The sequence below is a fragment of the Methylobacter sp. Wu8 genome, from assembly GCF_036440755.1.
Lineage (GTDB): Bacteria > Pseudomonadota > Gammaproteobacteria > Methylococcales > Methylomonadaceae > Methylobacter_A > Methylobacter_A tundripaludum_A.
Genome location: NZ_JAZGVT010000058.1, coordinates 1 through 45,933, shown reverse-complemented (window position 1 = coordinate 45,933; position 45,933 = coordinate 1). Strand labels below are relative to the sequence as shown.

General features: G+C 51.4%; 38 protein-coding genes, 2 tRNA genes and 1 pseudogene. 17 read left to right on the top strand and 24 right to left on the bottom strand.

Annotated elements, in window-relative coordinates:
* Nucleotides 1-193 precede the first annotated feature (193 nt).
* A complete protein-coding gene (locus V3O24_RS08595; protein ID WP_331306944.1) occupies nucleotides 194-580 on the top strand; it encodes a hypothetical protein in 387 nt (128 codons plus the stop codon).
* A 247-nt stretch (nucleotides 581-827) separates the two neighbouring features.
* Here V3O24_RS08595 and V3O24_RS08590 read toward each other — a convergent pair whose 3' ends face one another.
* Nucleotides 828-2,255 (bottom strand): PilT/PilU family type 4a pilus ATPase, encoded by a 1,428-nt coding sequence (locus V3O24_RS08590; protein WP_331306942.1) that lies wholly within the window; start codon nucleotides 2,253-2,255, stop codon nucleotides 828-830.
* Between the two features lie 66 nt (nucleotides 2,256-2,321).
* Between V3O24_RS08590 and V3O24_RS08585 the strand changes: the two genes are divergently transcribed.
* The gene (locus V3O24_RS08585; RefSeq protein ID WP_331306941.1) at nucleotides 2,322-2,465 is read left to right on the top strand and encodes a hypothetical protein; all 144 of its coding nucleotides are present in this window, start codon (nucleotides 2,322-2,324) and stop codon (nucleotides 2,463-2,465) included.
* Nucleotides 2,466-2,508: 43 nt separating this feature from the next.
* On the opposite strand, the gene V3O24_RS08580 is transcribed toward V3O24_RS08585, so the two are convergent.
* Together V3O24_RS08580 and V3O24_RS08575 are read right to left on the bottom strand one after the other, a co-directional pair.
* Nucleotides 2,509-3,651 carry a PilT/PilU family type 4a pilus ATPase gene (locus V3O24_RS08580; RefSeq protein WP_104423553.1) on the bottom strand — a complete coding sequence of 381 codons (1,143 nt, stop codon included), beginning with the start codon at nucleotides 3,649-3,651 and terminating at the stop codon, nucleotides 2,509-2,511.
* Between the two features lie 337 nt (nucleotides 3,652-3,988).
* A complete protein-coding gene (locus tag V3O24_RS08575; RefSeq protein ID WP_331306939.1) occupies nucleotides 3,989-5,509 on the bottom strand; it encodes an aldehyde dehydrogenase family protein in 1,521 nt (506 codons plus the stop codon).
* Nucleotides 5,510-5,889: 380 nt separating this feature from the next.
* Here V3O24_RS08575 and V3O24_RS08570 point away from each other — a divergent pair, with 380 nt between their 5' ends.
* The gene (locus V3O24_RS08570; protein ID WP_104423556.1) at nucleotides 5,890-8,457 is read left to right on the top strand and encodes a chemotaxis protein CheW; all 2,568 of its coding nucleotides are present in this window, start codon (nucleotides 5,890-5,892) and stop codon (nucleotides 8,455-8,457) included.
* Between the two features lie 513 nt (nucleotides 8,458-8,970).
* Here the strand turns inward: V3O24_RS08570 and tsaB are convergent.
* Nucleotides 8,971-9,663 carry a tRNA (adenosine(37)-N6)-threonylcarbamoyltransferase complex dimerization subunit type 1 TsaB gene (gene tsaB / locus V3O24_RS08565; protein ID WP_331306938.1) on the bottom strand — a complete coding sequence of 231 codons (693 nt, stop codon included), beginning with the start codon at nucleotides 9,661-9,663 and terminating at the stop codon, nucleotides 8,971-8,973.
* Between the two features lie 199 nt (nucleotides 9,664-9,862).
* Nucleotides 9,863-11,779 carry an ATP-dependent DNA helicase gene (locus V3O24_RS08560; RefSeq protein WP_331306937.1) on the bottom strand — a complete coding sequence of 639 codons (1,917 nt, stop codon included), beginning with the start codon at nucleotides 11,777-11,779 and terminating at the stop codon, nucleotides 9,863-9,865.
* 332 nt (nucleotides 11,780-12,111) lie between these two features.
* Here V3O24_RS08560 and V3O24_RS08555 point away from each other — a divergent pair, with 332 nt between their 5' ends.
* Entirely contained in the window at nucleotides 12,112-13,716 is a 1,605-nt protein-coding gene (locus V3O24_RS08555; RefSeq protein ID WP_331306936.1) for a multicopper oxidase domain-containing protein, read from the top strand.
* A 29-nt stretch (nucleotides 13,717-13,745) separates the two neighbouring features.
* Here V3O24_RS08555 and V3O24_RS08550 read toward each other — a convergent pair whose 3' ends face one another.
* Nucleotides 13,746-15,302, bottom strand: a complete 1,557-nt coding sequence (locus V3O24_RS08550) for a bacteriohemerythrin (RefSeq protein ID WP_331306935.1) — start codon at nucleotides 15,300-15,302, stop codon at nucleotides 13,746-13,748.
* A 233-nt stretch (nucleotides 15,303-15,535) separates the two neighbouring features.
* On the opposite strand from V3O24_RS08550, the gene V3O24_RS08545 reads away from it, so the two are divergent.
* From V3O24_RS08545 to V3O24_RS08525, 5 genes are all read left to right on the top strand, one after another.
* Nucleotides 15,536-16,147, top strand: coding sequence for a paraquat-inducible protein A (locus V3O24_RS08545; protein ID WP_331306933.1), 612 nt, complete (start codon nucleotides 15,536-15,538; stop codon nucleotides 16,145-16,147).
* A complete protein-coding gene (locus tag V3O24_RS08540) occupies nucleotides 16,144-16,755 on the top strand; it encodes a paraquat-inducible protein A (RefSeq protein WP_104423561.1) in 612 nt (203 codons plus the stop codon). The genes V3O24_RS08545 and V3O24_RS08540 overlap by 4 nt, the downstream gene beginning before the upstream one ends.
* A gap of 1 nt (nucleotide 16,756) precedes the next feature.
* Nucleotides 16,757-18,337 (top strand): MlaD family protein, encoded by a 1,581-nt coding sequence (locus V3O24_RS08535; RefSeq protein ID WP_104423562.1) that lies wholly within the window; start codon nucleotides 16,757-16,759, stop codon nucleotides 18,335-18,337.
* 1 nt (nucleotide 18,338) lies between these two features.
* Nucleotides 18,339-18,935 carry a PqiC family protein gene (locus V3O24_RS08530; RefSeq protein WP_331306932.1) on the top strand — a complete coding sequence of 199 codons (597 nt, stop codon included), beginning with the start codon at nucleotides 18,339-18,341 and terminating at the stop codon, nucleotides 18,933-18,935.
* Nucleotides 18,936-18,996: 61 nt separating this feature from the next.
* Nucleotides 18,997-19,072 (top strand) — tRNA-Lys (locus V3O24_RS08525).
* 106 nt (nucleotides 19,073-19,178) lie between these two features.
* Here V3O24_RS08525 and V3O24_RS08520 read toward each other — a convergent pair.
* The 5 genes and pseudogenes from V3O24_RS08520 to V3O24_RS08500 all read right to left on the bottom strand — a co-directional run.
* A pseudogene (locus tag V3O24_RS08520) lies at nucleotides 19,179-19,286 on the bottom strand (transposase); the annotation flags it as partial.
* 98 nt (nucleotides 19,287-19,384) lie between these two features.
* Nucleotides 19,385-20,338, bottom strand: a complete 954-nt coding sequence (locus V3O24_RS08515) for a hypothetical protein (RefSeq protein WP_331306931.1) — start codon at nucleotides 20,336-20,338, stop codon at nucleotides 19,385-19,387.
* Nucleotides 20,339-20,384: 46 nt separating this feature from the next.
* Nucleotides 20,385-21,065, bottom strand: coding sequence for a tail fiber protein (locus V3O24_RS08510; RefSeq protein ID WP_104423565.1), 681 nt, complete (start codon nucleotides 21,063-21,065; stop codon nucleotides 20,385-20,387).
* A gap of 530 nt (nucleotides 21,066-21,595) precedes the next feature.
* Complete coding sequence (locus tag V3O24_RS08505) at nucleotides 21,596-22,297, bottom strand: aspartyl/asparaginyl beta-hydroxylase domain-containing protein (protein ID WP_331306930.1); 702 nt, start codon at nucleotides 22,295-22,297, stop codon at nucleotides 21,596-21,598.
* Nucleotides 22,294-22,830 (bottom strand): GNAT family N-acetyltransferase, encoded by a 537-nt coding sequence (locus V3O24_RS08500; RefSeq protein ID WP_331306929.1) that lies wholly within the window; start codon nucleotides 22,828-22,830, stop codon nucleotides 22,294-22,296. Before V3O24_RS08500 ends, V3O24_RS08505 begins: the two co-directional genes overlap by 4 nt.
* Nucleotides 22,831-22,869: 39 nt before the next feature.
* Between V3O24_RS08500 and V3O24_RS08495 the strand changes: the two genes are divergently transcribed.
* Nucleotides 22,870-23,175: a hypothetical protein gene (locus V3O24_RS08495; RefSeq protein ID WP_331306927.1), complete on the top strand. Its 306-nt coding sequence runs from the start codon at nucleotides 22,870-22,872 to the stop codon at nucleotides 23,173-23,175.
* A gap of 250 nt (nucleotides 23,176-23,425) precedes the next feature.
* Here V3O24_RS08495 and V3O24_RS08490 read toward each other — a convergent pair whose 3' ends face one another.
* The 5 genes from V3O24_RS08490 to V3O24_RS08470 all read right to left on the bottom strand — a co-directional run bounded on the left by V3O24_RS08490 (nucleotide 23,426) and on the right by V3O24_RS08470 (nucleotide 28,044).
* Entirely contained in the window at nucleotides 23,426-23,920 is a 495-nt protein-coding gene (locus V3O24_RS08490) for a hypothetical protein (RefSeq protein ID WP_104423569.1), read from the bottom strand.
* Between the two features lie 250 nt (nucleotides 23,921-24,170).
* Nucleotides 24,171-24,371, bottom strand: a complete 201-nt coding sequence (locus tag V3O24_RS08485; RefSeq protein WP_104423570.1) for a cold-shock protein — start codon at nucleotides 24,369-24,371, stop codon at nucleotides 24,171-24,173.
* Between the two features lie 286 nt (nucleotides 24,372-24,657).
* Nucleotides 24,658-24,745: transfer RNA gene (locus V3O24_RS08480), tRNA-Ser, on the bottom strand.
* 103 nt (nucleotides 24,746-24,848) lie between these two features.
* Nucleotides 24,849-26,744, bottom strand: coding sequence for an ATP-binding cassette domain-containing protein (locus V3O24_RS08475; protein ID WP_331306926.1), 1,896 nt, complete (start codon nucleotides 26,742-26,744; stop codon nucleotides 24,849-24,851).
* 1 nt (nucleotide 26,745) lies between these two features.
* Entirely contained in the window at nucleotides 26,746-28,044 is a 1,299-nt protein-coding gene (locus tag V3O24_RS08470; protein WP_331306925.1) for a competence/damage-inducible protein A, read from the bottom strand.
* Nucleotides 28,045-28,637: 593 nt separating this feature from the next.
* Between V3O24_RS08470 and V3O24_RS08465 the strand changes: the two genes are divergently transcribed.
* The 3 genes from V3O24_RS08465 (at nucleotide 28,638) to V3O24_RS08455 (ending at nucleotide 36,630) form a co-directional block, all read left to right on the top strand.
* Nucleotides 28,638-33,821 (top strand): AAA family ATPase, encoded by a 5,184-nt coding sequence (locus tag V3O24_RS08465; protein WP_331306924.1) that lies wholly within the window; start codon nucleotides 28,638-28,640, stop codon nucleotides 33,819-33,821.
* Nucleotides 33,793-34,482, top strand: a complete 690-nt coding sequence (locus tag V3O24_RS08460; RefSeq protein ID WP_331306923.1) for a response regulator — start codon at nucleotides 33,793-33,795, stop codon at nucleotides 34,480-34,482. The genes V3O24_RS08465 and V3O24_RS08460 overlap by 29 nt, the downstream gene beginning before the upstream one ends.
* A gap of 165 nt (nucleotides 34,483-34,647) precedes the next feature.
* Nucleotides 34,648-36,630, top strand: a complete 1,983-nt coding sequence (locus V3O24_RS08455) for an EAL domain-containing protein (protein WP_331306922.1) — start codon at nucleotides 34,648-34,650, stop codon at nucleotides 36,628-36,630.
* A gap of 32 nt (nucleotides 36,631-36,662) precedes the next feature.
* On the opposite strand, the gene V3O24_RS08450 is transcribed toward V3O24_RS08455, so the two are convergent.
* Entirely contained in the window at nucleotides 36,663-37,562 is a 900-nt protein-coding gene (locus V3O24_RS08450; RefSeq protein WP_331306921.1) for an AEC family transporter, read from the bottom strand.
* A gap of 113 nt (nucleotides 37,563-37,675) precedes the next feature.
* On the opposite strand from V3O24_RS08450, the gene V3O24_RS08445 reads away from it, so the two are divergent.
* The 4 genes from V3O24_RS08445 (at nucleotide 37,676) to V3O24_RS08430 (ending at nucleotide 40,734) form a co-directional block, all read left to right on the top strand.
* Nucleotides 37,676-38,059 (top strand): rhodanese-like domain-containing protein, encoded by a 384-nt coding sequence (locus tag V3O24_RS08445; protein WP_104423576.1) that lies wholly within the window; start codon nucleotides 37,676-37,678, stop codon nucleotides 38,057-38,059.
* 37 nt (nucleotides 38,060-38,096) lie between these two features.
* A complete protein-coding gene (gene pyrF, locus V3O24_RS08440; RefSeq protein ID WP_331306920.1) occupies nucleotides 38,097-38,822 on the top strand; it encodes an orotidine-5'-phosphate decarboxylase in 726 nt (241 codons plus the stop codon).
* 208 nt (nucleotides 38,823-39,030) lie between these two features.
* Nucleotides 39,031-39,759, top strand: a complete 729-nt coding sequence (locus V3O24_RS08435; protein ID WP_331306919.1) for a sulfite exporter TauE/SafE family protein — start codon at nucleotides 39,031-39,033, stop codon at nucleotides 39,757-39,759.
* A gap of 9 nt (nucleotides 39,760-39,768) precedes the next feature.
* A complete protein-coding gene (locus V3O24_RS08430) occupies nucleotides 39,769-40,734 on the top strand; it encodes a sigma-54 dependent transcriptional regulator (RefSeq protein ID WP_104423578.1) in 966 nt (321 codons plus the stop codon).
* 8 nt (nucleotides 40,735-40,742) lie between these two features.
* Here the strand turns inward: V3O24_RS08430 and V3O24_RS08425 are convergent, their stop codons facing one another.
* From V3O24_RS08425 to lepB, 7 genes are read right to left on the bottom strand one after another with little or no spacing between them, the layout of a single operon-like run.
* A complete protein-coding gene (locus tag V3O24_RS08425; RefSeq protein WP_331306918.1) occupies nucleotides 40,743-41,477 on the bottom strand; it encodes a PP2C family serine/threonine-protein phosphatase in 735 nt (244 codons plus the stop codon).
* A 54-nt stretch (nucleotides 41,478-41,531) separates the two neighbouring features.
* The gene (gene pdxJ / locus V3O24_RS08420) at nucleotides 41,532-42,275 is read right to left on the bottom strand and encodes a pyridoxine 5'-phosphate synthase (RefSeq protein WP_331306917.1); all 744 of its coding nucleotides are present in this window, start codon (nucleotides 42,273-42,275) and stop codon (nucleotides 41,532-41,534) included.
* The gene (gene recO / locus V3O24_RS08415) at nucleotides 42,268-43,065 is read right to left on the bottom strand and encodes a DNA repair protein RecO (protein WP_331306916.1); all 798 of its coding nucleotides are present in this window, start codon (nucleotides 43,063-43,065) and stop codon (nucleotides 42,268-42,270) included. The genes pdxJ and recO overlap by 8 nt, the downstream gene beginning before the upstream one ends.
* Nucleotides 43,058-43,939 (bottom strand): GTPase Era, encoded by an 882-nt coding sequence (era, locus tag V3O24_RS08410; RefSeq protein ID WP_104423582.1) that lies wholly within the window; start codon nucleotides 43,937-43,939, stop codon nucleotides 43,058-43,060. Before era ends, recO begins: the two co-directional genes overlap by 8 nt.
* Nucleotides 43,936-44,619, bottom strand: coding sequence for a ribonuclease III (rnc, locus tag V3O24_RS08405; protein WP_331306914.1), 684 nt, complete (start codon nucleotides 44,617-44,619; stop codon nucleotides 43,936-43,938). Before rnc ends, era begins: the two co-directional genes overlap by 4 nt.
* Nucleotides 44,616-44,993, bottom strand: a complete 378-nt coding sequence (locus V3O24_RS08400; protein ID WP_331306912.1) for a DUF4845 domain-containing protein — start codon at nucleotides 44,991-44,993, stop codon at nucleotides 44,616-44,618. The genes rnc and V3O24_RS08400 overlap by 4 nt, the downstream gene beginning before the upstream one ends.
* A 44-nt stretch (nucleotides 44,994-45,037) precedes the next feature.
* A complete protein-coding gene (gene lepB, locus V3O24_RS08395; protein ID WP_331306911.1) occupies nucleotides 45,038-45,814 on the bottom strand; it encodes a signal peptidase I in 777 nt (258 codons plus the stop codon).
* Between the last annotated feature and the right edge of the window lie 119 nt (nucleotides 45,815-45,933).

Sequence of the window (45,933 nt, the reverse complement as noted above, 5' to 3'; positions counted from 1 at the left end):
TGGCAACCTCATTGTTTGATGATAAACGATCCCTCTGATGAGGGCTTGAGGTTAAATTTTAATTGTTTTATCGGGGGCTGTTCAGCGGGGTGTTCTCCGCGGTAGCGGCTTCGTCCAACCCATCATTCAAGCAGGACGCCTAACGGCACCCCTTAATTTAAACGTTAGTCATTTCAATTCAAAGGGAGCCCACATGAAAAAGTTACTCATCAAAATTCTTATCGCATTTTCCGCTTTGGCGGTTTCACCCTTTGCAGTTGCGGAACAGAAACTCGACATCATGCAAATCATGGGGCAATTCGTCCAAGCTAATCACGCCGCAAGCAAATGTATCAAGCCTGATCAGAAAACACTTTCCAGTTTTCTTTCAAATTTCAGGGTGGTGACTGTCCGCGCAGTCGAAGAATTGAAAAAGCAAAACCCCGGACAATCAGAGCAACAGATTGTCGATGGTTTGAAACAACGCACTGGCGTTGTAGAAAAAATGATTGACGACACAATTCGCGCCAACAGTTGTAGTGACCCAAGAATTCAAGACCTTCTCAAGCGTTTTGAAATGCAAGCAAATCTCAAATTTTGAGCGCGATGGCTAACCTGTCAAGCGCGCCGCCCCTTACTGACAGCCGGACGGGGCATGCTGCCCCGTTCGAAACGTTTTACGACTGTTAATATAGCCACTTAGCTCTAATACCGGAGAAACGTTAGGGACGGGGTTGCAACCCCCGTCCCGCCAGACGCGACTCGTGAATGTTGGGCTTCCTCGCGTCAGCTCAACCTACAACCTTGGCTTTTCTTAGTGATCTTCGCGCCTTCGTGGTGATATTCCCTTAGCCGAAATTAATCCTAGCTTCCAAATCGTTACTAGAGTCGGCATTCTTAAGCGCTTCCTCCAGACTGATCCTGCCGTCCTTATATAAAAGATACAGTGCATCATCAAACGTCCTCATGCCTTTGCTGCCGCTCGACGCCATAGCCGATTTAATTTCATTCAATTCCCCTTTCAAAATCAGGCTCGCGATATGAGGGGTGTTGATCATCACTTCAATGGCCGCACAGCGCTTCCCGGCCGTGTCGGGAATCAGGCGCTGGGAAATAACGGCGTTTAAATTGGTGGCAAGATCCATAAACAACTGGGCATGATAATCATGGGGGAACATGTTGACTACCCGCTCCATGGCCTGGTTCGCGTTGTTAGAGTGCATGGTCGATATGCACAAGTGGCCGGTATTGGCCAGTTCCAGCGCGGCCGACATGGTTTCCCGGTCGCGGATCTCGCCGATCAAGATAACATCGGGCGCTTCCCGCAAACAGGCTTTCAGCGCCCTAGCATAGGAATCCGTATCCACGCCGACTTCGCGCTGGTTGACGATGGACATCAGGTTCGGGTGCGAGAATTCGACCGGGTCTTCGATGGTTAAAATATGACCGGCTGAATTGGCGTTGCGGTGGTTAATCATCGCGGCCAGCGTGGTCGATTTGCCCGATCCGGTGCCGCCTACCATTAATAACAGCCCCCGTTTGGCCATGATCAGTTCCATCAAAATATCCGGCGTGCCTAGCTCCTTGCCGGTCGGAATGACCGAGGGAATCAGGCGCATCACCAAACCGACGGTTTTGCGCTGGTAAAAGACGTTGGCGCGAAAACGCGCGCTACCGTCCGGCAGGGTGATCGCAAAGTCCAGGTCGCGCTTGGCTAAAAACTCGTCGATTTGTTCCTGGGTCATAATCCCGAATGCACCGGACTGGGTCAGCTCGGGCGTCAGCAGGAAATCGTCCAGCGCCACGACCTTGCCGTAAATTTTGGCTTTGACCGGCGAATCGACCGTTAAAAACAAGTCCGAGGCATTCAATTCAGTCATTGCCGCCAAATACGGCAGGATGTTTAAATCATCCTCCGGCGTTGCTCCCAAAATCTGATAACTGACAGGCTCCGGCTCATCGGTTTTTGCCTGCGCTGGATCGGGGACGATCAACAATACCAGGCCGTTATCCTCGACCTTGGCGCTAACCCTGAATTTTTCCCCGTCAGGTGCGGCGCATTGAAAATTAAGCGCTTTGTTTTGGACTAATTCCTGCTTTTGGGCGTCATTAATCAGGCTGAAGGTAATTTCTCTGATGATATTCGGGCTTAGCTCATTTTTACCCAGAGGATATTCCTCCCCGCCCAAGCCCAACAGCGCCGGTGAGCCCGCCTTTAAAGACAGGCTATCGGCATTTTTTTCCAGCATTAGTTTTAAATAAGGTGTCAGGGTCATATCGGTATCTGGTTTTGTGTGATGGGGTTAGAAATCCGCCTATATCGATTTGCGGAGCTTTATCTGATGAGTCATCACTACCCGGTCATCGTTCCGGCAGGGATTCATCGACACTTTAACGGATGCCGGAACGAGGCGGCTTACGTTGCTTACATCCATGTAGTCTGGATACCGGCAATCCCTGCCGGTATGACGTGCTCCTATGAATAGCTGACCTTTTTGCTAATCAAGTCGCTTTATCACAACGGCAATCCTACTCTTCGTCGCCGCCGTCCTCTTTCGATTGCAGCGAAAGCCCGCCCATCGACCTGTCCTCGCCGGACGCCAGTTTGATCTGCAAGCGCAACTCGTTTTGAGAGTCGGCATTTCTCAAGGCTTCGTCATAATCTATTTTCCCGGCCTGATAAAGTTCCAGTAAGGCTTGGTCAAAGGTCTGCATCCCCAGTTCGCGGGATTTGGCCATCAGCGGCTTGATGCTGGAAGCCTCGCCTTTGGCGATATAATCGGAAATCAGCGGGGTATTCAATAAAATCTCGATAGCCGCGCAACGCCCACCGTCAACAGTTTTGACCAGACGCTGGGAAATAATCGCGCGCAAATTGACCGAGATGTCCTGCATCAATTTCGCCTGCTTCGCCATCGGAAAGAAACCCAAAATCCGGTCGATGGCCTGGTTGGCGTTGTTCGCGTGCAAGGTAGCCAACGCCAGATGACCGGTCTGGGAAAATTCTAGGCCGTAATTCATAATCTCTTCGTCGCGAATTTCGCCCAGCACAATCACATCGGGAGCCTGGCGCAAGGTGTTGTGCAGCCCGGCTTCCCAGCTTTTGGTATCGACGCCGACTTCCCTTTGCATGATCACGCAGTTTTTATGGCTATGCACGTATTCAATCGGATCTTCCAGCGTGATGATATGGCCGTAACTGTTCGCATTGCGATAATCGATCATTGCCGCCATAGACGTTGATTTACCTGAACCGGTGCCGCCGACCATGATAACCAGGCCGTTTTGGTTCATCATCACGTCTTTTAAGATCGGCGGCAGACCCAGTTTATCGAAATTGGGTATTTCTGCGGCGATGACCCGGACGACCAAGCCCTGGCAGCCTTGCTGGACATAGGCGTTAACCCGGAACCGGGACAGCCCGGCAGGCGCAATCGCGAAGTTGCATTCTTGTGTTTCTTCAAATTCCTTGAGCTGCTTGTCATTCATGATGCACTGCGTCAGGGCCTTGGCGTCATTGGCCGATAACGCCTGCTGCGAAACCGGCGTCAGCTTGCCTTTGATTTTTATTGCAGGTGGAAAACCGGCGGTAATAAATAAATCGGACCCTTCTTTATGTAGCATAAGCTTGAGCAACTTAATCATAAAGTCCATCGCTTCTTTTCTTTCCATTGATTTCCCCCTGTATTGGTTAGCGGTATGTGGTTTTACCCGGAATCAGATAACACGTGGTTGATTATAATTTTAATTATTCAGGATGCCTAAAAAAACGCATCTCAGGTAATCGAGCCGCGGACTGGGCTTGGGGCAATGCCATGACGGCTTCGCCGCCGATTTATAATGAGAGGAGAAAGCGCCGGAACCCATCGTTCCGGCGCTAATATGTCGCTGATTTTTTAGGGAAGCGCTGAACAAAATGCTTCCGTTCAGGTTCGACAGGCTCACCACGAACGGAATCAATACGTTACCGTTCGTCCTGAGCCCGTCGAAGGACTAAATCGGCGCTCTCCTAGAAAAAACCCAATGGATTAATATCGTAGCTGACCAGCATGTTTTTAGTTTGCTGATAATGATTCAGCATCATCTTGTGGGTTTCACGGCCCACGCCTGATTTTTTATAACCGCCAAAAGCCGCATGCGCCGGATAATGGTGATAACAATTAACCCATACCCGGCCAGCCTGAATACCCCGCCCCATACGGTAGGAGCGATTCATATCGCGAGTCCAGACACCCGCGCCCAAACCAAACTGAGTGTCGTTGGCAATCTCTAACGCTTCGGCCTCATCCTTAAAGGTGGTAACCGATATGACGGGGCCGAAAATTTCTTCCTGAAAAATGCGCATCTTATTACCGCCTTTCATGATCGTCGGTTCGATATAGTAGCCTTCAGAGAAACCGCCGCCTAAAGCTTCAGCCTTGCCGCCGATTAAAACTTCAGCGCCCTCGTCTTTACCAATTTGCAGATAACCGAGAATCTTGTCAAATTGTTGTTTAGAGGCTTGCGCGCCTACCATCGTTTCGCTGTCTAACGGGTTGCCGCGTTTAATCTGCTTGACGCGCGCAATGACCTTAGCGATGAATTCATCGTAGATGGACTCCTGCACCAACAAGCGGGATGGACAGGTACAGACTTCACCCTGGTTGAAAAACGCCAGCACCGCGCCCTCGACGCATTTACTGACAAAATCATCTTCCTGATTTAATACATCCTCAAAAAAAATGTTCGGCGATTTTCCGCCCAACTCAACGGTTGACGGAATGATATTTTCGGCGGCGCACTTTAGAATATGCGAACCGACCGGCGTCGATCCGGTAAAGGCTATTTTTGCAATCCGTGTACTGGTCGCTAATGCCTGCCCTGCTTCCGCGCCATAGCCGTTGACGATATTAACCACACCTGCGGGCAATAAATCGCCGATCAATTCCATCAGCACCAAAATAGATGCAGGGGTTTGTTCCGCCGGTTTCAAGACCACACAGTTTCCTGCAGCCAAGGCCGGAGCCAATTTCCAGCAAGCCATCAGCAACGGGAAATTCCACGGAATAATCTGCCCGACCACGCCCAGCGGTTCGTGAAAATGGTAAGCGACGGTATTTTGGTCGATTTCGCCGATTGAACCTTCCTGGGCGCGAATGCACCCGGCAAAATAGCGAAAATGATCGGCGCACAGCGGTATGTCAGCCGCCAGGGTTTCCCGCACCGCTTTGCCGTTATCCCAGGTTTCTGCAACGGCCAATGCTTCAAGATTCGCTTCAATCCGGTCGGCTATTTTTAACAGCCTGTTTGACCGCTCGGTGACGGAGGCCGCTCCCCAGGCGTCTTTGGCGGCATGGGCGGCGTCCAGCGCCAGCTCAATATCTTCGGCGCTGGAGCGGGGTACTTCGCAAAAAACCTTACCGTTAACCGGACTCGAATTTTCGAAATACTGGCCTTTGACCGGAGCGACCCACTGGCCGCCGATAAAATTTTGATAGCGGGATTTAAAGTCAACTTTACTGCCTGGCTGATTTGGAGCTGTATAAAGCATTGCTTTCACCTAAATATGGATAAGTTGAGAGTGGCGAATTCTATCATCATAAGCAACGTAAAATAACGTTCCTTTTCATTGGCAAAATCGTAGCATGAACGGAATTTGAAAACAGCGGCCGTTATCCTTACGCCTGCCTGACTAGGGTTGTCGGCTTTGGCACAATCAAAAACCACTAATAAATCAAGATATACAAGCGGCCCGCACAACATTAGCAACTATCGCCCTTATTTACGCACCATTATTGTGCATCAACTAAAACGCAATATACACGATAACCGCGCAAAACCTTATCTCCGTAGAGTCATGAGCAATGTGGCTTATATATTGCTTTTTGTCATGCATATCTCATTTGTAATGCATAATCCAGGATCAATGACATGCTGACTGAAGCTGAACGTTTTGAAACTTTCTCCCCCTATATTCGAAGTGTTACCCAGTGCAAGGAAATACTCCGCGACTTAAACGGAACCTGGGGGCTTATTTCTTCGATTGCAGAAATAAGCTGCCCTAAAGAAGCCGCAACGATACTGCCGGCGATGGAAGCGACAAAAAAAGGTTTTGCCGATCTTGAAGGCAAATTGAACAGCCAGCTGGTATCCGAAGAAATCAAAAAAACCTGCCTTGAGCTTGAATCCAAAGCGCAAGTATCCATCGACATTCTGGTGCGCAACCTGTACGAGCGCACCGCAGACATCGGCTTTCTGGCGACCAATGCCGATATATGCAATTTTGTACTGGATTCCGTAAACGGCGAAAGAACCGATATAGATTCGATTAACCGGCTGCTCGATGAATACTGCGCAAAATATACCGTATACGACGACATTATCATTCTGGATGCCAAAAGCCGCATACTGACCCGGCTTGACCGCAACGCGCCGACAGGCGCGCAAAGCATTTCCGATCCGATTATCGACCGCACCTTGCATTCGATAGAAGACTATGTCGAAACCTTCGGTAAAACCAGCCTGCGCCCCGGCGTGGACCGGGCCCTTATTTATTCAAAACGCATCGTCGACCCGACCGACGACTCGGTGATTGGCGTTTTGTGCCTGTCGTTTCGTTTTGATAACGAGATGGAAGGCATCTTCCGCAGCCTGCAAAAAAAAGGCGATAAAGCCGTGATGCTACTACTGAACGCCGATTCCGTGGTCATTGCCACCAGCGACTACGACCATGTGCCGATTGGCCGCGTCATCGAAGCCGTTCCTGAAGGCCGTCACTACGGCGTAACCGACTTTGCCGGACGCGAATATCTGTCGGTAACGCACAGAGGGCGCCCGTACCAGAGCTATTCCGGGCAGGAATGGTACGGCCATGCGATGATTACATTGCATTCGGCCTTCGCTCCTTCCGCGTCCGACAAGGAGATCAATGCCGAAATTCTCCGTCATGGCGACTCGCTGTCGCCCGAGCTGTCCAGCATCGTTGCGACCGCCGCCCAGGACATCAACATGTTCCTGCACCGCGTGATATGGAACGGCCAAGTCATGGCGACCAACCAGCACGGCAACCTTTTATCGCTGAAAGCGATTCTAAGACAGCTGCGTTCGATGGGCGCCCGCACGGCCCAAGCGCTTGCCGACTCCAGCAGCAAACTGCATACCACGATGATTGCGTCCGAACTGCGCAATGCCGAGTCCATCGCGCGGCTGATGATTGATATTATGGACCGCAACCTGTACGAGCGCAGCAATGACTGCCGGTGGTGGGCGCTGACTTCGGAAATACGGCGCATCCTGTCCGAAGGCCGCCTGAGCCCGGAAGACAAGGCGAAAATCACTGATATTCTGGTCTACATCAACAAGCTTTACACGGTCTACACGCGCCTTTTTATCTACGACATCAAAGGCACTATCGTGGCCGAGTCCAATCTGCATGACGACCCGATGGACGCCCTGGGCAGGCAGGTGACCGCCTCCTACGCGCAGGAGACTTTTTCGTTGCGCTCGCCGCAGGAATACCGGGTGTCGCCTTTTGAAGAATCCTGGCTGTATGAAGGCAATCCAACCTATGTCTACAATGCCGCCATCCGTCATATTGACGACATGAACAAAATAGTCGGCGGTATCGGCATCGTTTTCGACTCCACGCCCGAATTCAAACACATGCTTGAGGATTGCCTGCCCGACAAACCCGGCTCTTTCGGCTTATTTGTGGAGCGCCCCAGCGGCCGGATTATCGCTTCGACCGAGGGTTCCAATTACACCAATGGCGAGGTTCTGTGGATAGACCCTGAGTTTTTTGAGCTGCAAGAAGGCACGGGCAAATCCAAGATCGTGTTTTACAACAAAAAGTACTACGCCGTCGGCTGTTACTCGTCGCGCGGATACCGCGAATTTAAAACCACGGGGGACTATCATAATGATGTAGCGGCCTTCGTGTTTATACCCATCGGCGAGAAAAGCGAAGCCACGGCTGCCGAACAACGTGTAGCCATCACTTACCCGCAAGAGCCGGTAACCGGCGAAGTTACCGACCTGGCAACGTTTTACATCGGCCAGGAGATCTACGCATTTCTTGCCTCCGAGGTACTGGAAGCCGTGGACGTTGCAATGATCAACGCCCTGCCCGGCGTAAAATCCTATATTGTCGGCAGCGTCATGTATTGCGATAACAGCCCCGACGGCATCAACGAAAAAATCCCGGTTATCGTCATTGACGGCAGGATTCTGACTAATACGCCGATTGATTCCGATCAAGCGGAAAAGACTAACGGCGCAATCATCATTGTCCGAACCCAGGTAGGCCCTATCGGTCTGTTGGTTGACGGGCTCGATGCCGTTCCCAGCTTCGAGAAATCGCAAGTCCAGCCGGTTAACGAATTACTGCGCGGCGACGGCGGCTATGTGAAATCATTGGTCAACATCCCCGAAAGCAACACAACCGGAAAAATGCTTATCGTATTGAATCAAGACCTGATTCTTTCCTCGGTTCGCAAGTAATAATTGCATCTGCCCGCGATTGGGTGGGCGTGTGAAAGCCGTTCATGCTGAACCTGTCGAAGCATGAGCGGCTTTCGCACGTTCCAACTTCATCTTTTAGTTGATTCGGCCTGGAGTGTACTTTAAAAGATGCAATGTCGCGCTATTACATCAACCGTTTAAATAGAAGTTTGGTTGAAAATGTCAACTCAGATTGAAGCTGAAATTAATCATTATTTACTGATGTTACGCATGGATAGTGTTTGTCGCGCTGCATGGATGGAGTGCGTAGAATACACTCAACTCGCGGCGTAGCGCGCCTTTAACCGCATTCCCGCGCAGTGCGGGGGAACGAGAAAAAACGAAGAAATTGGAGTGCAAGCTTTGCCTGCTAATGCAAGCAGAGCTTGCACTCCAGCCAATGCTCTTTCTTATATCGTTTAATTTAACGGGGCTTCCCGTTTAAGGCGGGACATATAAAAGGCTTAACCTCAGGCTGTCCCGGCTTAAGTTGATAGCCCTTACGGTATTGGCTTAAGGGTTTCGTCGCTCTAACTCTGTCTTGGCAACTTTATCGCGCAAGTAAACCGGCATGGCCTGTTCGACCGCAACGGCCAAGCCCTGCTCGAAACCTCGCGCGCCTAAACGGGCAATCGCTCCGGCTCTGGGCAGCAGTTCGGCTTGATAGCGACTGACGCGCCCTGCCAATCGGGCCGTCAATTCCTTGCTGTAAACGCCCCAGCCTGAACCGATACCTACGCCGGTCAGATCGGGGAACTCAACCGCATCGGCCGGAGTCACCGCTTCGTCACCGATCAGTTCGGCATAGCCCTGTGCATCGCGCCGGTAAACGCCCCAGAATATCTCATCCATCCGTGCGTCCATCGCGACAAAGGCGACGTTATCGTCATTGTGATCGAAAAAATCCTGGGCGATAGCCGCCAGCGTGGACACGGGCACGACCGGCAAGTCCGCGCCCAACGCGATGCCCTGGATCACGCCGGTGGCGATACGCACGCCGGTAAACGAGCCGGGGCCGCGGCTGAACGCCAGCGCATCAAGCTGTTGCGGCTTTAAGCCCGCATCCGCCATTAAGGCATCGATCATCGGCAAAATCAGCTTGGTGTGTTCCTTGGGCGCAAGCTCAAAGCGCTCGGCCACTTCGCCGTCAATAAACAGCGCTGCCGAGCAGGCTTCGGTCGATGTTTCTACTGCCAATAGTTTCATTATTCGATCTCTGTGATAATTAAGGAATGTGCGTGAATAACTTTTTAAACCATGAAGAGCATGAAGGACATGAAGAATTTAAGTCTTCATGTCCTTCATGCTCTTCATGGTAATTGATTAAATTTATGCCTGTTCCTGCAAAATCAATATGTAGGGCGTGCCGTGCGCGCCTTAGATCTCAAGGCGCGCACGGCACGCTCTACTGCTCTTCGTCCTGAAAAAACGCCCGCACATCTTCTATATCGCGGGTGCGCTTCATCGCCGGTACGCTGTCTAAAAATATCTGTCCGTATGATTTCTTTAACAATCTGGGATCGCAGACCATCAATACGCCTCTATCCGTCACGTCGCGGATCAAACGGCCTATGCCCTGCCTTAACGCAATCACGGCGGTGGGCAGTTGGTATTCGAAAAACGAGTTCCGCCCCTGTTTGACCATCGCATCCAATCGCGCTTTTAACACCGGGTCGCCGGGCGATGCGAACGGCAGTTTGTCGATAATGACGCAGGATAAGGCCTCGCCTCTGACGTCCACGCCCTCCCAAAAACTCGAGGTGCCGAGCAACACGGCATTGCCCGCCTCTTTAAACTGCTCCAGCAGCAAGGCTTTCGGGCGGCTGCCCTGAATCAGCAACGGATAGTCGATTTTTTTCTCCAATAATTCGGCCGCCTGTTTCAGCGCGCGGTGGCTGGTAAACAGGAAAAACGCCCGGCCCTTGCTGGCCTCCAACACCGGCACCGCAAACTCGATGATCAGCGGGATGAATTCGGGATCATTGGGCTGCGGCAAGCCTTTCGGATGATAAAACAGCGATTGGTGGGCGTAATCGAAAGGGCTGCCCCAACTTGCGCTGGCCGCATTGCTCAGCCCCAGGTTATTGGCGAAATGATCGAACCTGTTCGCCACGCTTAAGGTCGCCGAGGTAAATATCCACGCCGCCTGATGTTGTTGCATAAAGGAACGGAATTCCGCCGCAATATCCAGCGGCGTCCGGCTCAAGGTGAAGGTGTTTTTATAGGTTTCATACCAGCGTATCCATTTGCCGCTGTTGTCTTCCAGGATAATCTTTAGCTGCTGCACCAGTTCGTCGGCGCGCTTGAAACACGAATCCAGGCCCTTGGATTTGACCGACGCCAGTTCCAGCTGGTCGGACAGGCGCTGCAACTGGTCTTTAACCGCCGTCAACGCACCAGCTATTTTCGGATTATTCTCGATGTCCTGCCAGTCGCCGCGTTTAAGCTCGATGCCGAACGCCAGCCGCATGTCTTTAACTTCATGCTCCATGTCTTCGCAGGCGGTGCGCAAGGCGGGCATGTCGGTCGCATCCTTGAAATATTCCATCAACGCGTCTTTGGCCAAGTCGTTCAGCTGCTTGGCGCTGACGGTAATTCCCAAAAAATTGGATGCGGTATCGGCCAGCTGGTGCGCTTCGTCGATGATAACCACCTCGGCGTCGGGCAACAACTCGCCGAAACCGCTGTCGCGTATCGACCAGTCCGCGCACAACAAATGATGATTAACCACCAGGATCTCGCTTTCCTGCGCTTTTTTCCTGGCCTTGACCAGGAAACAGTCGGCGTAATCAGGGCAATCCTGGCCCAGGCAATTATCCAATGACGAAGTCGCCTGATACCAGACCGGGTCGGCCTCCGTCACCTCGGACATTTCCGAGGTATCGCCGGTTTTGGTGCGCTTCGACCAGGAGCTTATTTTTGCCAGAGCGGCGGCATCTTCCTTGCTGAAACCCAGCGTGGAAGTCAGTGCGTTTTTCAGCCGGTAAGTGCATAAATAATTGCTGCGGCCTTTTAGCAGCGCGGCGATAAACGGCGTCTTCATCGCCTTGCGGATCACCGGCAGATCCTTGTTGAACAACTGGTCCTGAAGGTTCTTGGTGCCGGTCGAAATGATGACTTTTTTGCCGGATAAAATCGCGGGTACCAAATAGGCGAAGGTTTTGCCGGTTCCGGTTCCGGCTTCGGCGATTAAATGCTGGTTTGCGTCGATCGCATGGGCAATGGCCTCGGCCATTTCAATCTGGGCCGCCCGCGGCTGATAGCCTGGGATGACTTCGGCCAAGCCGCCGTCACTGCCGAAAAAATGTTTCGTGTCTGTCAATTGAGTCTCTTACACTGTGTTTATTGGCTATTTTAAATTTAATTATCAAGTGCGGTTCATTTTTTTACGATAAATTAAAAATCATCACCACGAAGACACGAAGGACGCGAAGCTTTATTTATTCGTGCCGTTCGTGTCCCGGCAACCGCTCCCGGCCGCATAAACCGCCTGTTTATCAGTGCCTGCCTCTTTCTCGATTTGACTCTCATACCGTCCAATTTACAACGCCATTGACTAATTATTGCTTGTGTAGTCTCATCACACTACGGAGGCCGTGATACAAAATCGCATGCCCCAATTACTAAAATAATAATTAAACCGAGGAAGGCCACATGAAAACGACGACGAATTGCAACCGCAGAAAATTTTTAAAATATGCCGCAATCGGTATCGCCGGAGCGGTCACTTACCCGAGCTGGACGCAAGCGGCCGGCAAATTTACCCGAGTCAATACGCCGTCTGACGATTTTCTTCCCGACGTTGAAATTGAATTGACCATGAACACGGCCGATGTAGCCATTTTAAACGGTGAAAAAACCCGCGTATGGAAAGTCACCGGCAAGGTCATAACAGGCGATTCAAACATTCTTGATAATAATGAAGGCACCTATCTGGCCCCTACCCTGCGCTTTAAAAAAGGCCAGAAAGTCAGGATGATCCTTAATAATGATTTACCGGCGCAATCAATTCTGCACTGGCACGGCCTGCATGTGCCCGCCAACATGGACGGCAACCCGATGTATGCGATCAATCGCGGCGAAACCTATATCTATGAATTCGAGATACTCAACCGGGCGGGCACTTATTTTTATCACGCCCACACCCACGGCGTAACGGCCCGGCAGGTCTATTCCGGCTTGGCCGGCCTGTTACTCGTCAGCGATGACCAGGAACACGCGCTGCATTTGCCGAGCGGCGACCACGACGTGCCGCTGGTGATCCAGGACCGCAGTTTTGACGGCCAAAACCAGCTGGTTTATTCGGCTAGCATGATGCAACGCATGCAGGGCTTTTTAGGCGACCGGATCCTGGTCAACGGCAGGCCTGATTTCGTGTTGCCGGTAGCGACGCGCGCCTATCGGCTTAGGCTGGTCAACGGCTCTAATTCCCGTATCTACAAACTCGCCTGGGATGACGGCACGCCTATGACCGTGATTGGCGTTGACGGCGGCTTACTGGAAAAGCCCGAGCAACACGCTTATGTAATGATGGCGCCGGGACAGCGGCGGGAGCTATGGGTGGACTTTAGCGAACGGACGGTAGGCGCCGAACTGACCTTGCGCAGCCTCCAGTTTGACATCGACATGCACGGCGGCATGATGGGTCACGGTATGATGGGGCACAGGCGCGGTATGATGGGCGGCATGATGTCGGTCAGTACCCTGCCTTCAGGATCGGACTACCCGATCTTAAAAATCCGGGTCGCCAAAAAGGAACAAGGCGACAATACATTGCCGAAGGCGCTGACCCCGATCACCGAACTGCAAACCAAGAACGCTGCCAATGCGAACAATCCGAAAACCATCACCTTATCGATGGAGCACATGTCCGCCCTGCTTAATGGCCGCTCTTATAAAATGGACGACATTCAGCCGGATGAAATTATCCCGGTCAACAGCCTGCAATTAATCGAGTTCGATAACGGTTTTGATGGCGGCATGCACGGCATGATGATGGATATGCCGCATCCGATGCATTTGCATGGCGAACAGTTCCAGATCGTCAAGCGGGAGGTGAGTGCGCATGTGACCGATAACTACGCCACCGTTTCAGCAGGGCTTATAGATGGCGGCTGGCAGGATACGGTTCTGGTGATGCCGGGCGAGAAGGTCACGATATTAAAACCGTTTAACGATTTTAAAGGCCTGTTCATGTACCACTGCCATAACCTGGAACACGAGGATATGGGCATGATGCGGGATTTCCTGATCAAATAAGCTCCATCGCGCTATGGATGGCGCGTTTTCTACGCAGTGACCAGCGAACGCAGTTGGGCGTCTTCAATCAGGATGTGTTTCACCAGCCAGTCGCGCAAATAAGTCAATACATCAAATTGCGCGACCAGCGGATTCGCGTGCAGCTCTTCGTAAAACTCGCAAATTTTCGCCTCGAACGCGTGATGCTGATGTTCCTGGCGATTAAGGCCCTCATAGCCGTAATGCGTCATCATCAATTCCTCGGCGCGAAAATGCACTTTGGCATAAGCATCCAGTGCCTTGACCAGGCGCGCCACTTCGCGGGCTCCGAGCTTATTGCTGACCACCTCGTACAAATCGTTGATCAGGTCAAACAGGTAGCGGTGATGTTCGTCGATGACATCAATACCGACACTGAGGCTTTCATTCCATGGCGCCCACGCGTTTTCTCTCGGTTCGACCGGTGGGAGCATCAATACGTGTTTGGGATCGATGATGTCATCGCGGTACAGCTCGCGCACCCGTAAAATTTCCGGCATGGCAAGCTTAAAGGCGTCGACGATTGCAGGATCAAAATGCTTTCCCGATTCGGAAATAATCCAGGCGGTCGCATCCTCCACGGTCCACGCTTTTTTGTAAGGCCGCTTTGAGGTCAACGCATCGAATACATCGGCCACCGAACAAATCCGGGCCAAAATCGGAATCTGCTCGCCCGCCAAACCTTGCGGGTATCCGGTTCCATCCCAACGCTCATGATGCGAACCGGCAATATCCCGCGCAGCGGCAATCAATGCGTCATTACCCATCAAGATGGAAACGCCGATATTGGTGTGCGTTTTCATGATTTCAAATTCATCATCCGTCAGCTTGCCGGGTTTTAGCAATACCGCATCGGCAATGCCGATTTTTCCCACATCGTGCATCGGCGCCGCAACATAGAGCAACTCCCGCTGATCCGCCGGCAGCCCCATCGCTTTCGCAATCGCCTGGGCAAAGTTGGTCATGCGCATGATGTGCCAACCGGTCTCGTTGTCGCGATACTCGGACGCCACCCCCAAGTTGCGGATTGCATCCGCACGCGCTTCCTCCAGTTCCAGCTCCCGAATACGGAGTGTTTCATTGGTCAGGGCGCGATGAATCAAACTGGAAAGGACATACGCCAATTCATTCATGAAATCGAGATGGGAGGGAGACGACTGATAATCGAGCGGAACAAACATCGTGGTGTAACCGATTCCTTGGCCGTCAATACAAAGCGGCAACAGAAATAGTCGCTGTTGCAACGCCTGTTCATCACCAACGCCGGGGTGGAACGAAACCGTTTCAACCAGGCAGCCCGGCGCAATAACGGCGGATGCAAACACCCCGAAATCCCAGCGCAGCTGCGATTTCCATAAGGGCTCCATGCCGAATTGCGCGACTTGAAAGTAGCGGCCCCGCGGATTAAGCAGCACCATCGCGCCACGCGGTTCTAACGGCAGATCGTGATAGTCGCGCAATATTACAAACAAGCGCTCAAGCAATACATCCAAATCCGATGAAGTGGCGCTGCTGACGGTTAACTCAAACACCCGTTTTCTGATGGACTGCAATGCTTCTTCGTTCATAATAAGTCCTGACGATGATAAAAGAGGGCCGTAGGTGATAACATGAGTACTTTATGCACTGGCGAATCAATAAATATTACGGCCCCAAAACTTATACTAATTTATCATCGTAAACTTAATTTTTTTACAAACCAAGAAATATCTGCCTTTACTCCCGCCGCTTTAGTCAAAATGACAACAGGCGGGCTGACGGGGATAATAGCCACCACGCCCTGATTATTTAACCGCTCGACATGAACAAGATAACCCTCACCGCCTGCCCCGAGTGTGATTTATTGCTTAACCCCACCCAGACTATCGTCGGCGACAAGGCGCATTGCCCCCGTTGCGGCTACCTGCTGCAACGGCCGAGCAAACAAAGCATCGAGCGTACTTTTGCGCTGTCTATCGCCGGGCTGATATTAATGTTTCCGGCCAATTTGATGCCGTTAATCGGCATCAAGATGCTGGGTAATGCGAAAGACGGCACCTTGTGGTCGGGCGTGCTTGCGTTATTCGAGGAACACATGTGGGGCGTTGCGGTACTGGTGTTCTTGTCCAGCATTTTATTTCCGCTGCTGAACATCATTTTGTCCTTGCTGATCAGCGCGCATCTTTATTTTAATAAACCGAACCGGCATCTGGCCCACTGGATGCGCTGGCTGCAACACATTGATGAATGGGCGATGCTGGAAGTCTATATGCTAGGCATTATTGTCGCCTGCGTTAAACTGTCCTCCACGTCCGAGCTTAAGTTCGGTTTTGGACTCTACGCCTTTGTCGCCCTGCTGATCGTAACCGGCATGCTGACCAGCAGCCTGGATAAAGTTCTGTTCTGGCGGCAAATCGGACGATTAAAACCATGAAATCAAAAAAGACAGCCCTGGCTCAAGGCTTTATCCGTTGTCATGATTGCGGCTGTTTATCGAAACGGGCCGACAAAAACAGGCTTTGCCCGTTATGCGGCGGTCAGTTGCATCCCAGGCTACCCAACAGTTTTCAACGTACCGCCGCATTGCTGCTGAGCGCCTTCTGCCTGTATATTCCGGCCAATACTTTTCCGATCATGACCGTTACGAGCCTGGGCGTCGGAGAGCCGCACACCATTATCGGCGGCATTATTGCGTTAGTTAACAGCGGCATGGTGCCGATAGCCCTGCTGGTTCTGGTCGCCAGTATTCTGGTACCCTTGTTAAAACTGCTGGGAATCAGCCTGTTATTGCTCAACGTTCATTATCGCTGGCAAGCCCATGCGAAAAAATGGACTGTCATGTACCGGATTATCGCTTTTGTAGGCCGCTGGTCAATGCTGGATATTTTTATGATTTCAATTCTTGTGTCTTTGGTCGATATGGGCGGTGTCGCGCAGGTTATCGCAGGCCCTGCGGCAACGGCGTTTGCTGCGGTCGTGGTGTTGACCATGTTCGCCGCCAAAAGTTTCGATCCACGTTTAATATGGGATAACCAGCGCTAATATGAATGACTTTATCGACCCTGATGTATCGGAAGTAATCATCAATAAAAGAACCGAGTTGCCTCTGGTGTGGCTCCTGCCGTTAATCGCCCTGCTGGTCAGCGGCTGGTTAATCGCCAAGTCCATTAATGAAAAAGGCCCGGTCATCACGATCAGCTTCCCTACCGCAGAAGGCCTGGAAGTGGATAAAACCAAAATCAAATACCTGAATGTGGAAGTCGGCAAAGTCACCGCGATCACCATCAGTGACGATTTAAAAACCATCCTGATTACCGCGCAAATGAACAGCTCGGCGGCCGACTATTTGAACCAGAACACCAGCTTCTGGGTGGTGCGGCCCCAGGTGGGCTTGGGCGGCATTTCAGGCCTTGGCACACTGCTCTCGGGGCCTTATATAGAGGTCAAACCGGGCGACGGTTCCAGGCAAGATCATTTTGTCGGGCTGACCGCGCCGCCCTTGTTGAAAAACAATGCCGAAGGCACACATTTCATTCTGGAAACCAATAATCTGGGCTCTATGAGGCCCGGAACGCCGATCAATTTTCACGGCATAACCGTCGGTGAAGTACTCAGCCACAAATTATCCGATGAAGCGAACTCGATACGCCTGACCGTTTTCATCAACAAACCTTACGACCAGTTCATCAGGAAAAATACCCGTTTCTGGATAGACAGCGGCGTCGATTTATCCGCCGGGGCCGATGGTTTTAAAGTCAGGACCGGGCCGTTGATTTCCTTGTTAAGCGGCGGCATTGCCTTTCGCGCCTCTGCGGAGGACAGCATTGAAAATATCCAGCCTGAAAACACCATTTTTCAACTGTACGATACCTATGATCTGTCGACTCAAGTTGTGTATCAAAACACATTGAAATACGTCATGTATTTTAACGGCTCCGTGCGCGGATTAACCGTAGGTGCGCCGGTACAATTACGCGGCATCGCCATCGGCAAGGTCACCGACATCAGCCTGGAACTGGACAAGAAGACCGCTGAAATCCACATTCCGGTCACCGTGGAGTTAGAACCGGCGCGCATCAAGGAAATCAATAACGACAGCAACATCAGCGATAAGGATATTATGGCGCAGCTGATCAACAAAGGCCTGCGCGCGCAATTGCAAACCGGCAGCCTGCTGACCGGACAATTGCTGGTCGATCTTGATTTTCACCCGAAAAGCAAAATTGTGTTGAGCGACAATCAAAGCGTTTATCCCGAGTTCCCGACCACCGCCAGCTCATTGGATCAATTCACCCATTCCGCGAACATCATCATGGATAAAATCGCCAAATTGCCGCTGGAGGACTTGACGATTGAAGCCAATAAAACCCTGCAAACCTTGCAAGGCACCTCAAAGGCGGCAACCGGCATGCTGACCACCGCCCAAGGAACGCTCGATACCGCCGACAAAACCATGAATTCGGCGCACCAGGTATTGAGCATTATGGAACCCGGCTCCACCACCCACTACGAACTGGAACGGCTGTTGCAGGAACTGACCCAGGCGGCAAGTTCGGTCAAACAACTGACCGACTACCTGGAACAAAACCCCAACTCATTAATTCGCGGCAAAGAAGAGCAGTAATATGGCAAATCAACTTTCAAAATGGTTACTACCGGTCTCGGCCTGCACCCTGCTCTCGGCATGCCTGTCGACGCCGCCCACCCATTTTTATGTATTGGAACCGCTGAGTGAGTCGCCCCCACCCTCAACGACAACTGAAACAAAACGCCAAATCGGCATCGGTCCCGTATCCATACCGGCATTACTTGAGCGTAAGCAGATTGTCACCCGGCTGCCGGATAACAGCGTAAACATTGCCGAATTTCATCAATGGGCGTCGCCGTTAAAAGATAATGTCGCCCAGGTGTTAACCCACAACCTGGCGACACTACAAACAGGCGACCTGATCAGGGCCTATCCCTGGAGCGCTTACGGAGCGGTCGACTATCGGATCATCATAGACATCATCAGATTCGACGCCAACCCGGAGCAGGCCGTAAATTTTGAAGCCCGTTGGTCGATCATGAATGAAAAAAACCATACCCTTATAAGCAATGGTCACTCCAAAACCGAACACCGGTTGGATGACTCGTCCTACCCGTCGACCGTCAAAGCTCTCAGCAAAGTCCTGAGTGAATTCAGCCAGGAATTGTCTATAGCGCTGGGTAAGATAAAGTAAAGCCGGGTATTTTGTCCTTGGATTTACTTAGAAAATCCTTTAGAATTACCGGATAAATATTGGGATGTTAGCTCAGTTGGTAGAGCAGTGGACTCTTAATCCATGGGTCCAGGGTTCGAATCCCTGACGTCCCACCAATAATATCAAGGCCTTACAGGTTTATGTTTGTAAGGCCTTTTTTGTTTGCTTTGAAATTGCACCCCGTCTGCAACCTCGTTTACTCAAAATTCGGGACACCCTCTGAATATGATCCTTACTGACGACTCCTTTTATAATCCGAATTTCAAATGCCTCGCACGTTTGCCTAACCAATTCCTTGACTCGTCTACCTACATCACCTTTCCAAACCTTTGGTGCGCAAGCGCGTCCTACTCGATTAACATTTGTTTGCGACCTATTTTTCTTAACTTTTAGTGGCAGTGAGGCAACGTAAAGGAGCTGGACAACGCTCACGTTACAGCATCACAACGGCGTTGCTCGAGCTGCGCATACAGTGGCGCGACTCGTTGTTGCAGTATCGGGTGCGATGAGACTGGCGTCGCATCGGCGCTGAACCGGATGCCCTGGCTTTTGGCATGAAAACCGGCCCGTTGCCGCATGCGCTCCAGTTGTTCCAACGTGCAATCGAGCCCTTGCCTGGGCAACAGATCTTGCCACAGGGCATCCGGCAATTGCCGGTAATTGATTAATTGCAAGTGTTCTACATTGGCGAGCGCCGCTTCGAAGAAGCCGGCCAAAACCTTGGTGCAATAGCCGTCCAAATCCCCTGCCTCCAATGTTTCCGCCGCCAGCGACGCGATCATGCCGGGCACCATCTGCGGTCCGCGCTGGCGTCGATGCGAAGCCAGTACGGCTTCCGGTTCGCGGTAGAGAAACCAACATGGCGTATTCGGGAAAGCGGCGCGAAATATCGGCAAAAATTGAGTATGCCAGCTATCGAGCTTGATGAAAAAGTGAGTTTCTTCGGGGGTTCGCTGTTGCCCCAAGGCCAGAATTAATTGCCTAAGGTTCGCGCTGCCGCCACTGGTTTCAGGCTCTGTTTGATGGCTATTTAAGAAAGCATCAATGACCGGCGGCTCCGACATCACAATACAACAGGACAGGGTTGACAATAATTGGGTCAGCAAGGTAGAGCCGCAACGCGAGGTATGAAAAATAAACGCGCTCGGCATCAGCCCCGGTTCCAGACGCTTCAACCAGTCGAATCCTGTGCGGCAGATATAACGTTGCGCCGGATTTTGCTGTTGCAATGTATCGGTAAAAAACGAAGCGGTAAAGCGGCCTTGGACATGCCGCCAAACGACTTCCCGTCCTTGCAGACTTACCGGAAACCAATTGCGCAACGATGCCAAAGCGTCGACTGCAACAGGTCGACCGCGTAATAACTGCTGGTCATTCAACATGGGATAGTATGAGAAGGAAGGCGCGGACAAGCCGCGCCTAGCAGGTTTAATTTCTGGAAGGGAAAATGCCTTCCATCGCAATTATGTAGTTAAGCCCAATATAGGGAGGCATGGTGGAAATGTTGGCACTGGTTATAACTGGAGCCGTCACTGCAGAACCTGTCCCAGTGGTACCTGAATTAACATTAGCATTACCTACAAGCGTAGTCGTTACACTTTGGCTATTGAGTGCAACCAAATCCGTAGCGGGACCGGTTGTGGCCTGATACATTGCAGCGGAGGTTGGGCCTGTACCGGTAGTGCACAAGGTTGCGTTAGCAGCGGGCGCCGTTGCTCCCGGCCCCTTCGAAGTGGCATTGAGCGTTGAGGAAGCCGTGAATGCACTTCCCGGTACAGTTACGGCATGGTTGTGTTGAGGCAGATTATTGATACCTATTGTAAATGATACCGAGCCAGAGCTAACCACAGTTGCAGTATTTGCACCACCCTTTAAACCCTGCGGAACATTCATCAAACCCGGCCCTTGGGCCTGCGACCCGACGACGACCCGGCCGCGCAGATCGGGTATGCCGAAAGTGTTCTGCCCATCCCCGCCATACATGGTGCCTAATAACGCAAACATTGCCGCATTCTGCTGAATCGGCACTGTTTGACCATTGCAAAACAGCCAGCCTCTTGGCGGATAATTAAATCCCACTGCCAGAACGCTTCCCATAAATGCATCCATAATAAACTCCTGCTTTTACTCTATATGATTGAAATGCAACGGCAATAGACCGCTGCACAATAAGATCGCCTAGTATTTAATCACGCAAACAGGGTTATGTTTTTTAGTAAAAAGCCTTAAAAAACAGCCCACACAAAACAATACGCCCCCGATTTTTTTGAAATTAAGCACTGGTTACCGGTAATACAATTTTACTCAAACTCCAATCGGTAAGATGAAACTAAGGTTTGAATTTAATTCACAGCCGCAATTTATTGTTTACTTAATTGGAAAAGTCAGTGCTATGCCCAATTTTTACTTCTAGCCAAGCTAGTCAGCTGACCGGGGCGAAAGATAGCAGAACATATCGTTAAATAAAACAAAAAAGATCAGGGGCTAGTCGGACCGGCGAGCAATTTACGCGGCATCGACAAATAAATGACTGAATATATTGATTAAATCCCCAACTTTTCTTTCACAGAGCCGCGCACTACTGCCGATATTATTTTATTAAGAGAGAGAAAGCGCAACTATCGCTTAATTGTGTTTATTTAGCGCGCCGCATCCAATCGATTAGCCAAACTCAATGCTGCCGCAGTGCCGCTTTGCCTCAATTCAGCAATAACTTCCAGTACATTAGCATCGGTGATACTGGGGTCGCCATATTTCGGTTCGGGATTAGCAACAAATCCGGCAGCGTTAAATATATCGGTCAGCCATTGGTTCGGGATGCAATCAAGCACTAAATGAATACGATGCACCTTGCTAGAGTTTTCAACCCGGTGCCTGCAATTGGCATTCATGTACCAAGTGCCGCCCGCGGTAAAATGAATCGGCTCGCCATCCAGCCAGAATAATACCTCAGGATCGGTGATAACAGGAATATGCAAGCGCGCCAAGCCATCTTCGAAATTGGTTCCGGGATCGGTATGCTCGTGGATGACGCCGCCGGGCGCCAATGCCATCAAGCGCACGGCGCAAGTTTCGCATTTGAAGCGTTGCAGAACCTGCTGAAAATAAGGGCAGTGCGCCAATAGCGGCGTATCCAGGAATTGATTATTCGAAAATGCCAAAATATCGTCGCTACGTCCATGTGGAGAACGCAACGCCTGACAGTGCCAATACCCGGCGCCGGCAGCCTGGTCATTGTAATGAGGCACCCATTGATCCGGCATTACGCGCTGCAAATCGATTTGCAATGCGGTCAGATCGAATTCGAACGGCAAACGCAAATAGCGGGTAACCTGTTTCATACCGTAATTCCAGCTCGCCAGCGCATCTGTTCGCTCAGTGCATCTTCGTCAACAATTTGGAAGCCGGCAGAAAGATAGAGCCGGCGCGCTTTGAAGTTATTTTTTACCACACGCAAACTCAAGCTTACCTGATGGGTTCCGGCCATTTGTTGAAGGTACTGCAACATATATCGCGCCAAACCCTGTCCTTGAGCGCTAGGCAGGACTGCAATGTCGATCAGGCGAATATCGCCGGTAGCATGCTCGTATATCATGCGCCCCAGCGCTTGACTTTGAGATTCGAGAATTTTGGTTTGAGCATTTGGATAGTTCTGCTGCACTCCAAATGCATGAATCTGCTGCTGAGATCGAACCAAGTTGTCGATAAAGACCGGATCCATCGGTAACATGAGCAAATCTTCGCGGGTTGAGCGGTAAAGTATGTCGATAAATTCTTGATCGCGCTCATGAACGGAACGTAAATGAAAATCGGGCGGCGACATATCTATAAATTTTTTTACGAAGTTTAAAATATTTTTTCTGCTATCATGCACTCCGTCGGCTTTTGACGCAACTCTATCTAAAGGTTAGCAATGAATCTTAGTCTTGAACAAGCCTCTCCGTTAGTGGGCACAAACTTTACAATACACACACAAGCAGGCCTAATCGACTTGCAATTAATCGATGTAGCGGAATTACCGCGCCGCAATATACCGGAACAATTTCGCACTCCGTTATCATTGGTCTTTACAGGGCCGCCCGATATACTGTTGACGCAAGATATTTATCTTGTTGAGCATGCCGAATTGGGACAGAATCAATGGCTGATGGGGCCTATATTATCAATCAACCCGGGGGTTAATGATAACAAACTCTACTATGAGATAATGTTTGCTTGAGAATAGCAGGTTCGCCGCACAATAATCCAAGCAGAACCCATCATTAAAAGCCATGCAATCGGGCAAGTCTGTTTTATCGGTCCGAGGTGACGAGCCGTCCGTCACCCATCCGGCTTACCTCGCCAAGCTGAAAACTGAGCACAAACCCCGTGCTTTGGGTTAGTTCGATTCTGTTGAGACTTTCAAGGATTGGCGATTTCTAAATTTATCTTTAAATGGGTGATTTATACTTGAAGCAGCCAATACATTGCTATTCCCTTAACCAACGTTGCATCTGTGGAAACGCTTTCCAGCCTAATTGCTCGGCCTTGCTCGGTTCCGCAGTCAACCCCATCCACTGCAACAGTGGTACTCCCAGATTGCTGCCGTTGCTAAAAATATCTATCAACCATTCCGATTCGCCTTTATAGCCATCGGGATGAAACACAACTTCCGGCTTCAGGTTTAAATGCACCAGCGCCGCCCACGACCAAGCTAACGCAGCTATTTCATCACCGGCATTTTTGCTGACGTCGTTACATAAAATGTTGCGTTGCGCACCGTCCATAACGGCTAAATGTCCGGCCTCATGCAATAAATCTCCCGGATATTTCAACTTGGTTTCGTCCACTACCAATACGCCTTTATCGATCAAAATACCGGGCAAAACAACATTATCGGGAATTTCTCCTGCCTGTACAGGGATACCTATTTCGGAAATAAAATCGGTGATTTGTTGGGTTAATGGATTTGCAAATACAACCATATTTTTCTCCTCGTGGGTTATTATTTTAGATATATTTGTTCAAGCCGATAATCCTGATTTTTGACGATCTCGTCAAAAATTGACCAACAGTTGCTAAATTAATATTTCAACTGGTACAAATAACGGGATAAAGCGTTCTAATGAAGAAATTATCAATAATATTATAACGGCAAAAGTTGGCTGCTTTACTGACTAACAGGCATAAAAAAACCGTAGCTCCCGAAAAAGCTACGGTTTTGTTTGCCGGCAATTAGACGATTGTTACTTCTTCTGCTTGCGGGCCTTTTTGTCCTTGAGTGACAGTAAACTGTACTTTCTGTCCTTCATCAAGAGATTTAAAGCCGGAGCTGTTGATGTTGCGAAAGTGAACAAAAACATCTGGGCCGTTTTCTTGCTGAATGAAACCAAAACCTTTTTCAGCGTTAAACCATTTAACTATACCTGTAGTCATTTTGTGTAATCCTAATTTGTAGTAATTGAAGCCTTATAAAGGCCGATGGAGCTGGGAAATTAAAGAATTACTTAATGATAACGGAAGAACAATTACATGACGAACTTCGTAGCGGTAAGCATAACGGTAAAACAATTTCAAGCTGAGCGCATTCTATAGACGCGCAATGGCAATGTCAAGCCTTTCAGTTTAGCGATGCGACAAAGAGATGGCGGCTTGAAGAATTGAATGTGCTAACGAATAGAGCAAGCGGTCACAAAATACATCGTGCGCGCAGGATGTTAGGTGGCGGAGAGAGAGGGGTTCGAACCCTCGATACGTTGCCGTATACACACTTTCCAGGCGTGCGCCTTCGACCACTCGGCCATCTCTCCTAACTATTTTTTTTGCTCCCCGCAGATAGCGGGAAGCCGCGTAGAATAATCGATATTGCGTTTTAGCGCAATGGCCTTTCTGCTTTTGGTAACCGCCGCTTGCTTAGCGCATCGCTTCCAGCTCATCCCACCGGTGATAAACCCGCTCCAGTTCGGCATCGATCAGTTTCAGTTCGTCCAGTGTCTTGGCAACGACAGCTTGGTCTTTTTTATAGAACTCCGGCGCACTGATTTGCTGGTTTAATTCCGCTTGCCGGGTTTCCAGATCATTAATCAGTTCCGGCAACTTATCCAGTTCCTGCTGCTCCTTAAAGCTTAATTTCTTTTTGGCTGCGGTAGGCGCGGAAGTCTGTGCCGCCGGTTTTTCCTGCTTGGTCACCTTGGCAGTTGTTTCGGCCTGTTTCGCCTGCTTGACATGGTTCAGCCAATCGCTGTAACCGCCGACAAACTCATCGACGTCCCCTGAGCCGTCAAGCACAAAGACGCTGGTCACGACGTTGTCCAGGAAAGCCCGGTCATGGCTGACCAGCAACAAGGTGCCGTCAAAATCGACCAGTTTTTCTTCCAACAATTCCAGGGTTTCCAAATCCAGGTCATTGGTTGGTTCGTCCATAACGATCAGGTTGGACGGCTTGGTAAACAGCCTGGCCAGCAGCAAACGGTTTTTCTCGCCGCCCGACAAACTTTTTACCGGGGAACGCGCCCTGGCCGGAGCAAACAGAAAATCCCCCAGATACGACATCACATGTCTTTTGTTTCCGGCGATTTCGACAAAATCGTTGCCGTCGGCGACGGTGTCGGCGACAGTCATTTCCGGGTCGAGCTGGTCGCGCAACTGGTCGAAGTAGGCGATTTCAAGCCGGGTACCCTGCTCTACCGCGCCGCTGTCCGGTTCCAGCTGCTTTAACAGCAATTTCAACAACGTCGATTTGCCTGCGCCGTTCGCGCCGATCAAACCGATTTTGTCGCCCCGCTGAATCAGCGTGGAAAAATGCTTGATAATCTGCCGGTCCTGGTAAGCAAAGCTGATGTCGTTGACTTCGATCACTTTCTTACCGGACGCATCGCCCCGGTCCAGGGATATTTTGCTGGTGCCTTGGGTGTTGCGGCGCTGGGCGCGTTCGTTACGCAATTTCTCCAACGCCCTGACGCGGCCTTCATTACGTGTGCGCCGGGCTTTTACGCCTTGCCTGATCCAGACTTCCTCGTCGGCCAGCTTCTTGTCGAACTCGGCATTCTGGTTGGCTTCGTCCTCCAGCGCGGCGGCCTTGCGAGTCAAAAAATCGTCATAACTGCCCTGCCAGGACACCAGATTGCCGCGATCCAGATCGATAATGCGGGTCGCCAATTTTTGCAGGAACGAGCGATCATGGGTCACAAACAATACCGCGCCTTGGAAATTGAGGATTTGTTCTTCCAGCCAGCTGATGCTTTCAAAATCCAGATGGTTGGTCGGTTCATCCAGCAACAACACTTCCGGCTCTATGACCAGAGCTCTGGCCAAGGCTACGCGGCGCTTCCAACCGCCGGACAAGCCGCTGATTTTCAATTCGCCGGGCAAGTCCAACTTGCTTAAGGTGGTTTCGACTCGCTGCTGGAAATGCCAGCCGTTATGGGCTTCCAGCTTGTGCTGCAAATCGCCCAGCTCATTCAAGGCCTTTTCATCATCGTAATCCATCGTTAACGACAGCGCATGATAACGGGTGATCCACTCGCCCAGTTCGCCCAGACCACCGGCAACGGCATCGTAGATGGTCGCATCGTCAGGCAATTCGGGCGTTTGCTCCAGACATGCCAACCTTAATCCCGGTTGCCGCCAAATCTCGCCGTGATCGGCCTGGATGTTGCCGGCAATGATCTTCATCAAGGTCGATTTGCCCTCGCCGTTGCGACCTAACAAGCCTACCCGCTCCCCGGCATCCAGCTGAAAATCGGCATTGTTTAATAAAGCGTGAGTTCCGTAAGCAATGGAAACGTTGGACAATCGTAATAAGGGCATTTTAAAGTTCTTTATGTTGTAAATAGCGTCGTAATAAATCCAGTGCCAGCAACGCCGCCTGATTTTGCTTGACGTTGATAGGACCTGCCACGGAATGGGTGGTTTGATGAAATCCGTCTCCAGTCAGCAACGTATTATATAGAATAATGGCCCGGTCTTTATCGCGAAATGTTTTATTGTCTCCGCCATTCAGCTGAACCAGCACAAAATCGGCCGCGCTGGTCTTTTGTATTTCAGCGGCAATGGCCTGTGCGGTTGCCGGTAAATCATATGAAATACATTCCTGTATTTCACCCTTCGGGCCAGCTGTTGGCTGTTCAAGTTCGCTCCCGGCGAATTTGTCGGCATTGACGGTAACCGCAAGTTTTTGCACCAACCTTTCCACCGACTGCTCATAGCGTGCTTCCAGCAGCCAATCTGCGCCTACGCACTTGGCCGCCAGCAATCCTTGACTGACTGTTTCCACGACAGCCAGCGTGTATTTTCCGGCCGTCATCAGCCGATCAATCACAAAGGCCAAGTCGCCGCCGGCCTGCCCGAAACCGTCAATGGCAAAAACATGATCGCCCAGTTGACCTGCAACTTCGGACACCAATGCCGTCATGTCTGCTTCGGGATAATCATGCGGAAACAGCAACTTGGTTTGCACATCATCGGGACTCGCCCGAAAACCCAACTGCACTTGAGCCGGAATTTCAACACCGCCGATGAGTTGCTGAATCGATGACTCGCCTATGCCGAGGGTTTTGATGCTAACCAGCTTGCCGGGCCGCAATAAAAACCGGCTTGCCAATGTCGGCTGTATGGACTCCAGGAACAAATGGCGCATTTCCGAAGGCACGCCCGGCACAAAGGAAAACCAGCAGCGCCCGGCTTGCAAGGAAAAACCCGGCGCAGTACCCCAGGCATTGTCGATACGCTCCGCACCTTTCGGAAACATCGCCTGCTTGCGGTTCGACTCGGGCATGACCCGGTTTCTGCGCGCAAAAAACCGTTGAATCTGTTCAAAGGCAATCCCGTCGAATTCCAGCGGCAGGCCGAACGCCTTGGCGACAGCCTCGGCGGTCAAATCGTCGCTGGTAGGCCCGAGCCCGCCCGTGCAAATGCAACAATCCGCACGCTGTGCAATTTCCCGCAGCAGCGCGATCAAATCATCCAGCTTGTCGCCTACGGCGGTATGCCGCGCGACCGTAAAGCCCAGGGCTACGGCCCGCTCCGACAACCAGGCCGCATTGGTATCGACGATTTGCCCGGTCACGACTTCTTCGCCTTGGGAGAATATTTCTAATATTGGATTCATGTTGTCAATCGGTGCTATTGGGTTTGTGTGCCGGCCATAGTCTGATAACCCGTATTAAAATACAAATTGACCTTGCGGATGAAAATGGTTTCTTATACTTCATAAAGCCTTTAATTGACCACGAAGACACATGGTTAGGAACATGTATAAATTAATTTAAGCAATCACCATGAAGCGCATGAAGACTTAAATCCTTCATGCGCTTCATGGTTTAAAAATAAAATTTGCTCAAGTTATTTCATGCACGATCTTAGTTCTACTTTGTCATATTTAATGAACACATAATATCCAGAATCGTCATTCCGGCAGGGATTCATGTCAGGCTATCCTGCTGACACTCTTCGGGTTAATGCAAATCCGTTCCAGACGGATTTGTGCCGGAATCCAGGCTCCTGGGATGGATTTAAGCTGACCATCCTTGGCACTGGATACCCGCTTCCCGGCGGGCATGACGAGCTTGCGTATAATCTAACAAAGTAAAATTAGCTATTTGCAGTTTTGCAAACACATTATATGGATTTTCCCACTTAAACCGATGCCGATGACAAAAGCGTAGAATAATCCGATCGACACGACGCGGATTGAAAAATATTATGAAAAGAAGCCGGATACCGGATACACCTAAATTCCAATCCTACATACTCACCGAGAAACTCGGCGAGAGCCTGCAATCGCAAGTCTATAAAGGCTATCACAAGAACAGGCCTGAGCAGCCGCTGGTGTTCAAACTACTCAAACTGCTGTCCGGCTGGGATGATCAATCGCGCCATTTGCAGCAAAAAATCGAGCGCCTCAAGGTGCTGCACGACCCGCGCGCCTGCACGCCTATCGCCCTGGATTCGGATGCCGGCGTGCAGTTTATCGTGCAACCCTGGTTTGCCGGGCAGACGCTGAAGGCCTGGACCGATCAGCAACGGCACATCAATCTGACGGATTTTTTCAAGATCGCCTGCATGCTGGCGGACACTTTGCAGGCCGTGCATGAAGCCGGCATCACCCACGGCGGCGTCAAGCCGCACAACATTCTGGTGCAGCCGGGCACGCTCACCTTGCGCCTGACCGATTTCATCACGCCGCTGGACATCCGCGATGTCAGCCATTTCATCTATGACCCCGAGTTTGTGCGCGGCACACTGGCCTATACTTCTCCCGAACAAACAGGGCGCATCAACTATCGGGTGGATTTTTCCACCGACCTTTATTCGACGGGCATCGTGTTCTACGAGCTGCTGACCGGCAAGCTGCCGTTTTTTTCCACCGACCCGCTGGAACTGATACACTCGCACCTGGCTGAAGAGCCGCCCAAAGTGCATGAAAGCAATGCAAAAATCCCGGAGCAGCTCAGTAAAATCATCGCCAAACTGACATTCAAGCAGCCGGAAAAGCGTTATCAAAGCGCGGCAGGATTATTGGCAGACCTGATTCGCTGTCACGAGGACTATGCGGCAACCGGCGCAATTGCCGATTTCCCGGTCGGCTTGCGCGACCGCAGCAAGCGCATGATTTTCATTTCAAAAATGGTCGGACGTCATGCGGAATGCGAGCTGATCCGGCGCGAATACGACGAGGTCATGCGCGGCGCATTCCGTTCGGTGTTCATCTCCGGCCTGTCCGGCATCGGCAAGACCCGACTGATTCAAGAGCTGCAAAAGCCGCTGGTACGCCATCGCGGTTATTTCACCTCGGGCAAGTTCGACCAGTATCAGAAAAATATCCCCTACAGCTCGCTGATCCAGGCGCTACGCAATCTGATGCGCACCTTTTTGACCGAAAGCGATGCGCAGGTGGCGCAGTGGCGGACCAAGATTCTCGATGCGGTGGGCCGCGATGGCCGCGTGATTATTGACGTGGTGCCGGAACTTGAATTCATCATCGGCGCGCAGCCGGAAGTGGCGCATCTGCCGCCGGTCGAAGCGCGCAACCGCTTCAATAATCTGTTCGGGCGTTTTCTCGCCTGCCTGGCCGACGAAGCGCATCCGCTGGTGCTGTTCATTGACGATTTGCAATGGTGCGACACCGCCACCTTCGATTTTTTGCAGACTATTTTCGCCAATCATAAAGAACATCCTTATTTGTTTTTTATCGGAGCCTACCGTCACAACGAGGTCGATGCCGCCCATCCGCTGACCAAACTGATCCGCAACATTCGGGAGCGCAAAGACGCATTGCAGGAAATCCGGCTAAATGCGCTGGATGAAGACGATTGCCACGAGATGGTGGCTTATATCCTGGATTCGCCGCTGGGGACGACCGCCAACCTGTCTCAATTTATCGCGCGGCTGACCGAGGGCAATCCGCTGTTTGTCAGCGAGAGTTTGGCTTGGCTGTACAACGAGAATCTGCTGCACACGGACGAACAGCAACACTGGCAATGGGATATGAACAAGATCCGCGATGCGCGGATGCCCGCCACCGTGGTCGAATTATTCAGCTCCAAAGTGCGCACGCTGCCGCCCGCCGCATTGCACATCCTCAACTACTGCGCCTGCATGGGCAACCGCTTCACGGCCGCGGAGGTGGCGCAGGTGCTCGACATGAGCCTGGAACAACTGTTCGAAAACCTGAAACCGGTACTGACGCTGGGGATGCTGCTGGAGAACAAATCCGACCTGCAATTTGTGCATGACCGGGTGCAGGAAGCGGTGCTGCGCCAAGTCGATGAACAGGCGCGCCCCGGTATTCACTGGCGTATCGGCAACCGTCTGTTGAATGAGATACCGGCAGGTGCGAATCTTGAGGTACAGGATAATTTATTCAATATTGCGATGCACCTTAACCGGGGGCGTCCGGCCGATATGGATCAAGCCACGCTTTACCGCCTGGTCGATATTAACTTCCATGCCGGAAACAAGGCGCTGGATGCGCTGGCCGGGGACGCCGCCAACGACTTCTTTTCCATTGCACACGATCTGTTGCCGCCGGATTGCTGGAACAGCGCTTACGAGATGACCTTCCGCATCTACCAGCGATTGGCGAAAACCGACCTGATGCGCGGCCGCTACGAAGCCTCCGAATCGCTAATCAATCAACTGATCGAGCATGCCGTCAGCGATTTTGACAAGGCCGAAGCGCTGGCCGAACAGACGACTTCGCTGTCCTCTTTCGGCAATTTTAACAAAGCCATCGAAACCGCCAACCGCGGCCTGGCCTATTTCGGCAAATCCATACCCGCAGCCCCGGATCTGGCCCGGCGGCACACCCAAGCCCTGATGGCGCAGATCGAAGCGCAGGACGATGTGTGGAATACCATCCTGCACATGCCCTTTACCCAGGACCGCAAAAGCAAGATTGAACTCGCCTTTTACAGCGAGCTGATCCCCGATCTCTACATGTCCGGGCTGGTAGAGCAACTGTACCTGTCCGCCGCGCAATCGACCCAGCTTTGCCTGGCGGGCGGCATGGATGAGTCGGTCATCTATTCTTTCTCGATCATGGGACTCAATTTGGGCGAGCAAGAAAAATTCGAGCTCGCTTTCCGTTACGAGGACCTGGCGCATGACCTGTGCGCGAAATACCCGAATACCTTCGGAGCCACGCGCGGCATGAACGGCATCGTCTGGTGCAATATGCACTCTCGCAGCCACCCCGCCGCCATCACCGACTACTGTTTAAAGGGCATCCAGTGCGGCAAGAACTGCGGCGACTTGTACAACGCCGGCTTGTCCTACGGCCCGCTGATGTGGAATTTGCAGGTTCAGGGCAAGAATCTACACCTGATCGAAGAAACCGCCGAGGAGTGCCTGAGCTTCTCGCGCAAAAACCAACTGTCTTTCTCACTGGCCCTGGCGGAAGCCGTGCTGGCAGGCTCGGTGGCTCCGATGAAAACGGATTACCGGCCGGTGGCGATGGAAGAAACGCTGCAACGCTGGGCGACTGACAATTATGTCGCCGCGTCCGGCAGCTACTTTGTGCTGCTCGGCATCAGCCGACATTATCTGGGCGACTACGCGGCGGCAGCGGTTTCGCTGGCTGCGGTCGAGCGTTATCTGCATGGACTGACCGATAACGTGCTGAAACGCTTATGGTTTGTGTTCCGCATTCTCAACCGATTGCGCCTGCCCGCCGAATCGACGTGGACGGAAATCGAAGCGGAAATCGCTCCGCTGCTGCAAAATATCGAAACCTGGGCGCGGCTCGGCCCTTTGCTTCGGCCTTATCTGGCCTTTATTCGCGCCGAAATCGCCCGCGTCAAAGGCGAACCCCGCGAAGCGCGCAATCTGTACCTGGACGCGATTGCCGAAGCGCAGGCGCAACAATACGACCTGCTTACCGGACATTTGTTCGAAAGCCTGGGCGACTTACTGACAAAAACCGCGCTGGGCGATGCCGCCATCTACTATGCCGAGGCGCGACGGCTGTATCTTTCCTGCCGCGCCGATAGCAAAGCCGCCCGGCTACAGGAACAGTGCGACGTTGCCCAGCCGGGCAAATCGCTACAGGACCCGGAAAGCGAAACCGAGATAATGGAACTGTCCACCCTGCCCAATCTCGATATTAACTACCTGATGAAATCCGCGCTGGCGCTGTCGGCCGAAATCGACCTGGCGCAACTGCTGCAAAAAATCATGAATGTGGAATTGGAAAGTTCCGGCGCGCAGCACGGCTATTTGCTGATCAAGGAACAGGACGAACTGGTCATCGTCGCGGAACACCATGTCGGCAAAAAGCAGGCCATCAACCCTCAGCACTACAGTCTGACCAAAGCGGTCGGCGTTTGCCAAGCCATCGTCAATTACGTGTACCGCACCCACGAAAAAGTAGTGCTGCGCGATGCCGGCACCGAGGGCGACTTCCAAAATGCGCCCGAAGTGCAGATGCTGGGCTTGCGCTCGGTGCTGTGCCTGCCGATGATCAAGCAAGGCGAGCTGGTCGGCGTACTTTACCTGGAAAACCGGCTGTCCGAGGGCATCTTCACCACCGAAAAGAGCGTCATGACCGAGTTGTTGACCTCCCACGCCGCGATTTCCCTGGAAAACGCCCGTTTGCTGAACGAAACGCGCCATGCTTATACGCAGCTGCAGGAGAGCCGGGAACACATGATGCAGATGGAAAAACTGTCCGCTCTCGGTACCCTGGTCGGCGGTGTCGCGCATGAAATCAACAATCCGTTAATGGGCTTGATGAACTTTGTCGAGTTTGCCGAAAGTAAAGCAACCGATCCTAAAACCCGTGAGATGCTGGGTAAAGCCCTGCATGAAATCGAGCGCATCAAGACCATCGTGCGCAATATGCTGATTTATGTTAGAACTAAGTCACATCTGACTGGTGCGTCGCAAATCAGCGAGACGGTCAGCCAAACTTTGTCTCTATTAGACGGGGAATTTAAAAAATCCAATATCCAGCTGCATATCGAATTACCCGATAACTTGCCGTTGATTGTATGTGACGCCGACAGTCTGCAACAGATACTGATCAATCTATTGCTCAACGCCAGAGACGCCTTGTCGGGCCGCGACCACCCCCGCATCGACATCGCAGCGCAACGGAATGGCGCGATGGTGGAATTGACCATAGCCGACAATGGACCGGGCATTCCTGACGCCATTCTCAGCCGGATATTCGATCCGTTCTTCACCACCAAACCGCCGGGAAAAGGAACGGGGCTGGGTTTGTCGGTGTCTCACCGTTTAATCGAAGAAACCGGAGGAAATATAATCGCGTATAATAAAATTACATATAATGAGGTTATAAGCGGTTGTTGCATGAAATTACAATTCAAAATAGCCGATCAGTTTAGTAGGGGGAATGATGTCAAACAAAATACTGGTCATCGATGACGATCCGGCCGTGCGCGGAGCATTCAGCCTGGTGCTGGGCGAGGCCGGCTATGACCTGCGCGAGGCGGAGAATGGCTTGCAAGGCGTCGAAATGGCGAAGGCGGAACGCCCCGACCTGATTTTTCTCGATCTCAGGATGCCGGGCATGGATGGCGTCGAAACCTTGCGCCGCCTGAAAGCGATAGATGACACAATGAATATCTACATCGTGACGGCTTTTGCCCATGAATACATGGAACAACTCAAAGTTGTCCTCGATGAAGGCTTGAGCTTCCAGCTTGCGAGTAAGCCGCTGTCGTCCAAACAAATCAAACACGTCGCCAGTTCTATCCGTCGGCCGACGGAAGTGAACAAGGAAGGCGACAAACTGCTTCTGACGCTGTATATCGTTTCCCTGAACGCCGAATTCAGAATGCTGGTTGAGCAGCTCAGCACGGTCCTGGCGGCTACCTATAAACCGGGATACTGGCGGCTGGATGTGGTGGAAGTGCTGGAGATGCCTGAAAAAGCGCTGTCGCAAAATATATTCGCCACGCCGATGCTGGTGCGAGACCTGCCGACGCCGGTATTGAAATTGCTGGGTAACCTGACCAAAATGCCGGAAGTGATAGCCTCCATTACCTCCCACCATAGCAATGGATCAGATACCGTTATCATGTGATTTTTACGAGCCAAGTTACGCTAACGAACCTGTGAAAACATCCATTATCCTAAAAACCGCAGTTGAGCATTCCAACATCATCCCGCTCATCCTTCGACAAGCTCAGGACGAACGGGCTGTTGGAATGCTCACAATAAACCGCCAACCAGCCCAATACCTAAGCACATGACCCCCGCTCTAGCCAACCTGGACCTGATTCTTGAGACTATTACCGATGGCATATTGGTCGTCGATGAGCTGGGTTTTGTCCTGTATACCAACCGGAGCGCCGAACGCATTTTCGACCAGGATGCGCTGTTGGGGACCAAGCTTGCGATTCCGGTCAGTCCGAGTGACGCTCCCCAGGAAATCAACCTGGTTCGCCGCAGTGGTTTAGGCTGGGCTGAATTGAGATCCGCTCCGATTGAGTGGGAAGGTCGCAAGGCCTATGTTATTGGCGTGCGCGACATTACCGAACGCAAGCTGAGCGATGATCGCCTGCTTCAGGCCGCCACGGTTTTTGAAAGCACCCGTGAGGGTGTGCTGATGACCGATGCGAACAAACGCATCCTGAGGATAAACCGCGCATTTACCGACATCACCAGTTATACCGAGGCCGAAGCCATCGGCCAACAACCCAGCATGCTGCGTTCCGGCCGACATGACGCGAAATTCTACGCCGAAATGTGGGCCAGCATCGCGGCGACCGGCCATTGGCAGGGCGAAATCTGGAACCGGCGCAAAAACGGCGAGGTCTATCCCGAGCTGCTCAGCATCAGTGCGATCACCGACAAATCGGGCGAAGTGACCAATTATGTCGGGGTGTTTGCCGATATTTCCCGGCTCAAGGCTACCGAGTCGCAGCTCGATTTTCTCGCCCATCACGACCCGCTGACCCGCCTGCCCAATCGTTTATTACTGCTTTCTCGGGTCGATCATGCCATTGAAGTCGCATTGCGCGACGAAAAAATGCTGGCGCTGCTGATGATCGACCTGGACCGATTCAAAGATGTGAATGACAGCTTCGGCCATTTGACCGGCGATGACCTGTTACAACAGGTGGCCAAGCAGCTTAATTTCCGTCTGCGCGGCATCGACACGCTGTGCCGGTTGGGCGGAGACGAATTTACCGTACTGATGGAAAATATCGCACATCCTGAAGATGCGGCACGGGTGGCTAATGACATCATTACTACATTGGGCGAGCCTTGGCTATTATCCAACGGCAAAGAAGTGCGTATCGGCGCCAGCGTCGGCATCAGTCTGTTTCCAGAGCATGGCGCAACCCCGGTGGAGTTGTTGCAACAGGCCGATACGGCTCTTTATCAGGCCAAAGCGGAAGGACGCGGCCGCTTCAAATATTTCTCGGAGGAGCTCACTCATTCCGCCCGCGCACGCATGGACCTCGAAGTCCGTTTGCGCCGGGCGATTGATAAAGGCGAGCTAAGGGCGTTCTATCAACCGCAGGTCAATGTGGACAATGGCCGCATTGTCGGCGCCGAGGCGCTGATCCGCTGGCAGGATCCCGACCAAGGACTGATTCCGCCGTTGCGCTTTATCCCGGTCGCCGAAGAAACAGGGCTGATTACAGCGATCGGCAACTGGATTCTGAAAGAAACCTGCCGCCAGGGTAAACGCTGGATCGAAGCCGGTTTGCCGCCGCTGACGCTGGCGGTGAATGTTTCGCCGCACCAGTTTCTGCACAGCAATTTAGAAGAAATCGTCGCCGAAACCTTGGCCGAAACAGGCTTTCCGGCCAACCGCCTGGAACTGGAGCTGACCGAAAGCGCGTTGATGCAGCGTGAGCATGAAGCCATTCGGATTCTCAACCGCCTGCATGCGCTGGGCGTGCGTCTCGCTATCGACGATTTCGGCACCGGCTATTCCTCGCTGGCCTACCTGAAGCTGTTCCCGCTGGATGTGCTGAAAATCGACAAAAGCTTTATCGACGACATCCCGCATCATCGGGACGACATGGAAATCGCCGCCGCCATCGTCGCCATGGCGCATACGCTGCGCCTGAAGGTGCTGGCCGAGGGTGTGGAGACCAAGGAGCAGCTTGCTTTCCTGCAGGCGCAAGGTTGTGATCTATACCAGGGCTATTTGACCAGTCCGCCGGTGCCTGCGGATCAATTCGAGAAGTTGCTGCCGGCTCAAGGGCTTTTGTAAAAAGCTGAATAATTAAAAAATCTTTTTACAGATCACTGCTGCAACACGCTATGCCAGAACGGCAATGCAATCAGGCTGATTGCCGTCGTTACCGTTACCGCCATCGCGTACAGCGAGCTATCCAGGCGATAGCGGTCGCAAAAAACAATGCCCAACACCATGCTCGGCATCGAAAGATCAAGCACTGCCGCCTCCCTGTATTCGCCGGTTATCGGCAAAAATCCGACTAAAATCATTGCAACCAACGGCATTACCGCCATTTTAATAACGGCAACGGGGATAATATAGGGGATATTGCGGACAGTTAGCGCCTTCCAGCTTAAAGCCAGTCCCAACGAAAACAGCATCAGCGGCACAACGCCGGCGGACAACTTTTGCAGTACGCCCAACAGCCAAACCGGAGCAACAACGCCGTTAATATTTAAAATAACGGCAACTGCCGCCGCCCAAAACGGAGGCGCATGAAAAAACAGCCATACCGGCCTCGGACTTTTTGCGGTTTCTTCGCCGTAGTGCCGGGCAACGATGACACCGATGGTAAACAATAACGGTGTGGCGGCAAAGAGATCCATCTGTATAGCCACGGACCTGGCCCAGCTGCCGAAGGCCTGCTCTAAAACCGGCAAGCCCAAGTACGTCACGTTCGGAAATGCCGCCGCCAGTATCATTGCCCCCAAGCGCCTGTCGTCAAACCTGAACAACGCGCCAATCACCCAGAGGCAGAGCATGGCGGCAATAATACTGCCCATACCCAGCCAAGCGTACTGAAACGAATGCAAGCCTATATCCGCTGACCATAACACCTCCAGAACCATGGCCGGCAGCAGCAGATAGTAGACCACTGTGGTTAAAACCTGCCGGGTTTGCTCGGCTGACAGCCCCGCCGGTTTTGCAAAACGCCAAGCCGCGCCGCACACCATTATCAGGGTCATTTGTATCAATGTTGAGTTCATAATCGGGGACTATTGTGACAATAGTGAATTTTAACATTCACCGTTAAAACAAGTTCCGGTAATATATATCGAAATTATTTTGGAGCGTTTGAGTGCGTTTATTGTCAAAGTTTTGCCTACTCGGTGTTTTTTTATTGATGATCAGTTCTTTTGCCGTTGCGGAAACTGATGTCATCTCGCCTAATGAAGCTGCAACGATGCGCGTTAAGAACAAGGCGGTCATTGTCGATGTACGTGAACATGACGACTGGAATGAACATCAAATTCACGGCGCCATTCATATTCCGCTGTCCCAATTAAATGAACGGCTAGCGGAACTTGAACCTTATAAGAATCGCCCGGTCATCACACAATGCCAAGCCGGCCTGCGTTCCGCACAAGCCCAACTGATATTAAAGGCGGCGGGATTTCCCAAGGTTTACTTAATGAACGGCGGAATACAGGCTTGGCATGGACAAGGCTTTGTGACTGAATAAGCCTTTTACCTTTTACCTTTTACCTTTTACCTTAACCATGCCCCACTCATTCGTCTCAACCAAACCCATCCCCGTCCGTGAACGCTTAATCATGGCGCTGGATGTCCCCAGTATTCCCGAGGCGCAAGCGTTAGTCGAAGAACTCGGCGATTCGGTAATCTTTTACAAAGTCGGCATGGAACTGTTTATGTCGGGCGATTATTTCGGTTTTATTGAATGGTTGAAACAGCGCAATAAAAAAATCTTTGTCGATCTGAAATTTTTCGATGTCCCGGCCACCGTGGGCCGTGCGATTAAAGCCTTGAGCAGCAAAGGCGTTGATCTCGCCACCATACACGGCAACGACGCGATTATGGAAGCCGCCGCCAAGGAAAAAGGCGATCTTAAAGTGCTGGCCGTAACCGCATTAACCAGCCTGGACCGCGGCGACCTTGACGACTTGGGCTTTGCCTGCGATGTGCGCGAGCTGGTTTTGTCCCGCGCCAAACGCGCGCTGCAAATCGGCTGCGACGGCATTGTCTCATCGGGACTTGAAGTCGCGATGTTGAGGGAAGAGCTGGACCATAAGCTGCTGGTCATCACGCCGGGCATCCGGCCGGTCGATAACCGCGAAGAGGACGATCAAAAACGTGTGGTCAGCGTAGAAATGGCTTTCCAGAATGGCGCTGATTACATCGTCGTCGGCAGGCCTATACGCGATGCCGAAAACCGAAAAGGGATGGCAGAGAAGATTCAGGGACAGATCCTTGCGCAGTTTGAGTAACTGCCTGCACACAAATAAATTCGCTTAAAAAATACAAAAAATTCATCACGAACGACTGCACGGATGCAGGAGGTAGAGCAATGCAGGAGCAATTGCCGAGACACGAAGTTTTATTTCTTCGTGTCTTCGTGGCGAATAACAAGAGTTAAATAACTTATAATTTTGCGCAATGGGCGACCTTGCTCCTATTTTAATATATCCTGCGACTATGGAATTTGACCTCGCCTTTAGCACCTCTACTCTGGTCGCCTTTACTATGGGCCTGTTCAGCAGCATGCATTGCATCGGCATGTGCGGCTCGATTATCGGGACATTAACCTTAAGCCTTAACCCGGAAATACGGAACCAAAAAAGCAGGCTATTTCCCTTTGTATTCAATTACAATATCGGGCGCATTACCAGTTATACGATAGCCGGGGCATTAGCGGGCGTTATCGAAACATTGATTACCATGCCGATGGGTGAAATCAGCGGACATCGGTTGCTGCAATTGCTGTCTGCTGCCGTCATGACCGGCGCGGGACTTTATATCGCCGGCTGGTTTCCCCACTTTGCCTACATTGAAAAATTAGGCCTGCGTTTCTGGAAGAAAATCGAGCCTTTCGGCCGGAAACTGATCCCAGTCAAAAATCTCAGCCAGGCTTATCTTTTCGGCATGGTCTGGGGGTGGCTGCCGTGCGGCCTGGTTTATTCGGCTTTGGCGCTCGCCGCAACCGCAGGCGGCATCAAGCAGAGTGCGCTGACCATGCTGTTTTTCGGCTTAGGAACTTTGCCAGCCGTCATGGGAGTCGGTATAATGACCGGCATATTAACAAGGTTGTCCAGAATGCAGCGTTTCAAACAGGCTATCGGCCTGTTTATGATTGTCCTGGCTTTGCTGGCCGCCCTGCCCTGGCTTAATCCCATGGCCATTACGACACACACAGCTCTACATTAAGAGGCATCTATGGATCATTTTAACGCGATCATCGGTCAATCTCCTGCACTGGATTCCTTAATCCGTAGCGCCAAAATCGTTGCCGCTACCGACGTCACTGTATTGCTTAAAGGCGAAACCGGTACCGGCAAGGAAGTGCTCGCTTCTGCCATTCAACAAGCCAGCGCCCGCGCCGACAAAGCGTTTATCACCCTAAATTGCGCGGCCTTGCCTGAAAGCCTGATCGAATCGGAATTGTTCGGCCACAAAAAAGGCTCGTTTACTGGAGCGACGACCGATAAACAAGGCCTGTTCCAGGCAGCTGATGGCGGCACCTTGTTTCTTGACGAAATCAATTCCTTGCCGCTGTCGATTCAGGCAAAATTATTGCGTTTCCTTGAGTCCGGCGAATGTCTTGCAGTCGGCGAAATCAAGCCTTACAAAGTTGATGTGCGTATTATTTCCGCAACCAACGCCGATCTGAACAGACAAATTGACTCAGGCGAGTTCCGGTCGGATTTATATTTCCGTTTGAATGTCGTGCCTTTAGAACTGCCGCCGCTGGCGCAACGCACTGAAGACATTGAGTCGCTGATCAAGCACTTTCTCGCATTATTCGAGGATGCACATGCGCTGACAGCCCCCAAATTCAGCAAGCAGGCTTTAAGAGTGCTAAAAACCTATGCTTGGCCGGGCAATATTCGCGAATTGCGTAATTTATGCGAAAGACTCAGCATTCTACTAGCCGGCAGAGTCATCGAACCGGAAAACCTTCCATCTGAATTTACCGCCAAAGTCATCGCTAATGCGCCTGCAACATCCAATTTCACGCTGCCTGAGACCGGCCTACAGTTGGATACCTTGGAAGCCGATTTGATACATCAAGCTTTGAACCGCACTAACGGCAATCGCAGCAAGTCCGCAAAACTGCTGGGCATCTCCCGCGACACCTTGCTTTACCGTATGCAAAAACACGGTTTTGCAGTGTCGCATTAATCGGACATTTAATACCGTCTAACCCACTGCGCGGTTACGTTGTCGCTTTTCCCATGAGCGCGGAATATCGCTAATCGCGCCAGCTTTGCCAACTCCTCCTTGCCGATCGCGGGTTCCGCCAATTGCAACAGCTCTGTTGGCTTTATGTATTCCCAGAAACCGTCGCTGCAAAGTATAAAAGTCTCGCCTTGTTGCATAGCCGGGTACAGATTAATCTCCGCCTCATGCGCTTTCAAGATGTTGATGCTGCGTGTTAAGCGGTTTTGCTCCGGGTGCTGCCCCATTTCCCGCTCGGTAATCTTGCCGTTATTCAATAATTGTTGCGGAATGGAGTGATCCTGGGTCCGCCACAAGATCCGTTGCGGATTCATCCTGTATATCCGCGAATCGCCGCAATGCGCGGTCAACACCCGCTGTGCATCCAGGTAAAGAATTGCGCAGGTGGTGTGCGCATCATTACCCGACTGCTCGGTTGCGAACAGCCTTTTCATTTCGTTGACAGCCGCCGTAATCCAGGCGGAAAAAGTTTCGATAGGACTCTGCGCTATCTGTTTGCTGTAAGTATCGGCGCCCTTTAGCAAGCCATCGCAGAAAAAACGGGACGCTTTTTCTCCGGCATCATGACCGCCCAGACCATCGGCAACGACAAACAGCGCATAAGCCTCAGTGACGCTATGCGTCATAAAATCTTGATTAATCTCCCGATCGCCGACCGAGCTTAGTTGATAAAACTCCAGCGCCACTTGTTTCCCTCAGGTCAAACGATCTTCAAATACTCTGCTGTAGTCTTGCATCGCCTAAAAGCGCCTACTGTTGGTGCGCATGATCCGCTTCAAATCCCTGACCGTCTGAGCCAAGCCTGAAAATACGGCCTGCGCGATAATCGAATGACCGATATTCAGCTCCACCATTTCCGGTATCGCGCATATCGCTTCGACATTATGAAAATTCAGGCCATGCCCCGCATTAACCTGGAGCCCGGCGCTGTGTGCATAAAAAGCGGCCTGCCTGATGCGCGCCAGTTCTTCAGCTTGCTGTTGCGGGTTTTCCGCATCGGCATAACAGCCGGTGTGTAATTCGACAACCGGCGCGCCTGCTTTTACCGCCGCATCGATCTGACTTTCATCAGGATCGATAAACAGCGACACTTCGACACCGGCGCTCGCCAGTTTATCGCAGGCCCATTGCATGCGATGCAGGTTGCCGGCAACGTCCAGCCCGCCTTCGGTGGTCAATTCTTCCCGTTTTTCCGGCACCAGACAACAGGCAAAGGGTCGCACTTTCCCGGCTATGCCGACCATTTCATCGGTCACCGCCATTTCCAGATTCAACCGGGTATGCAGCATGTCTTTTAATAAATAGATGTCCCTGTCCTGAATATGCCGCCGGTCTTCGCGCAAATGCGCGGTAATGCCGTCGGCTCCGGCCTGTTCTGCAATTAATGCGGCCTGAACCGGCTCGGGGTATAGCGTGCCTCTGGCCTGCCTCAACGTAGCGACGTGATCGATGTTCACGCCTAATAGGATCTGTTTGTTATTCATTTTTCATATTGGACGGCGTTATCACGCCGCCCACTCCGTTTGAGATATGTTGTGATTGACGATAGGTTTGCAATCCCCGTTCGCCGCCGGTGTGTTTCATGATGTTATTAATAACCGCCCGGCTTTTAAGTTGCCTGCCCTGCAAATAAACATCAATGACCGTCCTCATCAGTAGCTTTGCTTCGCTTAACACTTGCGGATCGATCAATTCCCTGGCGCTTAATGCCTGGAAAGTCCGTCCTGAAAACTGTCCGCGCCCGGCTTCAACCGGCCCCAGCCCGACATTGAAGTCGTATTTTTTTGCTGATGCAATCGGATGTTGCTTGTCATCATATTCCAGCTGCAAGCCATAACCCGAACACTCGATCAGGTTCAACTCAAACAGCCGCAATGCCGCTTCCATGCCGGCGCCATCCGCCAGACCGGATAAACATTCGCGGTAATGGCCGAACACTTCGGGATGGGGGTCGTATTTGTGCAAAAAACAAGCGACCAGCTCATTGATATAAAAACCGCAATAAAGCGCAAGCCCCTTGATCTGGCTAAACGGCTGAACCATTTCGACATCGGTCAGCGTTTTTAGCTCCGCCTTACCGAAATAGGAAATGGTTAACGGGATAAAGGGTTGCAGCATCCCTGCCGTTTTGGACTTGGTTTTTCTTACGCCTTTGGCCAACAGGGAAATCCGGCCGAAATCGCGGGTTAACGCATCGATAATCAGGCTGGTTTCCCGGTATTTGCGCTGCTGCAAGATAAACGCAGGCTGCAAATAAACGGCGGTTTCAGTCATTAAAGCCTAGGCTTTGCAAGGCGCGTTCACTATCCGACCAGCCTTTTTTAACTTTGACCCAAAGCTGCAAATAAACTTTCTGCCCGATCAATTTTTCTATGTCATGCCGTGCGTCGGTACCGACTTTTTTCAGCATCTCGCCGTCCTTGCCGATCACGATGTTCTTTTGGGTCAAGCGTTCCACCCAGATAATCGCGTATATTTTGGTGATGTTGGGCTTTTCTTCGTAGCGTTCAATCTCTACCGTCAGCGCATAAGGCAGCTCGTCGCCCAAGCGCCGGGTCAGCTTTTCCCTGACAATTTCAGCGGCCAAAAAGCGCTCGGACCGGTCGGTCACCTGATCCTCGGGATAGATCAAGTCCCGTTCCGGCAACAGCCCCATGATCAGGCTTTCCAGCTGATCGAGATTGGTGCTTTTTAATGCGGAAATGGGTACCAAATGCTTGAACGGGAACCGGTGTTGGGCTTCGTTAAAGAACGTCAAGATGGCTTCCTTGTCCGCGACCTTATCGACCTTGTTAACGGCGAGAATAACCGGCAGACCAGCCTGCTCCAGCTTTTTGAAGATCGCCTCGTCGTATTCATGCCAGGACAATCCGTCGATCAGCCAGACGATCACGTCGACGCCCAGCAAGGTCGTATCGGCGGTCCGGTTCAAATAACGGTTCAACGCCCGCTTTTCGCTGTCATGCATGCCCGGCGTATCCATATAAATGGCCTGCCCTGCGTCGGTGGTGTTAATGCCGAGGATTCGGTGCCGGGTTGTTTGCGGCTTGCGCGAGGTAATGCTGATTTTCTGCTTCAACAAATGATTCATCAATGTTGATTTGCCGACATTGGGGCGCCCAATCAAGGCGACGAAACCACAATTCATTTAGTGTCCTTATTTAATAATTCGAGCATGAGCTCCGCTGCCGACTGCTCGGCTTTTTTCCTGGAATTTCCCATGCCGATACAAGACTCTGTCGTTAATGGCGTTGTGCACTTAACTTTGAAGGTTTGCTCATGTGCAAGCCCCGACATGGTCATTAAGGTGTAATCAGGCAGATCCATTTTTTTTGACTGCATTAATTCCTGTAATTGGGTTTTAGGATCTTTCTGCCAATTATCCAGCGACAAGCTTTTCAGCTTTTCCGCAAACATCTGCAAGATCCATTGCTGGCAGGCATCCATACCCTGATCGTTGTACAGCGCGCCGATAATGGCTTCCACCGCATCGGACAGGATGGAATCGCGGCGAAAACCTCCGCTCTTCAACTCCCCTGAACCCAGCAGCAAATAATCGCCCAGCTGATGCTTTCTGGCCAACTCCGCCAGTGAACTCTGATTGACCAGGCTCGCTCTTAACCGGCTCAAAACGCCTTCGCTGGCGCCCGGAAACAACTCATATAACTTATGGGCGATCACAAAACCCAAAATTGAATCGCCTAAAAACTCCAAACGTTCATTATTGCTCGAACCTGCGCTTCGATGCGTTAAAGCCATAGTAAAAAGCCGGGGATTATTGAACGTCAGGCCCAGCTTTTTACATAATACTTCAGGCTTTTTTATCACTTCTGTCCGACCTCGAAAGAGTCATGAAACTCGGCTAATGCGCTCAGGTTGCCGACCAATTTCACAACCGTCTCATACTCGATATCCACCTTTACATAATCGCCATGCCTGACGACGGTAATATCATCCTGCTTAACATCGTAGACATAATTGATGTTAAAACGCTTGGTCAAGCTATCCCTGATTTCAAATTCGCTAAGCGTCTGAAGATCCGGCATTTGTTTTAACGCCTCCAAAGCGCTCTTTACCTTGCCGTGATCCAGGTAAATAGGGACTATCTTAAGTGTCAATAAGGTAAAAAATCCGATCAAGCCCAAAACAAAAACAAGCGAGATCAAGGTCAAGCCTTGCTGGCGTCCAGGTGTTAAATTCATTCTTTTCTCCAGATGATTTATGAAAAAACCAAGTATAGTGCAGTTTATTTCAGCGCTGTGCCAATACGGTCAAGGTTCACACCTTTATATTGCCAATCCCAGCTCATCCAGATAAAAAAAGCTTGTCCAACCAGATTTTCTTCAGGAACCGTGCCCCAATAACGACTGTCATTGCTGTTATCGCGGTTGTCGCCCATCACAAAATAACTCCCTTGCGGCACCACATAAACACCCTCGGCTGAAAGCGCTCCGTTCCTGATCAGAATACTGTGCTCAACACCGGTCAAATCTTCCAACAAATGCTCATTGCCGGTCATATCCTCGCCCTGGCCTACACCCTGATAGCGCCCCAAAGAAACTTGGTTGATCGGCTGTCCGTTGATATGCAGTTTTTTATCGTAATAAGCGACCCGATCGCCCGGCAAGCCGATCACACGCTTGATGTAATCGACAGCCGGATCTTTAGGGTAACGAAAAACGACAATATCCCCGCGCTTGGGTTCATTCAGTTCAATGATTTTTTTATTGATAACCGGCAAACGTATGCCGTAAGTGAATTTATTAACCAGAATAAAATCACCTATCAGTAAAGTCGGCATCATTGATGCTGAAGGGATGCGGAAAGGCTCGGCAATGAAAGAGCGCAGCAATAACACAATCAACACGACCGGGAAAAAAGACCGCGCATACTCTACCAGTATAGGTTCATGTTCTTCATCGAAAACCTCCCCCCTCGCTTTGAGCACCAGCAAATACCCGCCCCAAATTACACCGGTAACCAGCGTGGCGACTGCAAGAAAAAAGGAAAAATCGTAGTCCATGTTTTTAAATTTAGATTAGGTTAAGGGCTAAAGGCTAAAGGCTAAAGGCTAAAGGCTAAAGGCTAAAGGCTAAAGGCTAAAGGCTAAAGGCTAAAGGCTAAAGGCTAAAGGCTAAAGGC

Bases quoted from the DNA above. Each gene is read 5' to 3' on its own strand.
- V3O24_RS08595 (WP_331306944.1), top strand. From the start codon at position 194: ATGAAAAAGTTACTCATCAAAATTCTTATCGCATTTTCCGCTTTGGCG.
- V3O24_RS08590 (WP_331306942.1), bottom strand. From the start codon at position 2,255: ATGACCCTGACACCTTATTTAAAACTAATGCTGGAAAAAAATGCCGAT.
- V3O24_RS08585 (WP_331306941.1), top strand. From the start codon at position 2,322: ATGAGTCATCACTACCCGGTCATCGTTCCGGCAGGGATTCATCGACAC.
- V3O24_RS08580 (WP_104423553.1), bottom strand. From the start codon at position 3,651: ATGGAAAGAAAAGAAGCGATGGACTTTATGATTAAGTTGCTCAAGCTT.
- V3O24_RS08575 (WP_331306939.1), bottom strand. From the start codon at position 5,509: ATGCTTTATACAGCTCCAAATCAGCCAGGCAGTAAAGTTGACTTTAAA.
- V3O24_RS08570 (WP_104423556.1), top strand. From the start codon at position 5,890: ATGCTGACTGAAGCTGAACGTTTTGAAACTTTCTCCCCCTATATTCGA.
- tsaB (WP_331306938.1), bottom strand. From the start codon at position 9,663: ATGAAACTATTGGCAGTAGAAACATCGACCGAAGCCTGCTCGGCAGCG.
- V3O24_RS08555 (WP_331306936.1), top strand. From the start codon at position 12,112: ATGAAAACGACGACGAATTGCAACCGCAGAAAATTTTTAAAATATGCC.
- V3O24_RS08550 (WP_331306935.1), bottom strand. From the start codon at position 15,302: ATGAACGAAGAAGCATTGCAGTCCATCAGAAAACGGGTGTTTGAGTTA.
- V3O24_RS08545 (WP_331306933.1), top strand. From the start codon at position 15,536: ATGAACAAGATAACCCTCACCGCCTGCCCCGAGTGTGATTTATTGCTT.
- V3O24_RS08540 (WP_104423561.1), top strand. From the start codon at position 16,144: ATGAAATCAAAAAAGACAGCCCTGGCTCAAGGCTTTATCCGTTGTCAT.
- V3O24_RS08535 (WP_104423562.1), top strand. From the start codon at position 16,757: ATGAATGACTTTATCGACCCTGATGTATCGGAAGTAATCATCAATAAA.
- V3O24_RS08530 (WP_331306932.1), top strand. From the start codon at position 18,339: ATGGCAAATCAACTTTCAAAATGGTTACTACCGGTCTCGGCCTGCACC.
- V3O24_RS08515 (WP_331306931.1), bottom strand. From the start codon at position 20,338: ATGTTGAATGACCAGCAGTTATTACGCGGTCGACCTGTTGCAGTCGAC.
- V3O24_RS08510 (WP_104423565.1), bottom strand. From the start codon at position 21,065: ATGGATGCATTTATGGGAAGCGTTCTGGCAGTGGGATTTAATTATCCG.
- V3O24_RS08505 (WP_331306930.1), bottom strand. From the start codon at position 22,297: ATGAAACAGGTTACCCGCTATTTGCGTTTGCCGTTCGAATTCGATCTG.
- V3O24_RS08495 (WP_331306927.1), top strand. From the start codon at position 22,870: ATGAATCTTAGTCTTGAACAAGCCTCTCCGTTAGTGGGCACAAACTTT.
- V3O24_RS08490 (WP_104423569.1), bottom strand. From the start codon at position 23,920: ATGGTTGTATTTGCAAATCCATTAACCCAACAAATCACCGATTTTATT.
- V3O24_RS08485 (WP_104423570.1), bottom strand. From the start codon at position 24,371: ATGACTACAGGTATAGTTAAATGGTTTAACGCTGAAAAAGGTTTTGGT.
- V3O24_RS08475 (WP_331306926.1), bottom strand. From the start codon at position 26,744: ATGCCCTTATTACGATTGTCCAACGTTTCCATTGCTTACGGAACTCAC.
- V3O24_RS08470 (WP_331306925.1), bottom strand. From the start codon at position 28,044: ATGAATCCAATATTAGAAATATTCTCCCAAGGCGAAGAAGTCGTGACC.
- V3O24_RS08465 (WP_331306924.1), top strand. From the start codon at position 28,638: ATGAAAAGAAGCCGGATACCGGATACACCTAAATTCCAATCCTACATA.
- V3O24_RS08460 (WP_331306923.1), top strand. From the start codon at position 33,793: ATGTCAAACAAAATACTGGTCATCGATGACGATCCGGCCGTGCGCGGA.
- V3O24_RS08455 (WP_331306922.1), top strand. From the start codon at position 34,648: ATGACCCCCGCTCTAGCCAACCTGGACCTGATTCTTGAGACTATTACC.
- V3O24_RS08450 (WP_331306921.1), bottom strand. From the start codon at position 37,562: ATGACCCTGATAATGGTGTGCGGCGCGGCTTGGCGTTTTGCAAAACCG.
- pyrF (WP_331306920.1), top strand. From the start codon at position 38,097: ATGCCCCACTCATTCGTCTCAACCAAACCCATCCCCGTCCGTGAACGC.
- V3O24_RS08435 (WP_331306919.1), top strand. From the start codon at position 39,031: ATGGAATTTGACCTCGCCTTTAGCACCTCTACTCTGGTCGCCTTTACT.
- V3O24_RS08430 (WP_104423578.1), top strand. From the start codon at position 39,769: ATGGATCATTTTAACGCGATCATCGGTCAATCTCCTGCACTGGATTCC.
- pdxJ (WP_331306917.1), bottom strand. From the start codon at position 42,275: ATGAATAACAAACAGATCCTATTAGGCGTGAACATCGATCACGTCGCT.
- recO (WP_331306916.1), bottom strand. From the start codon at position 43,065: ATGACTGAAACCGCCGTTTATTTGCAGCCTGCGTTTATCTTGCAGCAG.
- era (WP_104423582.1), bottom strand. From the start codon at position 43,939: ATGAATTGTGGTTTCGTCGCCTTGATTGGGCGCCCCAATGTCGGCAAA.
- V3O24_RS08400 (WP_331306912.1), bottom strand. From the start codon at position 44,993: ATGAATTTAACACCTGGACGCCAGCAAGGCTTGACCTTGATCTCGCTT.
- lepB (WP_331306911.1), bottom strand. From the start codon at position 45,814: ATGGACTACGATTTTTCCTTTTTTCTTGCAGTCGCCACGCTGGTTACC.